This is a genomic window from Micromonospora sp. NPDC092111, assembly GCF_044755745.1.
GTDB lineage: Bacteria > Actinomycetota > Actinomycetes > Mycobacteriales > Micromonosporaceae > Micromonospora.
Genome location: NZ_JBIVRQ010000010.1, coordinates 171,302 through 228,323, shown reverse-complemented (window position 1 = coordinate 228,323; position 57,022 = coordinate 171,302). Strand labels below are relative to the sequence as shown.

The window sequence follows — 57,022 nt, the reverse complement described above, 5'->3', positions numbered from 1 at the left end:
CCACCAGGGCGTCCACGTCGAAGCCGGGGGCCGTGGTCCGGCCGGTGCCGGTCGCCAGCGTGGTGAACCCGTCCCCGCCGTTGGCGAGGAAGTCGTTCGTGGTGACCCGGTAGCTGGCCGCCGGGTCGACCGGGACGCCGTTCAGCGCCAGCGCGCTGACCCGGGAACCGGCCGGCGCGGTGCTGTCGTACGAGTAGGTCAGGCCGGCGGACGGCTGGAGGATCCGCTGGGTGGTCTGCCCGTTGAAGCCGACGAACTGCTGCTCCAGCACGTTCTTGAGCTGCGCACCGGTGAACGTCTGGGTGACCACCAGGTTGTTGAACGGCTGCACGGTGAACGCCTCGCCGTAGGTCACCTCGCCGGGTGCCTCACCGCCGGTCGACGCCCCGTACGACAGGGAGGCCCGGACACCGCCCGGGTTCATCAGCGCGAGCTGCGCCCCGTTGCCCTTCGTGTACGCGAGCTGCGCGTCGGCGATCACGTCGCCCATCGGGCTCTCCTGGTTGGGCCTGGGGTCCCGGACGATGTCCGCGCTGATCCTCCCGATCACCTTGTTGGCGATCGGGGCGACGGCGGCCCGGTACTTGTCGGCCAGCGCCTCGGCGCCCTTGTCGACCAGGGACCGGTTCTTGGCGAACACGCCGCCGGTCTGCTGCCAACTGCCGTCGGCGTTGCGCACGCCGTTCTCCACGATCACGTTCTTCGCGGTGATGGCGGTGAACCGGCCGGTACGGCGGTCCAGCGAGTAGTCGATGTCGGTGACCAACTGGCCGTTGCTGCCGGCGCTGGTGACCACGCTCGGCTTGCCCGAGGAGTTCGGCAGCGAGCAGGAGTAGAAGCGGTGGGTGTGCCCGGAGACCACCACGCCGAACTCCGGCCGCAGGCCCTTCACGATGTCCACGATCGGGCCGGAGAAGTTGGCGCAGTCGGAGACGCCCGGGGTGGTCGGCGGGGCCGACTGGGCACCGCCCTCGTGCACCAGCAGCACCATCGCCTTGACGCCGAAGAGCTTGAGCAGGCCGCCCCACTTGTTGGCGGTCTCCACCTCGTCCTTGAACTCGACCGAGCTGATGCCGGCCGGGTTGACGATGCCGGGGGTGCCCTCCAGGGTGACCCCGACGAAGCCGACCGGCACGCCACCGACGAACCGGACGTCGATCGGGGGCAGGATCGGCAGCTTGGTCTTCTTGTTGATGGTGTTGGCGGCGAGGTAGGTGAACTTCGCGCCCGCGAAGCCGTCGCCGTCCTGGCAGCCGTCCACCGGGTGGCAGCCGCCCCGGTTGATCCGGAGCAGCTCGTCGACGCCCTCGTCGAACTCGTGGTTGCCGACCGAGCTGATGTCCAGGCCGACCTGGTCCATCAGCTCGATGGTGGGCTCGTCGTGGAACGCGGCGCTGACCAGCGGGGTGGCTCCGATCAGGTCACCGGCGCCGACGGTGGTGGTGACCCGGCCTTCGGCCTTCGCCTCGGCGCGCAGCTTCTTCAGCCAGGTGGCGAGGTACTCCACGCCGCCGGCCGGGGTGCCGTTGACGGTGGCGCCGCTCCCGGCGGGCGGGTCGATCGCGCCGTGGAAGTCGTTGTAGCTGAGGAACTGGCCCTTGACCTCGCTGCCGGTCGCGCTGGCGTACGAGACGGCGACTGGGGCGAGGCCGGCCCCGGGGGTGGCGTCGGCCGGTTGCGCACCGGACCGGCCGGTGATGGGCAGGCTGGCCACGACGGCCAGCGCGAGGGCCGGTGCGGCGAGGTGACGCAGCACGGACCGACCGCGCGAGCGCGGTTGACTCATGGTTGTTCTCCCAAGTCGTGTACGGGGGAGTCGGGGGTTTCAGCGCCATCGTTCCGCCTCGGGCCCGAAGACGCCAGGGGCGGCACCGTGACAGCTTCGTCTCAGTCCTGAGCTGGTACGTGGCGTCCGCCGTCCCGGGTGCCCGGGTGCCCGGGTGCCCCGCTGGGCCGCCCACGGAATCGGGCCGGCCGGGGATTAGGGCCGGTGCCAGGGCCGGTGCCAGGGCCGGGGCCGGGCGGAGGTTGCGGGGTGCCGGCGCCGGGGCAAGGTGGCCGAGCGCGGGGGATGCGGGCGATGGCGGGCCAGGGGCTCCGCGGTGCGGGGGTGGTGGGCTCCGGCCCCTCCCGGGCGTGCGCGGGCGGGAAGTGTCCGGCCGGCGGCATAGACTCGCTCTGCGATGCATCCTCTCTTCGACATCCCCGCGTCCCCGCCCGCGCCCGAGCCCGCGTCGGTTCCGCCGCGCCGGCCCGGCCCCGCCGTCCGCCTCGACCCGCAGGCCCTGGTGGAGGGCCTGAACGGCCCCCAGCGGGACGCGGTGACCCACGCCGGCTCGCCGTTGTTGATCGTGGCCGGCGCGGGCTCCGGCAAGACCCGGGTGCTGACCCACCGGGTCGCCTACCTGCTCGCCGCGCGGGACGTCCACCCCGGCGAGATCATCGCGATCACCTTCACCAACAAGGCCGCCGGTGAGATGAAGGAGCGGGTGACCCAGCTCGTCGGCCCGCGCGCCCGGCTGATGTGGGTGTCGACGTTCCACTCGGCCTGCGTGCGCATCCTGCGGGCCGAGCACGAGCACGCCGGCCTCAAGTCGACCTTCTCCATCTACGACGCCGACGACTCGCGCCGGCTGATGCAGCTCGTCGCGCGGGAGCTGGATCTCGACCCGAAGCGCTACCCGGCGCGTGGCCTGGCCGCCCAGGTCTCCAACCTGAAGAACGAGCTGGTCGACCCGGAGGAGTTCGCCGGCCGGGCCAAGGGGCCCAACGAGCGGTCACTGGCGGAGGCGTACACGCTCTACCAGCGGCGGCTGCGCGAGGCGCACGCACTGGACTTCGACGACCTGATCATGACGACGGTGCACCTGCTCCAGTCGCACCCGCACGTGGCGGAGAGCTACCGCCGTCGGTTCCGGCACGTCCTGGTGGACGAGTACCAGGACACCAACCACGCCCAGTACACCCTGATCAAGGAGCTGGTCGCCGGCACCGAGGGGATCGCGCCGGCCGAGCTCTGCGTGGTCGGTGACGCCGACCAGTCGATCTACGCGTTCCGGGGCGCGACGATCCGCAACATCCTGGAGTTCGAGCGGGACTTCGTCGACGCCCGGACGATCCTGCTGGAGCAGAACTACCGCTCCACCCAGACCATCCTCAACGCGGCCAACGCCGTCATCGACCGGAACACCTCCCGTAAGCCCAAGCGGCTGTGGAGCGACGCCGGGGCCGGTGAGCAGATCGTCGGCTACGTCGCCGACACCGAGCACGCCGAGGCGGACTGGGTGGGCCGGGAGATTGACCGGTTGGTCGACGCGGGCGAGACCCGGCCGGGCGACGTGGCGGTCTTCTACCGCACCAACGCCCAGTCCCGGGTCTTCGAGGAGGTGTTCATCCGGGTCGGCCTGCCCTACAAGGTGGTCGGCGGGGTGCGCTTCTACGAGCGCAAGGAGGTCCGCGACGCGTTGGCCTACCTGCGCGCGGTGGTCAACGACGACGACACGGTCAGCCTCCGCCGGGTGCTCAACACCCCGCGCCGGGGCATCGGCGACCGGGCCGAGGCGTGCGTCGAGGCGCTCTCCAGCCGGGACCGGATCTCCTTCGGCGCGGCGTTGCGCCAGGCCAAGGACGCCCCGGGCATCTCCACCCGGGCCGCCAACGCCATCGGTGACTTCGTCGCGCTGCTCGACGACGCCCGCGAGCTGGCCGAGACCGGCACCCCGGAGGAGGTGCTGGAGGCGCTGCTCACCCGCTCGGGCTACCTCACCGAGCTGGAGGAGAGCCTGGACCCGCAGGACGCCGGCCGGGTCGACAACCTCCAGGAGCTGGTCAGCGTCGCCCGGGAGTACACCGAGCGGGTCGAGGCGCTGGGCGCCGACGGGGAACGGGCCACCCTGGCCGGCTTCCTGGAGCAGGTCGCCCTGGTCGCCGACGCCGACCAGATCCCCTCCGACGACCCGGACCATCAGGGTGTGGTCACCCTGATGACCCTGCACACCGCCAAGGGCCTGGAGTTCCCGGTGGTGTTCCTGACCGGCCTGGAGGACGGCGTCTTCCCGCACCTGCGCTCGCTGGGCGACACCCGGGAGTTGGAGGAGGAGCGCCGGCTGGCGTACGTGGGCATCACCCGCGCCCGGCAGCGGCTCTACCTGTCCCGGGCGGTCACCCGTTCGGCCTGGGGGCAGCCGGCCTACAACCCGCCGTCGCGGTTCCTGGAGGAGTTGCCGCCGGAACTGGTCCGCTGGGAGCGCACCGAGGGGTCGTACACCTCGTGGGCCGGCGGGGGCGGCGGCGTCGGCGGCCGCGCGGACCGGGTGGCCGGCGGGCGTGCAGGCTTCACCGGCGGTACGCCGAAGGCGACGCAGCTCGCGAAGCGGCTCGGGGTGGACGCCAGTCGGCTGGCCACCGCCAGTGAGCTGCCGCAGGGGCCGAAGGTGTCGGCCGGTGACCGGGTCAACCACCAGCGCTACGGGCTGGGTCGGGTGCTGGCGGTGGAGGGGCACGGCCCGGGTGCCCGGGCGCAGATCGACTTCGGCGACCAGACCATGTGGCTGGTGCTGCGACACGCCCCGATCGACCGGCTCTGAGCGACGACGCGGGGCCCGGCTCCGGCACGCCGCCGGGCCGGGCCCCTCCGTGTCGGCGGGGTCAGCAGGCCACGTCGATGCCCCGGGCGCGCAGGAACGGCGCCGGGTCGATCTGGTTCCACATCTGCCCCTGGTGCACCTCGAAGTGCAGGTGCGGGCCGGTGGAGTCGCCGGTGGAGCCCTCGTAGCCGATCACCTCGCCGGCCGTCACGTGGTCGCCGACGGTGACCTTGAGGCTGCTCTGGTGGGCGTAGTGGGTCAGGTAGCCGTTGCCGTGGTCGACGAAGACCGAGTTGCCGTAGCCGTCGCCGACGTCACCGGCCTTGACCACGGTGCCCGCGGCGGCGGCGTGGATCGGGGTGCCGGCCGGCATGGCGAAGTCGATGCCCGCGTGCAGGGTGCCCGACCGCTGCCCGTAGCAGGAGGTGATCTCGGCGCCGGCCATCGGCACCACCCAGGACGGCTTCGGCTTCGGCGTGACCGTCTTCTTCGGGGTGGGCTTCGCCGTCGGGGTGGCCCTTCGGGTCGGGGTGGCCGACGGGGTCGGGCTGGCCGTGGTGGGGCTGGCCGTGGTGGGGCTCGGCACGGCGGTGGGGCCGGCCGGGGTGGCCGACTCCCGGGTGGAGCGGTCGGCGCGGTCGGCGGCCTCGGCACGGGCCTGGGCGTCGAGCGCGACGGCGGTCGGCTCGGGGGTGTCGGCGCGGTCGAGGGTGATCGTGGCGACCCCGGCGAGGCCGAGGCCGACCAGCGCGACCGCGCCGACGACGAGGGCACGTGCGCCGCGTCGCCGCCGCATTCGGTGCCGGGCCGGGGCGGCCGGGATCTTCTCGTTCCGGGTGACGGTGTCGTCCCGGGTGGGGTTGTCTTCCAGCACGGCGGACCTTCACACACTCAGGGGGCTCGGACCCGGACCATCCTGGGCGTCGAAGTGACCCGGGGCGGGTACGGGTACCGACGGGTAGCGAGATCCGCCCCGGACGGCTGTCCGGCGGTGTCCCGGCGTAGTGGCGTCTGTCCTGATGTGCCCTCACGAAGCACCGTGTCCTCGGTCACATCACCGGGTGTGACCCAGTAGACTTGCCGCCACGAAAAACCGCCCGGATCGGCAGATCCGGGCGGTCAACAGGCGTTACGCAGCGTCAGGAAGCGGCTGCCTCGTTGTAATATGCCTCGACTTGCAGCTTGATGTCCACTCCGCGCTCCTGGAGCCACGGCACCGGGTCCAGCGGCTCGCCCTTGACATGGACCTCCAGGTGCAGGTGGGAGCCGTACGAGTGGCCGGTGTTGCCGACCAGCCCGAGCTGGTCGCCCGCCTTGACCTGCTGCCCCTCGTGGACGCTGACCGCCGAGGAGTGGCCGTAGATGGCCTCGCTGCCGTCCGCGTGCTGGACGATGACCGCGTAGCCGTAGCCGCCGAACCAGCCGGCCTTGGTGACCGTGCCCGAGTGGATGGCCACGTACGGGGTGCCCTCCGGCGCGACCAGGTCGATGCCGGTGTGCAGCTTGCCCCAGCGCATGCCGTAGGGGGAGTTGAAGTCGTAGCCCTGCAGCGGCAGCAGCCACGGGTCCTGCTCGGTGGCGGTGGCGCCGGCGTCCCGGGTGTTGTCACGGGACGCGCGGTCGGCGGCGTCGGCACGCGCGGCCGCGTCCTGGCTGGTGATCGAGGCTTGCTTGAGCTCGTCGAGGACCGACGGGCTGACGCTCTTGGCGTCCGGCATCGCGCCCGCGCCGAGCGCGACGATTCCGGCGCCCACGAAAGCGGTGGTGACGACCGCGGCGTAGCGGCTCCGCGGCGGGGTGGGTACGCGGCGGCGACCGCGATATCTATCGGGCTCAGACGACAGGCGCTGGCGCACGCACACCCTCCGTTGTCGGGGATCCGATGCGACTTCGGGCCGTTCGGTGATGCTCGTTCGAACGTCCGTTGGTCGCGTCGTCACCCGTCGGTGGACCTGATGACAACCGTGGACACGTTAGCCCTCCGCCGCGTCGGTCACAAGCGGAAGCGCCGAACCGGCGATTCCTTCTGTCCCTTTCCGTCCATCATTGTCATAGCTCCGAACGCCGGTCGGCCGTCCCCTGAACTGCCCGTTCGTCGCGTAGAGTGACCGTTCGGCGGAGGCGTCCGGCTTCCCGTCGGGCCGGCGGGACGGTAGGGGTCCGGCCCGGGTTCTCCGCACCTGGTCGGTCGGGTTACCGTTCGTTCAGCTAGTAGCCGCGGAGCCCGTGAAAGGTGTGCGCTGATGAGCTCTCGTATCCGGGTCGTCGTCGCGAAGCCGGGCCTGGACGGCCACGACCGGGGCGCCAAGGTGGTGGCGCGCGCCCTCCGCGACGCCGGTATGGAGGTCATCTACACCGGCCTGCACCAGACCCCCGAGCAGATCGTGGAGACCGCGATCCAGGAGGACGCCGACGCGGTCGGTCTCTCCGTGCTCTCCGGGGCGCACATGACGCTCTTCCGCCGGGTGCTGGAGCTGCTCGCCGAGCGGGAGGCCCGGGACATCGTCGTGTTCGGCGGCGGCATCATCCCGGACGCCGACCTCCCCGAGCTGGAGCAGCTCGGCGTCGCCAAGATCTTCACGCCGGGCGCGACCACCCAGTCGATCGTGGAGTGGGTCCGGGCCAACGTCGCCCAGCCGGTCGCCTGACCGCACCGTCCCGGTCCGTCCGGGGCATGATCCACCCCGTTGTACGGCAGTGGCGGTGTCCCGGGCCCGGGTCACCGCCATCTCGCGTAGCTCGGGGCCGGAGAGCAGGCAGGTCACCCGATCCTGGACAGGGGGGAAGGGCCGGACGCACCCCTCACACGCCCGGCCCCTCTATGCACGATGCCCCGCCGCCACCCCTCGACCGACAGGGCATCGGCCGCTCCCGTCATCGCGCTGACCAGCGCTCCGACATCAGACTCAACGATGCCCCAACGGTGGGGTTACGCACCTTCCGCGACAACCTGTGGGCCGCCCCGTGGCACCGGCGAGTCGTAGGCGGCGCGCTGTGCATTACCGCACACCGCGCACCCGCTCGGTTGCCGCCGGTGTCCACCTCGCTAGGCTGCGGCCAATGGCCTGTTTCAACTGATGACAGGCGTCAACGAAGTTTCCACAACGCTGGTGGCGGCGCGACGGCGCGCCGCGGAGACGGGACGGGACGCGCAATCGTGGACCTGTACGAGTACCAGGGGCGGGACCTGTTCGAGCGGCACGGCTTGCCCGTGCTCGCCGGCGGCGTCGCCACTACCCCGGAGGAGGCCCGCGCGATCGCCGAACGCCTCGGCGGTCGGGTGGTCGTCAAGGCGCAGGTGAAGGTCGGTGGCCGAGGCAAGGCCGGCGGCGTCAAGCTGGCCGAGGGCGCCGACGAGACGGTGGCCAGGGCCACCGACATCCTCGGCATGGACATCAAGGGTCACACCGTCCACAAGGTCATGATCACGGTGACCGCGGACGTGGCCGAGGAGTACTACTTCTCGTACCTGCTCGACCGGGCGAACCGCACCTTCCTCTGCATCGCCAGCGTCGCCGGCGGCATGGACATCGAGCAGGTCGCCGCCGAGACCCCCGAGAAGGTGGTCAAGGCCCCGATCGACGCGGTCAAGGGCGTGGACGAGGCGAAGGCCCGCGAGATCGTCGACGCGGCCGGCTTCCCGGCCGACGTCGCCGACCAGGTGGTCGACGTCGCGGTGGGGCTGTGGAAGGCATTCGTCGCCGAGGACGCCACGCTGGTCGAGGTGAACCCGCTGGCCAAGACGGGCGACGGCAAGCTGCTGCTGCTCGACGCCAAGATCACCCTGGACGAGAACGCCGGCTTCCGGCACCCGGACCACGAGGCCCTGGTCGACCAGGCCGCAGTGGACCCGCTGGAGCAGGCCGCCAAGGAGAAGGACCTCAACTACGTCAAGCTCGACGGTGAGGTCGGCATCATCGGCAACGGCGCGGGGCTGGTCATGTCCACCCTCGACGTGGTCGCCTACGCGGGGGAGCGGCACGGCAACGTCAAGCCGGCCAACTTCCTCGACATCGGTGGTGGCGCGAGCGCCGCGGTGATGGCCAACGGCCTGGAGATCGTGCTCTCCGACCCGTCGGTGCGCAGCGTCTTCGTCAACGTCTTCGGCGGCATCACCGCCTGCGACGAGGTCGCCAACGGCATCATCCAGGCGCTGGCCCTGTTGGAGCAGCGCGGCGAGAAGGTCACCAAGCCGCTCGTCGTCCGGCTCGACGGCAACAACGCGGAGGCCGGTCGGGCGATCCTCGACGGCGCCAACAACCCGCTCGTACAGCGGGTCGACACCATGGACGGCGCGGCCGAGCGGGCCGCCGAGCTGGCGGCTGCGGGGGTCTGACAATGGCTATCTGGCTGACCAAGGAGTCCAAGGTCATCGTCCAGGGGATGACCGGGTCCGAGGGTTCCAAGCACACCCGGCGGATGCTCGCCGCGGGCACCAACGTCGTCGGCGGCGTCAACCCGCGCAAGGCCGGCACCACCGTCGACTTCGACGGCACCGAGCTGCCGGTCTTCGCCTCCGTCGCGGACGCGATGAAGTCCACCGGGGCGGACGTCACGGTGATCTTCGTACCGCCGCAGTTCACCAAGGGCGCGGTGGTCGAGGCGATCGACGCCGAGATCCCGCTGGCCGTGGTGATCACGGAGGGCGTCCCGGTGCACGACACCGCCGCCTTCTGGGCGTACAACCTGTCGAAGGGCGAGCGGACCCGGATCATCGGCCCGAACTGCCCCGGCATCGCCTCGCCGGGCGCCTCCAACGCCGGCATCATCCCGGCCGACATCACCGGCACCGGCCGGATCGGCCTGGTCAGCAAGAGCGGCACGCTGACCTACCAGATGATGTACGAGCTGCGCGACATCGGCTTCTCGACCTGCGTCGGCATCGGCGGTGACCCGATCATCGGGACCACCCACATCGACGCCCTCGCCGCGTTCGAGGCCGACCCGGAGACCGACGCCATCGTGATGATCGGCGAGATCGGCGGCGACGCCGAGGAGCGGGCCGCCGACTTCATCAAGGCCAACGTCACCAAGCCGGTGGTCGGCTACATCGCCGGCTTCACCGCGCCCCCCGGCAAGACCATGGGGCACGCCGGCGCGATCATCTCCGGCTCGGCGGGCACCGCCGAGGCGAAGCAGAAGGCGCTGGAGGCGGTCGGCGTCAAGGTCGGCAAGACCCCGACCGAGACCGCCAAGCTGATGCGGGAGATCATGTCCGGCCGCTGAGCGGACGACGGATCCACCGAGGGGGTCGACCGGGGACGGTCGGCCCCCTCAGTTGTTGTTCCAGAACGGGTACCTGCCGCTCGCCCGCAGGATCGCGCTGCCGATGATGTTGATCACGCCGAAGGCGATGGCCAGGTAACCGAGGACGGGCGACTGGCCGTACCGCTTGGCGTCCCGGATCGACAGGTAGCCGAAGACGATGCCCAGGACGCCGCAGCAGATCAGACCGAGGACGATGCCGAGCACCCCCCAGAGCGTGGTGCGGTCCCGGCCGGCCGCGGGCGACGGCGGGGGCGGTGGGTACGGAGCGTTCACGGCTTCCTCCGGCGGTCGGTGCCGCGACTTCAGTCGCGTCCTGCGCCGAGGCTAATCCGGATCGGGGGCCGGAAACCGGTGGATCACGGAACTCGCCGGGGCCCGGCGGCCCCGGCGGGCAGCCGCCGCCCGCGCGGCGTGCCAGAGTAGACCCGATGTCCTCGATCACCCCTGATCAGCCCCGCCGTCCCGCCGGTGTCCGCGCCGACGCCCGGCCGTCCGGCCGTGCCGCCGGCGGTGCCCGGGTGCCGGCGCCCCGCCGGCCGGAGCGGTCCTCGCGCGGCCGGGCACCGCTCCCGGTCGCCGCTGCGGTCGCCGCCGGCGGGGCCGCCCTCACCTCCTGTCTGCCGGTGGCGCTGGTGCTGGGGATGGCCCAGCTCAGCGAGGACGCCGGCTCGCTGCCCGGCGCGCTGCGCGCCGGGCTGGCCGGTTGGCTGCTCGGCCACGGGGTGCCGTTGCAGACCACCGCCGGTCCGCTCGGCCTCGTCCCGCTGGCGCTCTCCGCGTTCGCGTTCTGGCGGCTGAGCCGGGCCGGCGTACACACCAGCCGGGCCATCGGCGCCCGCAGCGGCCGGTCACCCCGGCAGGCGCTCACCGCCTCGGTCGCCGTCGGCATCGGGTACGCCCTGCTCGGCGTCCTGGCCGCGGTGCTGGTCGGCAGCGCCGGGCTGCGGGTCTCCCCGGTCCGGGCCGGGGTGACCCTGCTGCTCTTCGGCACGGTGGCGGCCCTGGCCGGGGCGCTGCGTACCACCGGGGTGGCCGGCCTGCTCGCCGACCGGGCGGCGCCGGTGCTCCGGGACGGCGTACGCACCGGGCTGGTCGCCGGCCTGCTGCTGCTCGGGGCGGGGTCCGGGGCGGCCGGGCTGGCGGTGGCGACCGGCGGGGGAGACGCCGCCGACATGATCGGGGCGTACCGGACCGGGGTGGCCGGGCAGGCCGGCATCACCCTGGTCAGCCTGGCCTACGCACCGAACGCCACGGTCTGGTCCACCGCCTACCTGCTCGGGCCGGGGTTCGCGGTCGGCACCGGTACTGCGGTACGCACCAGCGAGGTCTCCGTCGGCTCGCTGCCGGCCGTACCGCTGGTCGCCGGCCTGCCCAGCGGCCCGGTCGACGGGCTCGGGGCCGCGCTGCTGGCGGTGCCGGTGCTGGCCGGGATGACCGCGGGCTGGCTGCTCGGCCGCCGGCTGCTCCGGGCGGACGCCGAGGACCGGGCGGGATCGGGCTGGCCGGCGCTGCTCGGGCCGGCGGCGCTCGCCGGCCCGGTGGTCGGTCTGGTCGTCGGGCTCGCCGCGGCGGCCTCCGGCGGCGCGCTCGGCGGTGGGCGGCTGGCCGAGATCGGTCCGGTGCCCTGGCAGGTGGCGGCGGTGGCGACCGCGGTGGTGACGGTCGGCGCGCTGCTCGGGGCCGCCGCCGCCAAGGTCCTCGACCGCCCCCGCCCGGCACGCGAGCGTCCGACCCGGCGCGCGCCCGCCCCCACCCGACGCCCGCCCGACCCGCCCGGTTCAGGAGCGACCCGCCCGGTTCAGGGCTGACCCCGCCCGGTTCAGGGCTGCCCGCCGGGTTCAGGGTCGATCCGCGAAGGTCAGGCCGATCCGCGCAGTCCATTCAGGGCCGACCCGGCCGGCTCGGAGCCGGCGAGGGGCGCCCCGGACGGTGCCGGGACGCCCCTCGTGCCGCCTCGCGTCAGGGCGACGTGCCGCCTCGCGTCAGGGCGACGTGGGCAGCGCGACGTTGGCGAAGATGCTGAGGATGAAGAGCAGAATGGCGAGCCCGATGGCGATCGCGCCGCAGATCAGGCCGGCCTTGGCCTGACCGTCGTTGCCGGCCAGCCCCTGGGCCGCCTTCTGCCGGCCCAGCCAACCGGTGACCACCGCGGCGATACCGAGCGGGACGCCCAGGTAGAAGCAGCAGAGCAACGGGATCGACGCGATGCCGAGGATCATCGACACCAGGCCGAGGGTGTTCTGCTGCCCCTGCGGCGCCGGGTAGCCGGCCCCCGGGTAGGAGGCCGCCGCGCCGTAGGGCTGCTGCTGCGCGTACGGGTCCTGGTAGGAGGGCTGCTGCCCGTACGGCTGGCCCGAGGTGGGCTGCTGGCCGTACGGGTCGTGCGGCTGCTGCCCGTACGGCGCTGCCGGCTGCTGCCCGTACGGCGCTGCCGGCTGCTGCCCGTACGGCGCCTGCGGCGCGGCGTACGGGTCCTGCGGCTGGCCCGACACGGGCTGCTGGCCGTACGGGTCGTGCGGCTGCTGGCCGTACGGATCCTGGCCGGGGTTTCCGGGCTGCATCTCGGGCACTCCTCAGGTCGGGTCGTCAGTAGCTGCTGGTGCTGCTGGTGCTGCCGCCGATCGCGCCCATCACGCCGCCGAAGATGCAGCAGAGCAGGACGATGACGAGCCAGACGGCGCCGATGATGAAGGCCAGCTTCGACCACTTCTTCGACTCGGCGGCGGCGGCCTGGGCGCCCGCGTAGTCGCCCTGCTGGAGCAGCGGGTTGACCTTCGAGGCGTTGATGATGGCGGGGATCGCGAGCGGCCAGAAGAAGAAGATGGCCACGATCGACGGGGTCATGTTGTTGTTGATCGGCTGCGGCTGCTGGGGGTTAGGGTAGCCGGGCTGCATCGGGGTGCTCCTCGTTGGCATCGGCACGGTGTCCGTACCTGATCAGTTTTGAAGGGTGCGGCGGCGGGCGTACGCCGGCCACCGAGCGACCGGCAGCGTATCGCGTTCGTGCGACACGCGTGATCACCCGAAACGTCGCTGCCCGGAGGATGGGCGGCCCGACCTGCCCGATAGGGTTGGCCGGTGACCGAGCCCGCGTCCGTCGCCCGCCTCGTCGTCCTCGTCTCCGGATCCGGCAGCAACCTCCAGGCCCTGCTGGACGCCGCCGCCGACCCCGGATACGGCGCCCGGGTGGTGGCCGTCGGCGCCGACCGGGACGGCATCGCCGGCCTGGACCGGGCCGCCGCCGCCGGGGTGCCGACCTTCGTCGACCGGGTGCAGGACCACCCGACCCGCGAGGACTGGGACAGGACGCTGACCGCGCACGTCGCGGAGCACCAGCCGGACCTGGTCATCTCCGCCGGGTTCCTCAAGCTGGTCGGGCCGCACTTCCTGGGTGCCTTCGGCGACCGCTACCTGAACACGCACAACACCCTGCTGCCGGCGTTCCCCGGCATCCACGGTCCCCGCGACGCGCTCGCCTACGGCGTGAAGGTCACCGGGGCCACCCTCTTCTTCGTCGACGCCGGAATGGACACCGGCCCGATCGTCGCGCAGGTCGCCGTGCCGGTCCTGGCCGGCGACGACGAGTCGACGCTCACCGAGCGCATCAAGGAGGCCGAGCGCCGCCAGCTCGTCGAGCAGGTCGGTCGCCTGGTCCGTGAAGGTTGGACGATCACCGGAAGGAAGGTCACGGTCCCGTGAGTTCCACTCAGGACGAGCGACGCCCGATCAGGCGGGCGCTGGTCAGCGTCTACGACAAGAGCGGCCTGGTCGAGCTGGCCCGGACGCTGCACGACGCCGGGGTGGAGATCGTCTCGACCGGTTCCACCGCGTCGACGATCTCCGACGCGGGCGTGCCGGTGACCCCGGTCGAGCAGGTGACCGGCTTCCCGGAGATCCTCGACGGCCGGGTGAAGACCCTGCACCCGAAGATCCACGGTGGGCTCCTCGCCGACCTGCGCAAGGACTCCCACGCCGCCCAGCTCGACGAGCACGGCATCGCCGGGATCGACCTGCTGGTCGCCAACCTCTACCCGTTCCAGGCCACGGTCGCCTCTGGCGCCAGCCAGGACGAGTGCGTCGAGCAGATCGACATCGGCGGGCCGGCGATGGTCCGGGCCGCCGCCAAGAACCACGCCTCGGTCGCCGTGGTGACCGACCCGGCCGGGTACCCGGCGCTGGTCGCCGCCCTCGGCGAGGGTGGCTTCACGCTCGCCCAGCGCCGGGTGCTGGCCGCCCGCGCGTTCGCCGACATCGCCGAGTACGACGTGGCCGTCGCCGAGTGGTTCGCCGCTTCCGTCGCGCCGGCCGCCGACGGCTGGCCGCAGTTCGCCGGGCTGGCCCTGCGCCGCCAGGCGGTGCTGCGCTACGGCGAGAACCCGCACCAGGACGCCGCCGTGTACGCCGACCCGAGCAGCCCGCCCGGGCTGGCCCAGGCCGAGCAGTTGCACGGCAAGGAGATGTCCTACAACAACTACGTCGACGCGGATGCCGCCTGGCGGGCCGCGAACGACTTCCCCGACCAGCCGGCCGTGGCGATCATCAAGCACGCCAACCCGTGCGGCATCGCGGTCGGCGCGGACGTGGCCGAGGCGCACCGCAGGGCGCACGCCTGTGACCCGGTCTCCGCCTTCGGCGGGGTCATCGCCGTCAACCGGGCGGTCTCCGTGGAGTTGGCCCGGCAGGTCGCCGAGATCTTCACCGAGGTGCTGGTGGCACCGGAGTTCGAGCCCGGGGCCGTCGAGGTCCTCCAGGGCCGGAAGAACATCCGGCTGCTGCGCGCCCCGGCCTTCCGGCCGCTGCCGGCGGAGTGGCGTCAGGTCACCGGCGGTGTCCTGGTGCAGCTCCGCGACCGGATCGACGCCGAGGGCGACGACCCGGCCAACTGGCGGCTCGCCACCGGCGAGGCGGCCGACGAGGCCACCCTGCGCGACCTCGTCCTCGCCTGGCGGGCGGTCCGGGCCGTGAAGAGCAACGCGATCCTGCTGGCCAAGGACGGCGCCTCCGTCGGCGTGGGCATGGGCCAGGTCAACCGGGTCGACTCCGCGCAGCTCGCGGTCAGCCGGGCCGGCGCCGAGCGGGCCCGTGGTGCGGTCGCCGCGTCGGACGCGTTCTTCCCGTTCGCCGACGGCCCGCAGATCCTCATCGCGGCCGGGGTGCGGGCGATCGTCCAGCCCGGCGGCTCCATCCGCGACGAGGAGACCATCGCGGCCTGCAAGGAATCCGGCGTGACGATGTACCTCACCGGCACCCGCCACTTCTTCCACTGACCCAACCCCCGGCCGGTCGACGAGCCGGGTGGGGTTCGCCATGTCGCTGATCCAGCGGTATCGCCAGCGGGCGGATACCGCTGGATCAGCGACATTGAGTCGATCATGGAGTCCGGAGCGCGGCGAAGTGGCAGGCGCAGGGGTGCGGGTCGGCGGCGCGCGGGACGGTGGGCGGGTCCTCGCGGGCGCAGACCTCCTGGGCCTTCCAGCAGCGGGTCCGGAAATGGCAGCCCGACGGCGGGTCGGCCGGACTCGGCACGTCGCCGGTGAGCCGGATGATGGTGCGGTCGTCGCGGGCGTCCGGGTCGGGCACCGGCACCGCGGAGAGCAGCGCCTGGGTGTACGGGTGGGTGGCCCGTTCGTAGATCTCGTCCTCGGTGCCGATCTCCACGATCCGGCCCAGGTACATCACCGCGACCCGGTCGGAGATGTGCCGGACCACCGACAGGTCGTGCGCGATGAAGATGTACGACAGCCCGAACTCGTCCTGGAGCTGTTCCAGCAGGTTGATCACCTGGGCCTGGATGGAGACGTCCAGCGCGGAGACCGGCTCGTCGCAGACGATGACCTCGGGACGCAGGGCGAGCGCCCGGGCGATGCCGATGCGCTGCCGCTGGCCGCCGGAGAACTGGTGCGGGTACCGGTTGACGTGCTCCGGGTTGAGGCCCACCACGTCCAGCAGCTCCTGCACCCGGCCGCGCTTGCTGCCCTTGGGCGCGGCGTCCGGGTGGATGTCGAACGGCTCGCCGATGATGTCGCCGACCGTCATCCGCGGGTTCAACGAGGTGTACGGGTCCTGCATGACCATCTGCATGTTGCGGCGCAGCCGGCGTAGCTCCGCACCGGAGGCGGAGAAGAGGTCCTTCCCCTCCAGGGTGGCCCGGCCGGAGGTGGGCTTCTCCAGCCGCATCAGCAGCCGGGCCAGCGTCGACTTGCCGCAGCCGGACTCACCGACGATGCCGAGCGTCTCGCCCCGGCGCAGCTCGAAGCTCACTCCGTCGACGGCCCGGACCGCGCCGGTCTGCCGCTGGAAGACCACGCCCTGGCTGATCGGAAAGTGCTTGACCAGGTTGTCGACGGCGAGGATCGTCTCGCCGCGCACCTTGGCCGGGCTAGCGGGCGCTGTCATCACGGACCTCCTGCGCGAAGTGGCACGCGCTGGTCCGGCCGTCGGCGAGGACCAGGTCGTGCGGCACCGCGTCCATGCACACCTGCTGCACGTACGGGCACCGGGGGTGGAATGGGCAGCCGGCGGGGATCCGCATCAGGTTCGGCGGCAGCCCCTTGATCGTCGACAGCTCCCGGCCCCGGACGTCCAGCCGCGGGATCGACTCCAGCAACCCCTTGGTGTACGGGTGGGCCGGTGCCCGGTACAGCGAGCGGACGTCGGCGTGCTCGACGATCCGGCCGGCGTACATGACCGCGATCCGGTCCGCGACGCCGGCCACCACGCCCAGGTCGTGGGTGATCAGGATCATCGCCATGTCGAGGTCCCGGCGCAGGTCGGCCAGCAGGTCCATGATCTGGGCCTGCACGGTGACGTCGAGCGCGGTGGTCGGCTCGTCGGCGATCAGCACCTTCGGGTTCAGGGCCAGCGCCATCGCGATCATCACGCGCTGCCGCATGCCGCCGGAGAACTGGTGCGGGTAGTCACCGAGCCGGTTCGCCGCGCCGGGGATCCTCACCAGGTCCATCAGCTCGACGGTCCGCCGGCGGGCGTCGGCGCGGGACATCCGTTCCCGCTGGCGCAGCGTCTCGCCGATCTGCCAGCCGACCGGGAAGACCGGGTTCAACGCCGACAGCGCGTCCTGGAAGATCATCGCGATCTCCTTGCCGCGTACCTGACGACGCTGCTCCTCGGGCAGCCTCAGCAGGTCCCGGCCCTGGTAGCGGATCTGACCGGAACGGATCACCGCCGGGGGAGTGTCCAGGATCCCCATGATCGCCTGGGCGGTGACCGACTTGCCGGAACCGGACTCGCCGAGCACGGCCAGGGTCTCGCCCGGATCCAGGTGGTACGAGACCCCGTTGATCACCTTGGCGACGCCCTCGCCGGTGCGGAACTCGACGTGCAGGTCCCGTACCTCCAGCAGGTGACCGCCGGGCGGGGTCGGGGAGGCCGGCGTGGGCCGGACGGCGGACTCGGTCACCGGATCTGCCTTTCGGTAGCGTCTGCGGGGCTCGCTGCGCTCACTCCTCGCGCTCGCGGTGCCGGCTTTTCGCTCGCGACTGCGGGGCTCGCTGCGCTCACTCCTCGCGCTCGCGGTGCTGGCTTTTCGCTCGCGACTGCGGGGCTCGCTGCGCTCACTCCTCGCGCTCGCACGGGGAACCTCACCGCAGCTTCGGGTCGAAGGCGTCGCGGATCGCGTCGCCCAGCATGATGAAGGCGAGCACGGTCAGCGCGAGGAAGGCCGACGGGACCACCAGCGGGGTCGCCGACTCACGCATGTGCACCCGCCCGGCGTCGATGTCGATGCCCCAGGAGATGGTCGGGGCCTTGAGGCCGATGCCGAGGAAGCTCAGCGTCGCCTCGGCCGCGATGAACGAGCCGAGCGCGATGGTCAGCACCACGATCGCCGGGGCGAGCGCGTTCGGCAGGATGTGCCGCCACATGATCCGGCCGTTGCCGGCGCCGAGCATCCGGGCCGCGGCCACGTAGTCCTGTTCCTTGGCGGTGATCACCGAGGAGCGGACCACCCGGGCGGCCGTGGTCCACCCGAGCACCGCCAGCACGAAGATCACCGCGAACAGCCGGACGTTGTCGCTGCTGGTGCCCACCCGCTTGAGCAGCACGATCGCGGCGAGCAGCAGCGGGATGCCGAGCACGATGTCGATCACCCGGGAGAGCACCGCGTCGACCCAGCGGCCGAAGTAGCCGGCGACCATCCCGACGACCAGCGCGATGACGCCGGTGAACAGCGCGGAGAGCGCGCCGACCAGCAGCGAGGCGCGTGCCCCGTAGACCGCCCGGGCGTAGGTGTCGCAGCCCTGGAAGTCGTACCCGAAGATGGCCCCGCCGGACGCCCCGGCGTGCTGCCGGGAGAGCACGCAGGCGCGCGGGTCGTTGGCGGTGAACAGGGACGGGACGGCGGCCATCGCGGCGACCAGCACGACCAGGATCAGGCTGACCCAGAACACCGGGTTGCGGCGCAGGTCGCGCCAGGCGTCACCGGCCAGGCTGCGCGGCTTCTGCGGTACGCCGACCTGGTTGGGTGCCCCGGGCTCGCCGGAGACGCCCCGCCGCGCGGCCTGGTTCTCGGTGGCCGCGACCGTCTCGAAGTCACTCATGCCCGCACCTCGCTGCGCTCACTCATAGCGGATCCTCGGATCGAGTACGGCGTACAGGACGTCCACCACCAGGTTGGAGATGAGGTAGACCACGACGAGCACGCTGACGATGCCCACCACCAGCGGGCCGTCCTCGGTGCGGATGCCGCGGAACAGGTTGAAGCCCACCCCAGGGATGTTGAACACGCCCTCGGTGATGATCGCGCCGCTCATCAGGTTGCCCAGCTCGACGCCGAGGAAGGTGATCACCGGGATGAGCGAGTTGCGCAGCACGTGCACGCTGACGATCCGCCGCCGGACCAGGCCCTTCGAGCGGGCGGTCCGGACGTAGTCGGCGCGCAGGTTCTCCGCCACCGAGGTGCGGGTCAGCCGCAGCGCGGTGGCCAGCGAGAGCGAGCCGAGGACGATGCCGGGCAGCAGCAGGGCGTACAGGTCGGGGGCGGCGCCGGCGGTGGGCGGGAAGAGCGGCCACCTGACGCCGAGGAAGTACTGGGCGAGCGGGGCCAGCACGATGGTGGGGATGCCCAGCACCAGCAGGGTCAGCACCAGGGTCGAGTTGTCGAAGATGCTGGCCCGGCGGATGCCGGCGAGCACCCCGGCGGTGACCCCGAACAGGATCGTCACGGCCATCGCGATCAGCGCGAGCTTCACGGTGACCGGCCAGGCGGCGGCGAGGATGTCCCCGATCGACCGGCCGGTCAGCGACTGGCCGAGGTCGCCCCGGAGCAGGTTCTTCAGGTAGTCGAAGTAGCGGTAGAAGAAGCCGCCCACCCCGGTCTGGTCGAGGTGGAACTTCTCGGTCAGGTATGCCCGCTGGGCCGGGGTCACCGGACGTTCTCCGGCGAGCGCCTGGATCGGGTCACCCTGACCGGCGAACATCAGGGCGTAGACGATCAGCGTGGTCCCGAAGAAGGCGAGGACCATCTGGAGCAGACGCCGCAGAATGAAGCGGAACATACTGTGCAGTCTCTCTGAAAAGGGGCGAAGGGGGAGGCGGGTCGGGCCACCGTCCACCGATGACCCGACCCGTCGTGCCGGGTGTTACCTGACCGCCTCGATCTTCAGCAGGTCGATCCGGTCGAAGAGATCCATCGCCACGTTCTTGACCTTGGTCGAGTGCCCGAAGTTGTTCTGACCGAAGCGGAGCGGGATCACCGGCATGTCCTCGGCCAGGAGGTCCTCCGCCGCCTGGTACTTCTTGACCGCCGCTTCCTCGTTCGGCGCCTTGGCGCCCTCGGCCAGCAGCTTGTCGAACTCGGGGTTGCTGTAGCCGTAGTAGTTCGAGGAACCGTTCGTGCTGTACAGCGGGCCCAGGTAGTTCTCCATGGACGGGTAGTCCATGACCCAGCCCATCCGGAACAGGCCCACCGGCTGCTTCGCCTTGACCTTGGTCAGCAGGTCCGCGAACTTGGGCTCGGCGGTGCCGACGCACTCCACGCCCAGGTTGGCCTTGAGCTGGTTGCAGGTCGCGTCGACCCAGTCCTTGTGGCCGCCGTCGCCGTTGTACGACAGCTCGATCTTCTTCGGGCCGCCCCCGGCCTGGTACAGCACCTTGGCCTTGGTCGGGTCGAACTCACCGGCGGAGCCGATGGTGTTCTCCCGGTAGCCCGCGACCACCGGCGAGACGAACGAGCGGGCCGGCTGCTGCGAGTCCTTGAAGATCGACTTGGTGATCTCGTCGCGGTCGATCGCCATCGAGATGGCCTTGCGGACCTCGGGGTTGCTGAACTCCTTCTGGAAGGTCGGGAAGGCCAGCACCTGGAGCGACGACGCGGGGCTCTGCTGGAACCGGTCACCGAGGTCGGTGCCGGCGGTCGACAGGTTCTCGGTCGGGATCGTCTTGATCACGTCGAGGTTGTCCGACAGCACGTCCGCGTAGGCGGCGGTGAGCTGCTGGTAGATCCGGAACTCGACGCCGGCCACCTTCGGCTGCTGGCCGGGGAAGGCGTCGTACTTCTCCACCTCGACCTTGGCGTCGTGCTGCCAGGAGCCCTTCATCTTGAACGGGCCCTGACCGATCGGCGCCTGCTCGTAGCCCTCGGCGAGCACGCCCGGGGCGGAGAAGGCGGCCTTCGGCAGCGGGTAGAAGGCGGTGTAGCCGAGCATCGACTTGAACTCGCTGTACGGCTCGGTCAGGGTGACCGTGAAGGTCAGGTCGTCGACCTTCTTCAGCCCGGAGAGCGTCTTCGCGGCCGGCTGCTCACCCTGGAGGGCGTCGTAGCCGGCGATCTTCTCGAAGAAGTAGCTGGAGTTCTGCCCGTTGGGGGCGTACGCGCCGTAGTTCCAGGCGTCGAGGTAGCTGTCGGCGGTGACCTTCTCGCCGTTGTGGAAGGTGTAACCGTCCTTGAGCTTGATCGTCCAGACCTTGTTGTCCGACGACGTGACGGACTCGGCCGCCACCTCGTACGGCTTGTTGGCCTCGTCGTAGTCGACCAGCGGGCTGAACAGGGCGGCGAGCACCTGCGAGCCGCTCGTCTCGTTGGTGTTGGTCGGCACCAGGTGCTGCGGCTCGGCGATCTCGATCCGCACGGCCGCGTTGGGGTCGGACTGACCGGATCCGCCGTCGCCGCCCGAGCCGCAGGCCACCAGGCCCAGGGTCACCGCGAGCGGGAGAGCGGTCCAGGCAGCGAGCCTGCGAACACGCATGGGGGTCTCCTCATCTCCTCACGCAGCGCAGTCAGGCCCGGCGTTGGGTAACACTGCGCAACGATCGGCAACGGTAGGTCGTGAGCCGCCGTTCGGCAACGACGGGGTTGCGAACGGGTAACGGATGACCCGCCCCGGCCTTGTCGGCGGCGGGCGCGTGTGCTATCAGGGCTGAGGCGGATTGCCTGGTCAGAGCCGTACTTCCGGGCCTGTTGCCGGGTCTGCCGCCGGCTGCGGCGGGGCCTGGGTGGTCGACTGTCCGTTGTCCGGTCTGTCGCGCTTCATGATCGACTGTCCGTCCCAGCATGTGGCGCGATCCACAATCAGTGACTCTGGGTGACTAACCACACGTTACTTATCGTCACGACTGCCCGTCCTCGGCCCAGCGGTCGTCCGACGTGAGACGATCTGGGCGTGACGGCGACCATCCTGGACGGCAAGGCGACCGCGGCCGAGATCAAGGACGAGCTGCGGGTGCGGGTCAAGGCCCTGGCCGAGCGGGGCGTCACCCCCGGGCTGGGCACCGTCCTGGTCGGCGCGGACCCCGGCTCCCAGGCGTACGTCAACGGCAAGCACCGCGACTGCGCCGAGGTGGGTGTCGCCTCGATCCGTCGGGAGCTGCCCGCCGACGCCACCCAGCAGCAGCTCGACGACGTGCTCGCCGAGCTGAACGCCGACCCGGCCTGCCACGGCTACATCGTCCAGCTACCGCTCCCGGCACACCTGGACACCCAGCGGGCGCTGGAGCTGATCGACCCCGACAAGGACGCCGACGGGCTGCACCCGGTCAACCTCGGCCGGCTCGTGCTCGGCTACGACGGCCCGCTGCCGTGCACCCCGCGCGGCATCGTCGAGCTGCTCCGCCGGTACGACGTGCCGCTGCGCGGCGCCAACGTCGCCCTCGTCGGCCGGGGAAACACCGTCGGGCGTCCGCTCGGGCTGCTGCTCACCCGGCGCAGCGAGAACGCCACCGTCACCCTCTGCCACACCGGCACCCTCGACCTAGCCGCGCACACCCGCGCCGCCGACGTCGTGATCGTCGCCGCCGGGGTGCCCGGCCTGCTCACCGCCGACATGGTCACCCCGGGCGCGACCGTGGTGGACGTCGGCATCACCCGGGTGATCGGGACCGACGGCAAGGGGCGCTACACCGGTGACGTCGACCCGGAGGTGGCGGAGGTCGCCGGCCGGTTGGTGCCGATGCCGGGCGGCGTCGGGCCGATGACCCGGGCGATGCTGCTGACCAACGTCGTCGAGCGCGCCGAGCGGGCCTGAACCCGGCGGCGATCCGGGCGGCGGTGACGTTCGCCCCATCCCGGCGATGGCCGCCGCCCCTGGCCCGATCAGTGCCAGGATGACTGATACGGTCCGGAAAACCGACTGGTATCAGGGAGTGGGACGACCATGGGTAAGAAGGTCACTGTCGTCGGGGCCGGCTTCTACGGCTCCACCACCGCACAGCGCCTGGCCGAGTACGACGTCTTCGACACCGTCGTGATCACCGACATCGTGGAGGGCAAGCCGGCGGGGCTCGCGCTGGACCTCAACCAGTCGCGCGCGGTCGAGGGCTTCGAGACCAAGGTCGTCGGCGCCACCACCGGCCCCAACGGCGAGGGCTACGAGGCCATCGAGGGCTCGGACGTCGTGGTGATCACCGCCGGGCTGCCCCGCAAGCCGGGCATGAGCCGGATGGACCTGCTGGAGACCAACGCCAAGATCGTTCGGCAGGTCTCCGAGAACGTCGCCAAGTACGCCCCGAACGCCGTCGTCATCGTGGTGTCGAACCCGCTCGACGAGATGACCGCGCTGGCCCAGCTCGCCACCCAGTTCCCCAAGAACCGGGTGCTCGGCCAGGCCGGCATGCTGGACACCGCCCGGTTCACCAACTTCGTCGCCGAAGCCCTTGAGGTACCGGTGAAGTCGGTGAAGACGCTGACCCTCGGCTCGCACGGCGACACGATGGTCCCGGTGCCGTCCAAGAGCACCGTCAACGGCAAGCCGCTGCGTGAGGCGATGCCGGCCGAGCAGATCGAGGAGCTGGTCGTCAAGACCCGCAACGGTGGCGCCGAGGTCGTCGCGCTGCTCAAGACCGGCTCGGCGTACTACGCCCCGTCGGCCGCCGCCGCCCGGATGGCGAAGGCCGTCGCGGAGGACTCCGGCGACGTCATGCCGGTCTGCGCCTGGGTCGACGGCGAGTACGGCATCTCCGGCGTCTACCTGGGCGTCGAGGCCGAGATCGGCGCCGAGGGCATCAGGCGGGTCGTCGAGACCGACCTGGACGCCGACGAGCTGGCCAGCCTCAAGGCGGCTGCCGAGGCCGTCCGCGCCAAGCAGGCCGACGTCGCCAACATGTGACCTGATCCGGCCCACCAAGGGGCACGCCGGCACCCGCCGCCGTGCCCCTTCGCCGTCCCTCCACCCACCCGCCCTCGGCCCACCGCCCTCGGCCCACCGCCCTCGGCCCACCGCCCTCGGCCCACCGCCCTCGGCCCACCGCCCTCGGCCCACCGCCCTCGGCCCACCCCTCCTCTCCCTCCGCCCTGTTGATCAAGAGGTTTACGTCACCGTCGGCGCGGATTCCTGACGCAAACCTCTTGATCACCCCGGGGATCACCGGCTGGAGCGTCGGGGGCCCGGGGTGCCCGGGTTGCCCGGGTTGCCGGGGTGCCGGGGGTGCCGGGGCGCTGGGGGTGTCGGGGTGCCGGGGTGTTGGAGCGCCGGGGTGCCTGAAGGGGGTAGGTGGGGTGGGGTGAATGGGGGCTTGGCGGCGGTGGGGGTGGTGGCGTGGTAGACCCGTGGGTGTGGGCTCACTGGTGTCGGCTCGGTGCCTGATGATCTCCCGGCTCTGCCGCCCTGCCGAGACCGCCTACCGAGACCGCCTACCGAGGCCGCCCTGCCGAGACCGCCCTGCCGAGACCGCCCGTCGAGGCCGGCTGTCGAGGCCGGCTGGGGGGTGTCGGGCCGTTTCCAGTACGCTCGTACTGCTTGAGCACGTGTCCCCCGAGAGGAGCGCCGGCCGATGGCGAAGATCAAGGTAAACAACCCGGTCGTGGAGCTCGACGGCGACGAGATGACCCGGATCATCTGGAAGCAGATCCGGGAGCAGTTGATCCTGCCCTATCTCGACGTCGACCTGCACTACTACGACCTGTCGATCCAGCACCGCGACGAGACCGACGACCAGGTGACCATCGATGCCGCCAACGCCATCAAGGAGCACGGCGTCGGCGTCAAGTGCGCCACCATCACCCCGGACGAGGCCCGGGTCGAGGAGTTCGGCCTGAAGAAGATGTGGCGGTCGCCGAACGGCACCATCCGCAACATCCTCGGCGGTGTCGTCTTCCGCGAGCCGATCATCATGTCCAACGTGCCGCGGCTGGTCCCCGGCTGGACCAAGCCGATCATCATCGGCCGGCACGCCCACGGTGACCAGTACAAGGCCACCGACTTCGTGGTCCCCGGTCCGGGCACGGTGACCATCACCTACACCCCGACCGACGGCGGCGCCCCGGTGGAGATGGAGGTCGCCAACTTCCCCGGCGGCGGCATCGCCATGGGCATGTACAACTTCGACGAGTCGATCCGGGACTTCGCCCGGGCCTCGTTCCGGTACGGGCTGGACCGCAACTACCCGGTCTACCTGTCCACCAAGAACACCATCCTGAAGGCGTACGACGGTCGGTTCAAGGACATCTTCGCCGAGGTGTTCGAGAACGAGTTCAAGTCCGAGTTCGCCGCCGCCGGCATCACCTACGAGCACCGGCTGATCGACGACATGGTCGCCGCCGCGCTCAAGTGGGAGGGCGGCTACGTCTGGGCCTGCAAGAACTACGACGGTGACGTGCAGTCCGACACCGTCGCGCAGGGCTTCGGCTCGCTCGGCCTGATGACCTCGGTCCTGCTCTCCCCGGACGGCCGTACCGTCGAGGCGGAGGCCGCGCACGGCACCGTCACCCGGCACTACCGGCAGTACCAGAAGGGCGAGAAGACCTCGACCAACCCGATCGCCTCGATCTACGCCTGGACCCGGGGCCTGGCCCACCGGGGCAAGCTGGACGGCACCCCGGCGGTCACCGAGTTCGCCAACACCCTGGAGCAGGTCATCGTCGACACCGTCGAGGGTGGCCAGATGACCAAGGACCTCGCGCTGCTCATCTCGCGGGACGCCCCGTGGCTGACCACCGACGAGTTCATGAACGCGCTCGACGAGAACCTGGCGCGCAAGCTCGCCGCCTGATCCTCGCCCGCACCGACGACGGAGCCCGCCGGCGACTTCCGGCGGGCTCCGTCGTACCCGGCGGACCGGATGGGGTGTGCCCCGTCCGGGTGACGGCGGCGTCACCGGTCGGGAAACAGGTCGTTGAGCTGGGTGGACGTGGTGCCAGTAGCGTCCAGGAAGGTTGACTTCGGTCGCCTCGCGGCACCAGTGCCGAGCAGCCAGCCTTCCCGGCTGTCGAGCACAGCCAGCCGTCCCTTCCCTGCGGGGGGCCCTGTCCCGGGCCCCCCGCGCCCTGTTCTGCGCGCGGTGCCGGGTCGGCGTTCGCCCGCGTGGTGCCGGTCGGCGTTGGCCCGCGCGGTGCCGGTCAGGCGGCGCGGAGGAGTTCGGCGGCGCGTTCGGGGGCGATGTCGTTGATGAACACGCCCATCCCCGACTCGGACCCGGCCAGGTACTTCAGCTTGTCGGTCGCCCGCCGGACGCTGAACACCTGCAGGTGCAGGTGGCCCAGCTCCCGGTCGGTCCGCACCGGCGCCTGGTGCCAGGCCGAGATGTACGGCATGGGCAGGTCGAACAGCCCGTCGAGCCGGCGCAGCACGTCCAGGTAGAGCGGGCCGAACGCGGCCCGCTCGGCGTCACCGAGCGCCGGGATGTCCGGCACCGGCCGGTGCGGCGCGAGGTGCACCTCGAACGGCCAGCGGGCCGCCGCCGGGACGTACGCGGTCCAGTGCTCGTTGGCGGCGACCACCCGGTCACCGGTGGCCCGCTCGGCGGCGAGCACGTCGGCGTAGAGGTTCCGGCCCCCGGTGCGCTCCGCGTGCCGGCGGGCGGCGGCCAGCAGCGACCGGGTGCGCGGCGTCACGAACGGGTACCCGTAGACCTGCCCGTGCGGGTGGTGCAGGGTGACCCCGATTTCCACGCCCCGGTTCTCGAAGCAGAACACCTGCTCCACGCCGGGCAGCGCGCCCATCGCCGTGGTCCGGTCGGCGAGCACGTCCAGCACCAGCCGGACCCGGCGGGGGGACAGGCCGGCGAAGGAGGCGTGGTGGTCGTCGGTGAAGCAGACCACCTCGCAGCGGCCCTGGCCGGGCCGGACCGGGGTGAACGGGGTGATCTCGGCGGGCTCGTCGACGATCCGCTGGCTCAGCGAGGGGAACCGGTTCTCGAAGACGGCCACGTCGTAGCCGGGGGCGGGGATCTCGCTGTGCCGGTCCCCCCGGGACGGGCACAGCGGGCACTGGTCGGCCGGCGGGAGGAAGGTCCGGGTCTGCCGGTGCACGGCCACCGTCACCCACTCGTCGGTGAGCGGGTCGTACCGGAGTTGGGAGGCGGGCGGCGGCGGTGGCAGCTCCCGGCGGTCCGGCTGGTCCCGGACGGCGTCGTCCCGCTCGTCGAAGTAGATCAGCTCGCGGCCGTCGGCCAGTTCGATCGCCGTACGCTTCACCGCGCCGCCTCCCGCGCCGTCGCCCGGCCCGGGCCCGTCACGATCACCAGCTCGCCCACCTTCTCGTCGAGTACCCGGCGCGCCTCGGGGGTCAACCGGTCGTCGCTGACCAGCACGTCGGCCGCGCCCAGGCCGACGATCGAGGAGATGCCGACGGTGCCCCACTTGGTGTGGTCGGCGAGGACGACCAGCCGGTCGGCGGCGGCCACCAGGGCCCGGTCGGTCTCCGCCTCCATCAGGTTCGGGGTGGTGAAGCCGGCCCGCTCGGTGATCCCGTGCACGCCGAGGAAGAGCAGGTCCAGGTGCAGCGAGCGGACGGCGTCCACGGCCAGCGGCCCGACCAGCGCGTCGGACGGGGTGCGGACCCCGCCGGTCAGCACCACGGTCTGGTCGGTCCGGCCGCCGGTGTGCAGGATCTCGGCCACCCGCAGCGAGTTGGTCACCACGGTCAGCCCGGGCACGTCGACCAGCCGTCGGGCCAACTCGGCGGTGGTGGTGCCGGCGGAGAGGGCGATCGCGGCGCCCGGTCGGACCAGTTCGGCGGCCCGGGCGGCGATGGCGGTCTTCTCGGCGGACTGCCGGACCGACTTGGCGTGGAAGCCCGGCTCGTCGGTCGAGCCGGCGGTGGTGGCCCCGCCGTGCACCTTGGCCAGCAGGCCCTGGTCGTGCAGCGTGTCCAGGTCCCGCCGGATGGTCATGTCGGAGACGCCGAACTCGGCGGCCAGCTCGGTGACCCGGACGCCGCCGGCGGCCCGGACCCGGTCGAGGATGGCCGCCTGCCGCTGCCGCGCCAGCATCCGCCGCACCTCCCGGCCCTCCGCGCTCTCACGCGGTCGAACGTGTTCCAACAGGAACGAACACTAGCGCGCAGGCGGCAGCGACGAAAGTGGAACCCCGACGATCAGGTGGAGGGCAGTCGGGTCTCCACCCAACCGGTCTCGGTCAGGTGGCTCAGCACCGCCTGGACCGCCTCCTCGACGCTCTGGTCGGTGGTGTCGACCACCAGATCGGCGTCGGTCGGCGCCTCGTACGGGTCGTCGATCCCGGTCATCCCGGTGAGCAGGCCGGCCCGGGCGCGGGCGTACAGGCCCTTGCGGTCACGCTGCTCGCAGACCTCCAGCGGGGTCGCCACGTGCACCAGCAGGAAGCCCGCGCCGGCGACCCGGGCCATCTCCCGGACGGCGGCCCGGGCCTGCGCGTACGGGGCGATCGGGCAGCAGATGCCCACCCCCCGGTGCCGGGCGATCTCGGCGGCCACCCAGCCGATCCGGCGCACGTTGGCGTCCCGGTCGGCCTTGCTGAAGCTCAGCCCGGCGGAGAGTTCCCGGCGCACCACGTCGCCGTCCAGCAGGGTCACCGTGCGCTCGCCCTGCTCGCGGAGCAGGTCGGCCAGGCCCCGGGCGATGGTCGACTTGCCGGAACCGGAGAGCCCGGTCAGGAAGACCACCAGCCCCCGGTGCCGGCGCGGCGGGCGGGCCCGGCTCAGCTCCTTGGCCACCGCCGGCGGGGTGTGCCACTCGGGCAGCGGAAAGCCCCGGTCCAGCAGGTCGTCGATCTCCGCCTCGCTCAGCGCCAGCCGCCGGTTGCGTGGTGGGATGTCCTCCCGCCAGCGCCACTGCCCGTCCCGGTTGTCGTAGGCCAGCTCGCGGGGGACCAGCACCCGCAGCCCGGCGCCGGAGAGCATGTCGCCGGTGGTGAGCAGGTGGGTCACCCCGTAGGCGGCGGAGATCCGGGCCCGCAGCAGGGCGTCGCTGATCTCGTCCCGGCGGCGGGGCAGCGGCACCGCGACCAGGGTCGCCGGGGGCATCCGGTCCCGGGCGGCGAAGACGCTGCGGACCAGGGCCTCCGCGGGCAGCCCGCCCGGCCCGTCCTCACTGACCGGGATCATCACCAGCAGGTGGGCGCCGAGGGTCCGGGCGGCGTGCGCGATCTGCGCGAGCTGCGGCCGGTGCAGCGGCCGGTCGGCGATCACCCCGAGCACCCGGCCCGGGGGCAGCAACGGACGCACCTCGTCCGGGCCACGGCGTAGCCGCTGGAACGGGCCGTGCCCGCCGTCGCCGAGCCGGCGGACCGGACCGCCCACCCCGGCCACGCCCTCCCGGGCCGGCCAGACGTCGGTGACCTCCAGCGCGGCCACCGGCGCGCCCTCGCCGTCGGTGAGCACCAGGGTCCGGCGCGCCGGGTCGGTCGGGTCGAGCCCGTCGGCGAGCGGCGCCGGGACCTGGAGGGTCACCGGGACCGGCCACGAGGTGCCGTCGTCCAGCCGGCCACGACGCTGCAACGAGGTCAGGTCGGCGCGGGTCATGAAGCCGGCCAACGGGGCGTACGCCCCGGTCAGCAACAACTCCAGATCGGCCAGCTCGCCCGGGCGCGGGGTGTACGCCGGAGCGTCCCGCAGCACCTCGTCGGGCAGCACCCACCCGTTGCTCATCCGTACCCCTCACTCGCTGGCCGGTCCACAGTTTCTCAGCCGGCAGGCGATCGGTCGAGAGCGCCACTCCACTACCGGTCCGGAAGTGGATCATCGTCGGGGCGGACGGACCGACCGGCGGGTGACGATCGGCCGGGCGGGGCCGGTGGCGCGACGCCGCCCGGGACGGCGACGCGGTCCACCCGGTCCCGCCGCCCGGGGCGGAGATCAGGGGCACCCCCGGGCGATTCCGGATACCCGCCAGGGTGGCGGCTGCCTACGCTGTCGGTCGTGACACTGATCGCGACCGAGTCGCTGACGAAGACGTACGGAGGCCGGGTAACCGCCCTGGCCGACCTGACCGTCGCGGTCGAGCCGGGGATCATCGGCCTGGTCGGCGCCAACGGCGCCGGCAAGTCCACGCTGATCAAGATCCTGCTGGGCCTGCTTCCGCCGACCAGCGGGCGGGTCTCCGTGCTCGGCCTCGACCCGACCACCGACCCGGCGGCGGTGCGTGCCCGGGTCGGCTACATGCCGGAGCACGACGCGCTCCCGCCCGACCTGTCCGCCGCCGAACTGGTCACCCACCTGGGCCGGATCAGCGGCCTGCCCCGGACGGTGGCCCGCGAGCGCGCCTCCGAGACGCTGCGCCACGTCGGCCTCTACGAGGAGCGCTACCGCCCGGTCGGCGGCTACTCCACCGGCATGAAGCAGCGGGTCAAGCTCGCCCAGGCCCTGGTCCACGACCCGGACCTGCTGCTGCTCGACGAGCCCACCAACGGCCTCGACCCGGCCGGCCGGGACGCCATGCTCGCCCTGGTCCACCGGATCGGCACCGAGTTCGGCATCTCCGTACTGGTCTGCTCGCACCTGCTCGGCGAGGTGGAGCGGATCTGCGACACGCTGGTCGCCATCGACGGCGGCCGGCTGCTGCGCGCCGACCGGATCGACGCGATGACCTCCGCCACCGACGTGCTCGCCGTCGAGGTCAGCGAGGGCACCGACGAACTGGCCGGCCGGCTCGCCGCGCTCGACCTGCCGGTGACCCGGGACGGCCGGATGCTGCTCGTTCCGCTCGCCGACGAACGCACCTACGACCTGATCCTCGGCGCGGTCGCCGAGCTGGACCTGCCGCTGCACCGGCTGGACCAGCGCCGCCACCGGGTGGCCGAACTCTTCGCCCCGAGGGAGCCCAGCCATGCCTGAGCCGACCGGCGTCATCCACGACATCGGCTACCAGCGGTACACCGGCCCCCGGCTGGGCCGCCGGCACGTCTTCGGCGCGCTCTACCTGCACGGCCTGCGGACGGTCTTCGGGCTGGGGCGCAGCGCCAAGGCGAAGATCTTCCCCTGGCTGGTGGTCGGCATCGTGACCGTGGTGGCCGCCGGCCTCACCGCGGTACGCAGCCAGATCGGCGAGGTGGTGATGACGTACGCCCAGTTCGCCGACGCGATGAGCTGGCTGGTCATCTTCTTCGTCGCGGTGGCCGCCCCCGAGCTGGTCTCCCGGGACCTGCGCAGTGGCGTGCTCCCGCTGTACTTCTCCCGGCCGCTGCCGCGCGACGACTACGCGCTGGCCAAGCTGCTGTCCCTGGTGAGCGCGCTCTGGCTGTTGCTCGGCGGGCCGCAGCTGGTGATGTTCCTGGGCGCGGCGTTCACCACCTCCGACGGCCTGCGCGGGGCCTGGAACGAGCTGCTGGACCTGCTGCCCGGGCTGCTCTACGCCGGGCTGTGGGCGGTGGTCTTCGCCGCGATCGGGCTGCTGGTCGCCTCGCTCACCGGCAAGCGCGCCTTCGCCGCCGGCGGGATCGTGGCGGTCTTCCTGATGACCACCCCGATCGTCGGCGTCCTGTCGATCCTGCCGTCCCGGGCGGTCAACGAACTGGCGCTGCTCGCCTCGCCCTCCACCCTGGTCGGTGGGGTCGGCACCTGGGCGCTGCGGGACTGGCTGCACCCGAAGGGGCAGGGCGTTCCCCAGATCGGCGACTTCGGCCCGGTCTACGCGATCGCCGCCGTGCTGCTGGTCACCGCCTGCACCGCCCTGCTGCTGCTGCGATACCGGAAGGTGGCCGCCCGATGACCACACTCGACACCGGCGCCCCGCCGGCCGTCACCACCAGCACCCTGGACCTCGCCGGGGTCTCCCGCTGGTACGGCAACGTGGTGGCGGTCAACGACGTCACCATGCGGCTCGGCCCCGGGGTGACCGGCCTGCTCGGCCCGAACGGCGCCGGCAAGACCACCCTGCTGCACATGATGGCCGGTTTCCTCGCCCCGTCCCGGGGCACGCTGACCCTGGACGGCGCATCGACCTGGCGCAACCCGGACGTCTACCGCCGGCTCGGGCTGGTCAGCGAGCGGGAGGCGGTGCACTCCTTCCTCACCGCCCGCGAGTTCGTGCTGGCCAGCGCGAAGCTGCACCGGCTGCCCGACCCCGAGGCCGCGGCCCGCCGGGCGATCGAGCTGGTCGAGATGACCGACGCGCAGGACCGCCGGATCGGGACGTACTCCAAGGGCATGCGGCAACGCACCCGGGTCGCCGCCGCGCTGGTGCACGACCCGCAGGTGCTGCTGCTCGACGAACCGTTCAACGGGATGGACCCGCGCCAGCGGCTGCACATGATGGGGCTGCTGCACTCCCTCGGCGACGCCGGGCGGACCATCCTGTTCAGCTCGCACATCCTGGAGGAGGTCGAGCAGGTCTCCGGGACGGTGCAGGTGATGGTGGCCGGTCGACTGGCCGCCTCCGGCGACTTCCGGACCATCCGCCGGCTGATGACCAACCGGCCGCACGTCTTCGCGGTCCGCTCCACCGACGACCGGGCGCTGGCGGTGGCGCTGATGGCCGACCCGTCGGTCACCGGCGTCGAGCTGGACAAGGCCGGCCTGACCGTGCGGGCCGGCGACTACGGCGCCTTCACCCGGGCGCTACCGAAGATCGCGCTCGCCCACCGCATCCGGGTCCGGCAGTTGACCCCCGAGGACGAGTCCCTGGAGAGCGTCTTCTCCTACCTGGTGGAGGCCTGATGTCGACCGTTTCCTGGATCACCGCGCGCGGGCTCTTCGGCCGCCGCCGGTTCCTCATGCTGCTGCCGTTGCCGGCGGTGCTGGTGCTGCTCGCCGTACTCTGCCGGTCGCTTGGGGTGGACCCGGGCCAGTGGGCGCCGCCGGTGCTGGTCGCCCTCGGCCTGGCCGTGGTGCTGCCGGTGGTGGCGCTCATCGTCGGCACCGGCGTGCTGGGGGCGGAGATCGACGACGGCACGGTGGTGCACATCCTGACCAAGCCGCTGCCGCGCTGGCAGATCGTGCTGCCGAAGCTCGGGGTGGCCGCCGGGGTCAGCGCGGCCACCGTCGCGGTGCCGCTCTACGTCGCGGGCGTGCTCGCCGACTCGGTACGCCTCGGCCTGGCGCTGGCCGCCGCCTCGGCGATCGGCGCGCTGGCCTACTCGGCGCTGTTCCTGGCGCTCAGCCTGGTCACCCGGCGGCCGGTGCTGCTCGGCCTGGTGTACGTGCTGATCTGGGAGGGGCTGCTGGGCAACTTCGTCAGCGGCACCAAGGTGCTGTCGATCCAGCAGTGGGTGATCGCCCTGGCCGACCGGATGGCCCCGACCGAGCTGCTGTCGACCACCGTCTCGGTGCCCGTCGCGGTGGTGCTGACGATCCTGGTCAGCGTCGGTTTCACCGGGTTGGCGATCGACCGCCTCCGCTCGTTCAGCATGGCCGGCGAGACGAGCTGACGCCCGCGCGTTCCGCCGCGCCCCTGCCGCACCGTGATCGACTCAGGATCGCCGAGACAGCGGTGTCCACCCGTTGCGACACCGCTGTCTCGGCGACCCGGCGAACCCGTTGGGGGAGTGGCGACGGTCAGAAGGCGCAGGCGATCACCAGCTCGGGGGTACGGTCCGGCAGCAGGTCGAGCTTGCCGACCCGGCCCGCCGCGCGGACGTCGTCCGCGACGAGGGTGAGCTGGTCCAGCAGGGCGGCCGGGCCGAGCGCCTCGGCCAGCGGCACCTCCGCCCGCATCGACAGCTTCCGCTCCGACTTGGCCCGCCGCACCTGGCCCAACGCGTCGGCGGCCAGCCGCAGCAGCGCCGGGTCACCGGTGCCGGTGATCGCCCGGTCCACCTCGTAGGTGGTGGGCCAGGTGGCGCGGTGCACCGAGCCGTACCGCCACCACGACCAGACCTCCTCGGTGACGTACGGCAGCACCGGGGCGAAGAGCCGCAACTGCACCGACAGCGCGGTGGCGAGCGCCGCCCGGGCCGAGTCGGCACCCGGACCGGAGCCGTAGGCGCGCTCCTTCACCAGTTCGATGTAGTCGTCGCAGAACCGCCAGAAGAACGCCTCGGTGGCCTGCAACGCCGCCGTGTGGTCGTACCCGTCGAAGGCGGCGGTCGCGGTGCCGACGACGCCGGAGAGTTCGGCGAGCAGGGCGGTGTCCAGCGGCGCGGTCGCCGGGGCGCGCAGCGCGTCGGCGGCGCCCAGCCCGAGGGCGAACTTCGAGGCGTTGAGCAGCTTGGTGGCGAGCCGCCGGCCCACCTTGATCTGCGCCGGGTCGAAGGCGAGGTCCATCCCGGGCCGGCCGTTGGCCGCCCAGTAGCGGACCGCGTCCGAGCCGTGCTGCTCCAGCAGGCCCATCGGGGTGACCACGTTCCCCCTGGACTTGGACATCTTCTTCCGGTCCGGGTCGAGGATCCAGCCGGAGAGCACCGTGTCCCGCCAGGGCAGCACCCCGTGCTCCAGGTGGGCGCGGACCACGGTGGCGAAGAGCCAGGTGCGGATGATCTCCTGCCCCTGCGGGCGCAGGTCCATCGGGAAGACCCGGCGGAACAACTCCGGGTCGGTCTCCCAGCCGCCGACGATCTGCGGGGTCAGCGACGAGGTGGCCCAGGTGTCCAGCACGTCCGGGTCGCCGACGAAACCGCCGGGCACGCCGCGCTGCGACTCGTCGAACCCGGGCGGCGGTTCACTCGACGGATCGATCGGCAGCAACGCCTCGTCCGGTGTGAGAGGGTGGGTGTGGTCCGGCTCGCCAACGGCGTCGAGCCGGTACCACACCGGCACCGGCACCCCGAAGAAGCGCTGTCGACTGACCAGCCAGTCACCGGTCAGCCCACCCACCCAGTGGTCGTAGCGGTGCCTCATGTGCTCCGGCACCCAGCGCAGCTCGCCGCCCCGGGCCAGCAGCGCCGCCCGCAGGTCGGCGTCCCGGCCGCCGTTGCGCAGGTACCACTGCCGGGTCGAGACGATCTCCAGTGGCCGGTCGCCGCGCTCGTAGAACTTCACCGGATGGGTGATCTCGCGCGGCTCGCCGACCAGGTCACCGGCGGCGTGCAGCAGCTCCACCAGGGTCCGTCGGGCGGCGTTGACGGGCTGCCCGGCCAGCGCCGCGTAGGCCGTCGCCGGCACGCCGGGCGGCGGCTCGGGCAGCAGCCGCCCGTCCCGGCCGACCACCACCCGGGTCTCCAGGGCCAGGTCCCGCCACCAGGTCACGTCGGTCAGGTCACCGAAGGTGCAGACCATCGCGATGCCGGTGCCCTTGGCCGGGTCCGCCAGCGGGTGCGCGCGCACCGGCACCTCGACCCCGAAGACGGGGGTACGCACCGAAGCGCCCACCAGGTCGGCGTACCGCTCGTCGTCGGGGTGGCAGACCAGCGCCACGCAGGCCGGCAGCAGCTCCGGCCGGGTGGTGTCGATCAGCACCTCGCGCCCGTCCGGCCCGGTGAACCGCAGCCGGTGGTACGCCCCCGGGCGCTCGCGGTCCTCCAGCTCGGCCTGGGCCACGGCGGTGGCGAAGCCGACGTCCCAGAGCGTGGGCGCCTCCGCCTGGTACGCCTCGCCCCGGGCCAGGTTGCGCAGGAACGCCCGCTGGCTGGTCGCCCGGGCCGCCCGCCCGATCGTGGTGTACGTCAGCGACCAGTCCACCGACAGCCCGAGCCGCCGCCACAGCGTCTCGAAGACCCGCTCGTCGTCGGCGGTGAGCCGTTCGCACAGCTCGACGAAGGTGCGCCGGGAGACCGGCGTCGGGTCCCTGCGCCGGGCCTCGGTGACCGGGGTGTCGGGCGGCTGCCAGGCCGGGTCGTACGGCAGGGCCGGGTCGCAGCGCACCCCGTAGACGTTCTGCACCCGGCGTTCGGTGGGCAGGCCGTTGTCGTCCCAGCCCATCGGGTAGAAAACGTTCCGGCCGCGCATCCGCTGGAAGCGGGCCACCGTGTCGGTGTGGGTGTACGAGAAGACGTGCCCCATGTGCAGCTCGCCGGATACGGTCGGCGGCGGGGTGTCGATGGAGTACACGTCGTCGCCGCGACCGTGCCGGTGCGGCGCGTCCGCCGCCCCGCCGCGACCCGCTCCGGTCGCCTTCGCCCGGTCGAACGCGTACGTGCCCTCCTCCTGCCAGCGGTGCGCCCAGCGTTCCTCGATACCGTCCAGGGTGGGACGCTCGGGAACGTCGGCGCGGGCCGTCCTCGCCGTATCAGTCATCCGTCGATGGTAGGCAGCCGGCGAGGCCGCGCCCACCGGCTTTGCCCGGGTGCGGTGGAGGCGTGTGGTGGGGGTGGGTGGTGGGGGTGGGTGTCGGTGTGGGTCACCGCCCTAGCGGGTCGAGGACCCGACCGGGGCGGGGAGCAACGGGCCCCGGGTGGCGAGCTGGAAGCCGAGGCCGGTGCGGGAGTTCACCCGGTCCAGGATGGTGGAGACCGGCGAGTAGCTGTTCACCTCGTCCGGGTTGGTGCACGGACCCCGGCCGTAGGTGCCGAAGCTGAGCACGCCGAGCGCCCGGCCGTCGGACTCGGTGAACAGGGGCCCGCCGCTGTCGCCCGGCCGGGCGCAGACCCGTACGTCGATGCCGCCGCTGGCCTTGCCGGTGACCTCGCCGCAGCGGGTGCCCGGCAGGTAGCCGGCCCCCGCGCCCGAGTCGACGTACTGCTCGCCGGCCGTCGGCGTGTACGCCGAGCCGGTGGCGCAGACCACCCAGCCGGCCTGCACCGCGCCGTACGGCGTGAGGCCGGTGACCCGGACGTCGTGACTGCCCTTCGTGGCGCACGCCGGATTGTCCGCCACGCACCAGTAGTTGACCAGGCTGGGCAGGTCGCCGGCGGTCCGCCGCGGGTACGCCCACCGGGTCGACGCGCCGTCGGCGTACGGCAGCACCGCGTAGTCGTACGGGAAGTTGTTCTCGGCCAGCACCGGGTTGGTCGACTCGACGCCCACCGGCACCTTCGGTCCCAGGAACTGGTGCCAGGCCCGGTCCACCTGCTGGTGTCTGCCGCCGACCACGCAGTGCCCGGCGGTCAGCACGTAGTAACGCCCGGACGCCGCCCGCAGGTTGAAGCCGGAGGTGCAGCCGCCGACGGTGCCGTCGTCGCGGGGCACGTCCAGCCGGATGCCGCCGCGCATCGGCGCGGTCGTGCAGTAGCGCGGGTCGCACGCCTTCGCGATGGCGGACGCGCCCCGCCGGGTCTGCGTCCGGACCGGCACCCCGGCGTCGTCCCGCGCCCCGGCCAGCCGGGCGTCGTCCGCCGCCACCGTGTCGCCGGTGAGCACCACCAGCTCGTTGGCCCGCTCGTCGACGAGCACGTCGCTGCCGGCGGTGACGCCCAGCGCGCCGGCCAGCCGGGCCGCCGCCGCGTCGAGGGCACGCCGGGAGTGGCGGACCGGGACGACCGTGACGTGCGCGGCGTCCGGCATGCCGGCGACCGCCCTCGCCACCGGGGCCGGGTCGGTCGCCGCGATGGTGAGCACGCCGCCGCCGGCCTGGTCCAGCCACATGCCGGCGTACTCGGCGGGGAACCGGGCGGCCAGCGTGGCGGCCAGCGGCGCGGACAGGTCCTGGAGGGCGAGCCGGCGGGCGGCCTCGTCGCGCGGCACCCGGTAGCGGTCGCTCAGGTAGCCCACCGAGGCGGGCGCGGCCTGCGCCAACTCGGTGGCCGGGCGACCGGCCGGTGTCACCGTCACCGGTGCCCCGGTGGACGGGAGTGAACCCCGGCCACCGACGCCGCTGCGCGTCGCCGACCGGACGTCGGCGGTGACCGGGCCCGCGCCGGCCGACCACGCGCCGGCCGCCGGGGTCGCCGGGACCGGATCGGCGGCCCGCTCCCGGGCCAGCGCGACCCCGGTCGCGCCGACCGTGCCGACCACCAACGCCGCCGCGACCACCATTCGCCCACGGATCCGCACGCCGCAACCTCCCCGTTTGCCCGGCGACGCCCGACCGGCCTGCCGCGGCCGGTCGGGACCGGCGGCGGGGCGAGGCCCATCGGCGAACGGTGAGTCTATCCGTCGCGGGGCTCACCGGATGCCCCTCGCCCGCCCGCCGGCTGGTGTCCGGCCACCCCGGACGGCGGGTCCGCCACCCGACCGGACCGCCACCACCATGGCCGGTCAGACCAGCGAGTCCCGCCACTGCCGGTGCAGTGCGGCGTACCGGCCGCCGGTGCTGGCGAGCCGGGCCGGGGCCCCGTCCTCGACGATCCGTCCGGCGTCGACGACCAGCACCCGGTCGGCGGTCTCCACGGTGGAGAGCCGGTGGGCGATCACCAGCGCGGTGCGGTCCCGCAGCACGGTGGCGAGGGCCCGCTGCACCAGCCGCTCGGTCGGTACGTCCAGCGACGACGTCGCCTCGTCCAGGATCAGCACCCGGGGGTCGGCCAGGAACGCCCGGGCGAACGCGACGAGCTGCCGCTGGCCGGCGGAGAGCCGGCCACCACGGCGGTGCACCTCGGTGCCGTACCCGTCGGGCAGGGCGGCGATGAAGTCGTGCGCGCCGATCGCCCGCGCCGCCGCCTCCACCGCGGCGTCCGGGGCGGTCGGCCGGCCGAACCGGACGTTCTCCGCCACCGTGCCGCTGAACAGGTGGTTCTCCTGGGTCACCAGCACCACCGCCCGGCGCAGTTCGGGGTCCGACAGGTCCCGCAGGTCGACTCCGTCCAGCTCCACCGTGCCGTCGTCCGGGTCGTGGAAGCGGGCCAGCAGCTTCGCCACGGTCGACTTGCCGGCACCGGTCGGCCCGATCAACGCGACCGTCTGGCCGGCCGGCACGACCAGGTCCAACCCGGTCAGCACCGGCGTCCCGGGCCGGTAGCCGAAGGTCACCGACCGGAACGTCACCGCCCCCCGGCCGGGCCCGGCCGGCAGCGGCACCGGACGCGCCGGCTCGGGCACCCCGGGCCGCTCGTCCAGCACCCCGGCGAGCTTCTCCAGCGCGGCCGTCGCGGACTGGAGGGAGTTGTAGAACTGACTCAGCTCCTGCATCGGTTCGAAGAACCGGCGCAGGTAGAGCAGGAACGCGGCGAGCACGCCCAGCTCGGTACGGCCGCCCAGCACCCGCCACCCGCCGTAGGCCAGCACCACCGCCACCGTGACGTTGCCGATCACCTTGATCCCCGGCGAGTAGGTGGCGATCAACCGGAATCCGCGCAGGCTGGCCCGCCGGTACTCGTCGTTCACCGTCACGAAGATCTGCTGGTTGCGCGGCTCGCGCCGGAACGCCTGCACCGCCCGGATGCCGCGCAGCGACTCGACGAAGTGGACGATGACCAGCGCCACCGCCTCCCGGCTGCGCCGGTAGGCGTCCGCCGAGGCCCGGGCGAACCAGCGGGAGAGCTGGAACAGGAAGGGGAACGCGAGCAGGGTCACCGCCGCCAGCGGCAGGTCCAGCCAGAGCAGGATCGCGGCGACCGACAGCACCGACAGCGCGGCGGCCACCAGGCTGTCGATCCCGCCGTCGACCAGTTCGGCGATGGAGTCCACGTCGCTGGTGAGCCGGGACACCACCCGCCCCGAGGTGTAGCGCTCGTGGAAGCTGACGGAGAGGGTCAGCAGGTGGCCGTAGACCCGCTGGCGTAGCTGGAGCAGGACGGCCTGGCCGATCCGGGCGGAACGGGTGAGGTAGCCGCGCCGGGTGACGTACTCGGTGACCGCCGCGCCGGCGAAGGCGCCGGCGACGGCGGCCAGCGGCCCCGGGTCGCCGGCCCGCAGCGGCGGCACGGCCCGGTCGATGCCGAGCATCACCAGGTACGGCCCGGCCATCGCGGCGGTGTTCTGGGCGAGCAGCAGGGCCACCGCCAGCCCGAGCTGCCGCCGGTGCGGGCGGAGCAGGTCCCGCAGCAGTATCCGGCTCCGGCCGCGCAGCCGGGCCACCGCCTCCGGCGAGTCCTGCTCGGCGTGGCTGCGGTCGGCGTCCGGGTCGGTGGCCAGCCCGCGCCAGCGGGACAGCTCGGGTGGGGGCTGCCCGTCCCCGCCGTCGTCCCGGCTGCCCGAGGCGCGCTGCCGGGGCGGCCGGCGTGTCACGAGCGCACCAGACCGGGCACGGCGGCGGGTTCGGCGGAGAGCACCGCCCGGTACGCCGGCACGGTGGCCAGCAGTTCGGAGTGGCGGCCGACGGCGGTGATCCGCCCCCCGTCGAGCAGCGCCACCCGGTCGGCCAGCGCGACGGTCGACGGCCGGTGCACCACCAGCAGCGCGGTGGTCTGCCGCAGCACCCTCTTTAACGCCGCCTCGACCCGGGTTTCGGTCTGCACGTCCAGCGCGGAGAGCGGGTCGTCCAGGACCAGCAGCGCGGGTCGGCCGAGCACCGCCCGGGCCAGCGCCAACCGCTGCCGCTGCCCGCCGGAGAGCGACAGGCCCTGCTCACCCACTCGGGTGGCCAACCCCCACGGCAGCTCGTACGCGAAGTCGGCCTGGGCCAGCGTCAACGCGGCCCGGACCTCGTCGGCGTCGGCGTCCGGCCGGCCCAGGGTGAGGTTCTCCCACACCGACATGGAGAACAGGGCCGGCTCCTCGAAGGCCACCCCGACCAGCCGCCGCAGCGAGGCCAGCCGCAGCGCGCGCAGGTCGTGCCCGTCCAGGGTGATCCGGCCGCCGGTGACGTCGTGCAGCCGGGGGACCAGCGAGAGCAGGGTGCTCTTGCCGGAGCCGGTCGCCCCGACCAGGGCCAGTGTCTCGCCCGGCTCGACGGTCAGCTCGATCTCCCGCAGCACCGGCTCGGGGGAGCCGGGGTAGCCGAACGAGACGCCCTCGAAGCGGAGCCGGCCGTGGACGGCGTCGCGGGCCAGCGGCACGGCCTCCGGGGCGTCCACGATCGACGGCGGGGTGTCCAGCACCTCCTGGATCCGGTCCGCCGCCGTGGCCGCCTCCTGCCCGTTGGCGATGATCCAGCCGAGCGACTGCACCGGCCAGATCAGCATGAGCTGGAGGCTGACGAAGGCGACCAGTTCGCCGACGGTGAGCGCGCCCCGGGCGACCAGCGTCGCGCCGCCGACCAGCACCGCGCCCAGGGTCAGGTTGGGCACCAGGTCGAACAGGGCCGAGGTGCGGGCCAACAGCGCGCCCTTGGCGACCCCGGTGTCGTGCAGCGTCCGGGCCCGCCCGGCGAACCGGTCGGCCAGCTCCGGCCCCCGCCCGTACGCCCGCATGGTGCGCAGCCCCTGCGCGGTCTCCTCGACCAGGGTGGCGACGTCGCCCTGCTGGTCCTGCATCCGGCGGGACGCCGCGTGGTAGCTACGGGCGAACCGGCGGCTGATCAGGAACAGCGGTGCCGCGCTGGCCGCCACCAGCAGGCCCAGCGGCCCGTGCAGCCGGACCAGGAGCACCACCACGGCGAAGTAGGTGACCAGGTTGAGCACCAGGAAGAGCAGCCCGAAGGAGAGGAACCGGCGCAGCACCGACAGGTCGCTGGTGGCCCGGGAGAGCAACTGCCCGGACTGCCAGTGGTCGTGGAAGCCGGGCGACAGGCGTTGCAGGTGGGCGTAGAGGTCGGCGCGGATGGCCGCCTCCATGCCGACCGAGGAGGACGACTGGGTCCACCGCCGGATGAAGATCAGCACCGCCTCGACGAGCCCGAGCAGCAGGGCCAGCCCGCCGAGCCGGAGCAGGCCGGCCGGGTCCTGCCGGGCGATCGGCCCGTCGACCACCCGCTGCACCACCAGCGGCACGGCGAGACCGGCGGCGGTGGCCGCCAGCGCGGCGAGCAGCAGCCAACCGAACTCGACGGCGTGCGGGCGCAGGTAGCGGCGCAGCCGCCAGAGGTTGAGCAGCGGGCGCGCCGGGCCGCCCGCCCCCGGGGGCGGGTCGCCGTCGCACTGCGCGGGCACTACCCGAAGGTAGCGTCGAACGGTGCCGGGGCCGCTGTCAGCTTGCGGTCAACCTGCGCTCATGACCGAGAAGCCACTTCTTCACGTCCAGCCCGTACCGGTAGCCGCCGAGGCTGCCGTCGGTGCGCAGCACCCGGTGACAGGGGACGAAGAGGGCGGCGGCGTTGCGGGCGCAGGCGCCGGCGGCGGCCCGGACCGCGGCGGGCCGCCCGGCCAGCGCGGCGAACCCGGTGTACGTCACCGGCTCGCCCGGCCGCACGTCGCGCAGCACGGTCCAGGCGTGGCTGAGGAACGCCCCGCCGCTGTGCTGCTCGACCGGCACCGCGTCGATCGCGGTCAGGTCACCGTCCAGGTAGTCGCGGACGGCGGTGGTCACCGGGCCGAGGTCGGCGTGCTGCCGCAGCGGGCTGCGCAGGCTCGGGTGCACCAGCGGCAGCAGGCTCGCCGGCGTGTCGGTGAAGCCGGCGGCGCGGACCGCGCCGTCCGGGCCGGCCAGCACGCTCAGCGGTCCGGCCGGGGTGTCGACGGTGGTGGTGTCGATGGTCATGCGGCTCTCCAGAGTCTGATCACGGCGTACGACCGCCAGGGGCGCCAGCGGTCGGCGTACGCGTCGAGGGTCTTGGGGTCGTCGGGCAGGCCGAGGGCGGTGGCGCCCCGACGTACCGCGAGGTCGGTGGGGAGCAGGACGTCCGGGTCGCCGAGCGCGCGCATGGCCAGGTAGCCGGCTGTCCAGGGCCCGATCCCGGGCAGCGCCGTCAACCGTCGTACGGTCTCCACCCGGTCCCCGCCCGGCGCCAGGTCGACCTCCCCGGCGGCGACCGCCCGCGCCAGCCCCCGGATCGTCTCCCGCCGCCCCGCCGGCATCCCGAACGCCGAGTCCGGCAACCCCAGAACCTCCTCCGCCGTAAAAAACCCCCCCACCCCACCCCCACCCCCACCCTCCCCACCCCCCTGATCGGGTTCGCCCCGGTGATCAAGAGGTTTGCGTCGTCCGGATGCGTGCTCGGCGACCGAAACCTCTTGATCACCGCCGCCGGTAGGGGAGGCGGACCGGAGCAGGCGGGTGAGGGTGGTGGTGGCGGAGCGGACGGAGACCTGTTGGCCGATGATGGCGCGGAGGGCGGTCTCGAAGCCGTCCACGGTGCGGGGCAGGCGGACGCCCGGTTCGGTGGCGACCAGCCCGGCGAGGGCCGGGTCGGCGGCCAGCGTCTGGTCGACCGCCTCCGGGTCGGCGTCCAGGTCGAACAGCCGGCGGCAGCGGGCCACCGCCGGGGCCAGGTCGCGCATGTCGGCCAGCCGCAGCGTCGCCGCGACGTGCCCGTCCACCGGCGTCAACGCGACCTCCGCCGGACCGTGCGGCAGCCGCAACCCCCGGCGGTACGTCCCGTCGCGTACCTGCTCCACCCCGGGCAGCGCCCGGACGGCCAGGAACTCCAGCAGCGCGGCGGCGTGCAGCGGCGGCCGGTACGCCAGCCGGAGCGTGATCGTGCCCGCCCCGCCGGCCACCTGCCGGCCCGCGCGCGCGGTACGCAGCTCCGACGGGGTCGCGCCGTAGACCTCGCGGACCGTGTCGTTGAACTGCCGGACGCTGCCGAAGCCGGCCGCGAACGCCACCTCCGCCAGGCCCAGCCCGGTGGTCTCGATCAGCGTCCGGGCGGTCTGCGCGCGCTGCGCCCGGGCCAGCGCCAACGGGCCGGCGCCCAGCTCCGCCCGGAGCATCCGGTGCAGGTGCCGCTCGGTGTAGCCGAGCCGGCCGGCCAGCCCGGGCACGCCGTCCCGGTCCACCACCCCGTCGGCGATCAGCCGCATGGCCCGACCGACCACGTCGGCCCGGACGTCCCACTGCGGTGAGCCGGGCGCGGCGTCCGGGCGGCACCGCCGGCAGGCCCGCAGCCCGGCGCCCTGCGCGGCGGCTGCCGACGGGAAGAACCGGACGTTCTGCCGCTTCGGCGTCACCGCCGGACAGGACGGCCGGCAGTAGATCCCGGTCGACGTGACGCCGGTGTAGAACCAGCCGTCGAACCGCTGGTCACGGCTGTCCACGGCCCGGTAGCACCGTTCGAAGTCCAACTCCACGACACCGATGATGCCCGCAGCTCAGGGCCGGTGGCTCGCGGGAATCGGACCTGAGTGTGCGCGGGCCCGACAGCCCCGGGAGCGGGGTGCCGGGCCCGCGCCGGTCAGCGCGGGGACGGGCTGGGGCGGGGGGTGGCCGGCTGCGGACGCCCCAGCTCATCGCGGCTATCCCCGGCTCGGGAAGAGATCGCCGGCCGGCAAAGTGTCGGTAGTGGTCGATAGCGTCCCGCCACCAACTCCAGAAGGGTGCGGCGATGGCGAGCGTGGCCGGGCGGGGAGCCCCTCGGTCGGGGCGGGCGCGGCTGGACGAGGCCGTGGCGCAGGGTCTCTACGACCGGATGCGGGTGGTCGCGCCGGCCGCCTTCGGCGCGATCGAGCGGGACCGGGCCGACGACCCGGCGCGGCCGTTCGCCGACACTGCCTGCGGCCGGTTGGTGGCGTCCCTCGACGCGGCCGGTCTCCGGGCACTGGGCATGTGGGCGCACCACTGGTGCATGCGCTTCTACGACGACGACACCCGGGTCGGCCTCCGGCTGGTACGGGAGGTCGCCGGCCGTCCCGGGCTGGGCTGGACGGCCGACGAGGTGTGCTGGATGCTCGGCGAGTCCGAGCGGGCCGGCTCGGCGGCGGCGCACCGGTTCACCCTGCCGCTCGCGGCGGCCGGCGAACTGCCCGCCGACACCCTGCCCGACGCCGACGCCGACGCCGAGCCCGACGCCGAGCCCGACCTCGCCGATGCCGACGCCGACCGCCGGGGCCCGTGCGTCCGGCGGCATGACGCAGGATGGGGTGCCACCCGCCCGACGGAAGGACCGACGTGCCCGCCAGCGAACCCACCATCGTCGCCACCAGCATGGGCTTCACCAGCCGCCACCGCGGCCCGTGGGACGCCGACCCCGGCCCGGTCTTCGACCTGATGGCCGAGCTGGCGCAGGCCGACGAGCCGAGGATCTGCTACCTCAACCAGGCCGTCGGCGACCAGCCCACCGCGTACACCGTCTTCTACGGCGCGTTCGCCGGCACCCGGTACCGCCCGTCGCACCTGGCGCTGTTCCCGCTGCCCAACGTCGAGGACATCCGTGCCCACCTGCTCGCCCAGGACATCATCTGGGTCGGTGGGGGCAGCGTGGCCAACCTCTGCGCGGTCTGGCGGACGCACAATCTGCCGGAGATCCTCCGCGAGTGCTGGGAGGCCGGCGTGGTGCTCGGCGGGGTCTCCGCCGGCTCGATCTGCTGGCACGTCGGCGGCACCACCGACAGCTTCGGCCGCAAGCTGCGCGCCTTCACCGACGGTCTGGGCTGGCTGCCCTACGGCAACGGGGTGCACTACGACAGCGAGGCGGAGCGCCGCCCGCTGCTGCACCGGCTGGTCGGCGACGGCACCCTGCCGGCCAGCCACTGCACCGACGACGGGGTCGGGCTCGTCTACCGGGGCACCCGACTGGCCGAGGCCGTCGCGGACCAGGAGGGCGTGGCCGCGTACGAGGTCGTCCCGGACGGTGCCGGCGGCGTCCGGGAGACCCGGATCGAGCCCCGCCTGATCACCAACTGACGTCCCTTTCCGGGCCGGGCCGGGGCTGCCTGCCCGGCCCGGGGCCCGGACGGCGTAAGCTGGCCCGTCGTGAGTCTCACCATCGGCATCGTCGGCCTGCCCAACGTCGGCAAGAGCACCCTGTTCAACGCGCTGACCAAGAACGACGTGCTCGCGGCGAACTACCCGTTCGCCACCATCGAGCCCAACGTCGGTGTCGTGGGGCTGCCGGACGAGCGGCTGGGCAAGCTGGCCGAGATCTTCTCCTCGCAGAAGGTGCTGCCCGCGCCGGTGTCGTTCGTTGACATCGCCGGCCTGGTCCGGGGCGCTTCCAAGGGGCAGGGCCGGGGCAACGCGTTCCTGGCGAACATCCGCGACGCCTCGGCGATCTGCCAGGTGGTACGGGCCTTCTCCGACCCGAACGTGGTCCATGTCGACGGCAAGGTCTCCCCGGCCGACGACATCGAGACGATCAACACCGAGTTGATCCTGGCCGACCTCCAGACCCTGGAGAAGGCGCTGCCCCGGCTGGAGAAGGAGGCCAAGCTCCGCAAGGACCGGGCCGCCGCCGTCGCCGCCGCGAAGCTGGCCGTCGAGGTGCTCGACGGCGGCACCACCCTGTACGCCGGGGCCGCCGCCGCGAAGATCGAGCTGGAGCACCTGCGCGAGCTGCACCTGCTCACCACCAAGCCGTTCCTCTACGTCTTCAACGTCGACGAGGCCGAGTTGGCCAACGCCGGCTTCCTCGACGAGCTGCGCGCGTTGGTCGCCCCCGCCGAGGCCGTCTTCATGGACGCCAAGATCGAGTCTGAGCTGGTGGACCTGCCCGAGGAGGAGGCCCGCGAGCTGCTGGAGTCCATCGGGCAGCACGAGCCGGGCCTGGACCAGCTCGTCCGGGTCGGCTTCCGTACGCTCGGGCTCCAGACGTACCTGACGGCGGGGCCGAAGGAGGCGCGGGCCTGGACCGTGCCGGTGGGCGCGACCGCGCCGGAGGCCGCGGGCGTCATCCACAGCGACTTCCAGCGCGGTTTCATCAAGGCCGAGGTGGTTTCCTACGCCGACCTGGTCGAGGCCGGATCGATGGCGGCGGCGAAGGCGGCCGGCAAGGTCCGGATCGAGGGCAAGGAGTACGTCATGCAGGACGGCGACGTGGTGGAGTTCCGCTTCAACGTCTGACCCTCGTGCTGGGTGACCGACTGGGTGACGACGGGCGCGGGCAGCAACGAAGTGGTGCTTCGATATGCGGGTGGTTCGCGCAGGTTTGGTCCGGCGGGTGACTCCAGGCGGGGCAGAGTGGTTCCTGCTGCTGGTCGCCCTGCTCATCGGTGGGCTTGCCTGGAAGGCGGGTGCGCCCAAGTGGGCGGGCCTGATCTTGTCGCTCGTTATCGCCTTGGCGATCCGCTGGATGCGGCGGCAAGGTCGTATCGAACGCGTTCTCAGCGCTGTGACGAACCACCTGTCCGGGGCGCACGCGGGCACAAGGCAGCGTGAAACGTCGGCAGGAAGCGGCGAGCAATGTGAGTCGAGGTGAGGCGTCACCTGCGCGCCGGCCATGCTGCCGCAGGTGACGCAACCGCCCGTCTAGGTTCCGCTTAAACGTCGGACCGCTGTTGCCGGGCCGCCGACCCAAACTCGGCCCGGCCCGGCCCGGCCCGGCCCGGCCCGGCCCAGCCCAGCCCGCCCGCTGGATCGGCCCGCCCCGTGGAAGGCGATGGTTTCCGGAGACGCTTGTTTCGACATTCCTCTACCTTGACAGACCTCGAAACAGGATGCGACGGTGGGGCTGCTTCGAAAAGTGTCTAGGCAAGGGTGCGTCCCGCACCAGATCCACCTACCTGCCCGGAGGAGAACCATGCCCCGCGTCCAGCTCGCCCTGCGCGTGTCCGACCTCGAAGGCTCCGTCGCCTTCTACGCCAAGCTGTTCGACACCGAGCCGGCCAAGCGCCGCCCCGGCTACGCCAACTTCGCGATCGAGAACCCGCCCCTGAAGCTCGTCCTGCTCGAAGGCGAGCCCGGCCAGCCCACCGTCCTGGACCACCTGGGCGTCGAGGTGTCCGGCACCGACGAGGTCGACGCCGCCACCAGGCGGCTCACCGACGCCGGCCTGGTCACCCTGGCGGAGAACAGCACCGAGTGCTGCTACGCCCTCCAGGACAAGGTCTGGGTACGCGGCCCCGGCGACGAGCCGTGGGAGGTCTACACCGTCAAGGCCGACTCTCCCCGGCTGGCGAAGGCCACCGACGGTCGCCGTGCCCCGGCCGTCGAGCGGGAACCCGCCCCGGGCGTCGAGCGGGCACCCGCCCCGGGCGGTGCCCCGACGAACTGCTGCTGACGGCCGGTGGGCCCGCCCGTCCTCGACCCCTGGGCGGGCGCGCGCCCGCCCCGGACCTGGTGTCCACCGCAGACGGGGCTGCGGGCCGGGGCCGGGGTGCCATACCGTACGGGCGTGGTCGCGCTGAGGCTGGAACCGATGACCGACGAGCAGTATCTCCGGTACCGGGAGCGAGCGGAGACGAGGTACGCGGAGAACATCGCCGCCTCCGGGGCGATGCCGCCGCCGGAGGCGCAGGAGAAGGCCCGCCGGGACTACCAGGGGCTGCTGCCCGACGGACTGGACACCGAGGGCCACCGGCTGTGGACGGCCTACGACGGTGCCGACGAGGTGGGGATGCTCTGGCTCCACCTGGAACAGAAGTCGGACGGCCCGCACGCCTTCGGCTACGACTTCGAGGTACGCGAGGAGCTGCGCCGCCGGGGCCACGGCCGGGCGATCATCCAGGCCGCCGAGCAGATGTGTCGGGAGTGGGGCGTGGTCTCCATCGGGCTGAGCGTCTTCGGGTTCAACCTCGGTGCCCGAGCGCTCTACGAGCAGATGGGGTTCGAGGTGACCACCCTGCGGATGGCCAAGCGCCTGTAGTCCGGGGCGGGTGTCCGCCGGTGGGCGGTCTTCCGCGACGACCGGTCGGGTCGGGCGTCCAGTGGTGGGTCCGGAGGAGACGGTAGCGGCCCGCCGAGCTCGGCCATCATCACCGGGTCGCAGCGCATCCGGAGGTACGCGTCGACGTCGGACGCCACCACGTCACGCAGGAACGGGCCGCCGGGGCGCGTGGACGCCCCGGTCACCGGTCAGCCGGGTCGTCGGCGGGCCGGATCGCCGCGTTGCCGGCCACCGTCGGGTGGCCCGCGAGGGCCGACGCCGCGCTTCGCATGTCGGGCAGCCTAACGAAGCCACCGCCGCTCGTGTGGGCGGTCGGCGACCTGGCCGACCCGCCCTCCACCAGCGGGCTGCGCACCTGCTCCACGTGCGGGCCGGGGCAGGGCCCATCGCCACCGGCGGGCCGGGCGGTCGTCAGGAGATGTAGTGCAGGATGACGTTGTGCACGTGGTGGCTCTTCTGCGCGCCCCGGAACTCCACCTCGTAGGTCTGCGTCCCGACGTGGACGGCGATCGAGCCGGTGGAGAAGAACGAACCGCCCCACGACTTGTTGCTGACCACGCTCACGCTGGTGATCTTCGCGTACGGGATGCTCGTGATGGCGTAGCGCTTACCGATGAACGAACGGTCCTGGATGATCACCCGACGGTCGGTCAGGCCGATGAAGCCGGTGCCGGTGCCGACGGCGTCGTAGACGGCGATGATCCGTTCCCCGTCGAGCAGTCCACTCTGGATCTGCTGGAACTGCTCCTTGCGGTCGTACGTCGCATCTGCCATGCGTTCCACCGTAGGAAGGGTGCGCCAGCGTCGGTAGGTGCCGGCCAGGTCGACTAGTCTCGCCATGCCACCGGGAGACGGGCAACGGGGGAGGAAAACGGCATGAGGACGGACCGGCCCGAACCACGGCCCAGCGAAGCGGCCGGACGGGAGCAGCCGCCGGCACCACCCGGCCAAACGACACCGGACCAGCCGGACCAGCCGACGCCGCGCCAGCCCGCGTCGGGTCCGTCCGCGTCGGGTCCGTCCGCGTCGGGTCCGTCCGCGTCGGGTCGGCCGCCTGTGTCGGGTCCGGCCACGGACGGCGGTGAGTGGGAGCCCTGGGCCGACCGGTCGGCCGGCGCGGGCCGGACGAACCGGCTGGCCGTCGTGGCGTTCGTGCTCGGCCTGCTCGGCGGGGTTCTCGCCCCGGTGGCCGGGTTGTTCGCGCTCCGGCAGCTCCGCCGCGACGGGGGTCGGGGGCGGGGCCTGGTGGCGGCCGGTCTGGTCTGCTTCGGCGCCTGGGTGCTGGCCGGGGCGGTGTTCCTCGGGGTCGCCCTGGTCGGCCCCGACCGCGATCCCGGGCTCCGGGGCCTGCGGGTGGGCGACTGCTTCCGGGTCCCCGACGGTGCCACCGCCATCCGGACCGCACCCACCCGGGTCACCCGGGTGCCCTGCGCCGAGCCGCACGACGCGGAGTACGTCGACGACTTCCCGGCGTACGAGCGGTCCGCCGACGAGCGCTACCCGGGTGCGGCGGTGCTCTCCCAGCGGGCGGAGACGCTCTGCCGGCAGCGGCAGCGCAGCTACGTCGTCGACCCGCTCGGGCTTCCCGCGCAGGTGCGGCTGAGCTGGTACCTGCCGACCCGGGTGGACTGGTCCACCGACCCGACGATCACCTGCTACCTGACCGCTCCGGACCGGCTGAACCGGCCGCTGCGGATGGACAGCGCGGTCCTCGACCCCGGGCAGCTCGCCTACCTGCTGGCCAGCCGGGACTGGGCGGAGGTGCGGGCCGCGCTGGTCGCGACCGCCCCGACCGCCACTCCCGAGGCCCTGCGCGACGCGGTGCGGCGGGCCGAGAGCACGCACACCGACATGTGGTTCCGGCTGCGCCGGGAGAACTGGCCGGCACCGGTCCGGCCGGCCATCGAGCGACTGCTCACCGAGATGGAACAGGCCGAGCCGTCCTGGCGGGACGCGGACGGCGCGGCCGACCGGACGAAGCTGCTCCAGGTCGTCGCGCAGGCCGGGCGGCATCCGGATCCGGCCACCGAGCTGGCCGTACGCCAGGCCCTGGGTCTGCCCACCGCGCAGGGCGAACCTCGGCGCTGAGCCGGCGGGGTGGATCACCCACGGTCACGTTATGGCCACTTGGCGGGTCGGGGGCGGACGTTCCGGCGACCGCGTGGGGGGCCGTCCGGTCCTAGGCTGAGGTCGACGACGGCGTGGTGCCGGCGGGGGACGGGGGCCGACGATGGCGGGGCCGGCTGTGCGGGCTCAGTGCTCCGTCACGGCGCGGTACGCGTCCTCGATGCGGGCGGCGAGCAGCACCTCACCCTCGGTGAGTGGCTCGTCGTCACCGTGCCCGACCCGGATCTGGGTCTCGGACTCCCGCCGGCTGATCTCCGGACGCAGCCGCAGCGCGTCCGCGACGACCTTGACCCGCTCGGTCAACGCCGCGTGCTGCGTGTCGTCCATGACCAGCGTGCGACGGATCTGCTCACCCTCCCGCGTCCACCCGCGCAGGAGCGTGAGGGCGTCGCTGAGGTAGTCGTGCTTGGTTCGGCTGGTGAACAGCGCGCGCATCACCGCACCTCCCAGGCGCCGTTGCCGGCTTGTGGCCAAATCGTCGCCGTCCCGTGTCCTCGTGGTGCTATCCAGTCTGTCGACCCGATGGCGGTGTGTCCACGCCCACACTTCCGTCTCTTACTGACCTACCGGCCGGCCACGGTACCCAAACCGACGATTGATCTGGCACGCTGGACGCCCGTGCGGACCGAACGGGTTAGCGGGAACGGACAGGCCGAGCGGCGCGAGCCGAAGGTCGTCGTGGGCGCGGCGATAATCTCCGGCGGGCGGGTGCTCGCCTGCGCGCGTACCGCGCCCCCCGAGGTCGCCGGGATGTTCGAGTTCCCCGGCGGCAAGGTGGAGCCGGGGGAGAGCGAGACGGCCGCGCTGGTCCGCGAGTGCGCCGAGGAGTTGGCCGTACGCGTGGAGATCGGCGACCGGATCGGCCGGGACGTCCGGATGGCCCACGGCCGTTCGGTGCTCAAGGTGTACGCGGCCCGCCTGCTGCACGGCGACCAGCCCCGCGCGCTGGAGCACTCCGCGATGCGCTGGCTCGCCGCCACCGAGTTGGACACCGTCACCTGGCTGCCCGCCGACGCCCCCATCGTCGCCGCCCTCCGTCCCCTGCTGCGCCCCGCCACCGACTGACCACCCATGCCCGCTGTCCCGCCCCGAGCGGCCCACCGGGCACCCTGGACGCCGATGGTGAAGCTGTCGTCACGACAGACCGACGGCGGTGGAAACAGCGTCGGTGCCGGACGCGGCCGGCGGGAGGCGGACACGGGGGCGGAAACGGGACGGGGGCCGGCGGCTTTCGCCGCGGCCCCCGTCAACGTCGTCGTGCTGCTCAGTGCTTCTCGTCCTGCGACGGGTGGGCGAAGTTGAGGTGCTCCGGCGGCAGCGGGAAGGTGACGTCGTCACCGAACGGCGACGGGGCCGCCGCCCGGTCGAAGGTCAGCTCCGTCAGCGGCAGCCGGCCGCGGTCGTCGACCGCCGGGGCGGTCGGGTGCGGGACCTCGCGGTGCCAGTTCACGCCCTTCTGCGCCTGGGCCTCGGCAGCGGGGTCGTGCGACCCGCCCGCGTGTGAGTGGAACCCAGCCTGACGAGCGCCGCTGTGCACCACGGACTCCTTCCCCGCGCTGCTCGCGGTGCTCTGGGGCGTGTCACCCCGACGGAAGATCTTGCTACCAAGCCACACCAGGGGATCGTACCTGCGGTCGACGACCCGCTCCTTCATGGGGATGATCCCGTTGTCAGTGATCTTGATGTGCTCGGGGCAGACCTCCGTGCAGCACTTGGTGATGTTGCAGAAGCCGAGCCCCTGCTCCGCGTGCGCGTACTCCTTGCGGTCGGTCTTCGCGTCCAGCGGGTGCATGTCCAGCTCGGCGGCCCGGATGAAGAACCGGGGGCCGGAGAAGGCCGGCTTGTTCTCCTCGTGGTCCCGGATCACGTGGCAGACGTTCTGGCACAGGAAGCACTCGATGCACTTGCGGAACTCCTGCGAGCGCTCCACGTCGACCTGCTGCATCCGGTACTCGCCCGGGGCCACGCCCTCCGGTGGGGCGAAGGCCGGGGTCTCCCGGGCCTTCTCGTAGTTGAACGAGACGTCGGTGACCAGGTCCCGGATGACCGGGAAGGTGCGCAGCGGGGTGACCGTGACCGTCTCGGCCTCCTCGAAGGTCGACATCCGGGTCATGCAGCTCAGCCGCGGCTTGCCGTTGATCTCCATCGAGCAGGAGCCGCACTTGCCGGCCTTGCAGTTCCACCGGCAGGCCAGGTCCGGCGCGTCGGTGGCCTGGAGCCGGTGGATGACGTCGAGGACGACCTCGCCCTCGTTCACCTCCACCGTGTAGTCCTGGAGGTCACCGCCGGTGTCGTCGCCCCGCCAGATGCGGAACTGTCGCTTGGTCCCCATCAGTTGCTCGCCTCCTCGGTGAGGGCGTCGAAGTCGGCCAACTCCTCGTCGGTCAGGTACTTGGCCAGCTCGGTGCGGTCGAAGAGGCCGATCAGCTCGGCCCGCATCTTCGGCAGCGGCTTGTGCTCCAGGCGTACGGTGTCGCCGTCCAGCGAGCAGACCAGGTTGACCCGGCGCCACGTCGGGTCCATCGCCGGGAAGTCCTCCCGGGTGTGCCCGCCGCGCGACTCCTGCCGTTCCAGGGCGGCCTTCGCGGTGCACTCCGAGACCACCAGCATGTTGCGCAGGTCCAGCGCCAGGTGCCAGCCCGGGTTGTAGCGCCGGCCGCCGGCCGCGCTGACCTTGGCCACCCGCTCGCGCAGCTCCGCCAGCCTGCTGAGCGCGTCCTCAAGCTCGCCGTGACGGCGGATGATTCCTACTAAATCTCCCATCACCACCTGGAGGTCCTGCTGGAGGGTGTACGGGTTCTCCCCGGTGTCCCGCTGCAACGGCGCCAGCGCCGCCTCCACCGCGGTCTCCACCGCGCCGACCGGCACCTTCGGGCGCGAGGTCAACTGATCGGTGTACGACGCCGCGTGCCCGCCGGCCCGCTTGCCGAAGACCAGCAGGTCGGACAGGGAGTTGCCGCCGAGCCGGTTGGAGCCGTGCATACCGCCGGAGACCTCACCGGCGGCGAAGAGCCCGCGCACGGTGCCGTGGGCCGCCCCGGAGTCCGGGTCCACCTCGACGCCACCCATCACGTAGTGGCAGGTCGGGCCGACCTCCATTGGCTCGGCCGTGATGTCGACGTCGGCCAGCTCCTTGAACTGGTGGTACATCGACGGCAGTCGGCGACGGATCTCCTCCGCCGAGCGCCGGGAGGCGATGTCCAGGAAGACGCCGCCGGCCGGCGTACCCCGACCGGCCTTGACCTCGCTGTTGATCGCGCGGGCGACCTCGTCGCGGGGCAGCAGCTCCGGCGGACGCCGGTTGTTGTCCGGGTCGGTGTACCAGCGGTCCGCCTCCTCCTCGGTCTCCGCGTACTGCTTACGGAAGACGTCGGGGACGTAGTCGAACATGAACCGCTTGCCGTCGGAGTTTTTCAGCACGCCGCCGTCGCCGCGCACCGACTCGGTGACCAGGATGCCCTTCACCGAGGGCGGCCAGACCATGCCGGTCGGGTGGAACTGGAGGAACTCCATGTTGATCAGGGTGGCCCCGGCGCGCAGCGCCAGCGCGTGGCCGTCCCCGGTGTACTCCCAGGAGTTCGAGGTCACCTTGTACGACCGGCCGACCCCGCCGGTGGCGAGGACGACCGCCGGGGCCTCGAAGAGGATGAACTCCCCGGACTCCCGGTAGTAGCCGAACGCGCCGGCCACCCGGTCGCCGTCGAGCAGCAGCTCGGTGACGGTGGTCTCGGCGAAGACCTTGATCCGGGCCTCGTAGTCGCCCAGGTCGCGCTTGTCCTCCTGCTGGAGGGAGACGATCTTCTGCTGGAGGGTGCGGATCAGTTCCAGGCCGGTCCGGTCGCCGACGTGCGCCAGGCGCGGGTACTCGTGGCCGCCGAAGTTGCGCTGGGAGATCTTCCCGTCCTTCGTACGGTCGAAGAGCGCCCCGTACGTCTCCAGCTCCCAGATCCGCTGCGGCGACTCCTTCGCGTGCAGCTCGGCCATCCGGAAGTTGTTGAGGAACTTGCCGCCGCGCATGGTGTCGCGGAAGTGCACCTGCCAGTTGTCCCGGCTGTTCACGTTCCCCATCGCGGCGGCGGCGCCGCCCTCGGCCATCACGGTGTGCGCCTTGCCGAAGAGCGACTTGGAGATGATCGCGGTCTTCTTGCCGGCCAGCCGGGCCTCGATCGCCGCGCGCAGGCCGGCGCCGCCGGCCCCGATCACGACGACGTCGTAGTGGTGTCGTTCGATGCGAGTGGTAGTGGTCATGTCGGCGCGCCCTCTAGTTGATGAACCGCAGGTCGGGGATCCACTCGGCCGCGACCGCCATCACGTAGAAGTCGGTCAGCGCCAGGGTGCCGAGGGTGATCCAGGCGAGCTGCATGTGCCGGGTGTTCAGCTTGGACACGAACGTCCACGCCTGGTACCGCACCGGGTGCGCGGAGAAGTGCTTCAGCCGGCCGCCGATGATGTGCCGGCAGGAGTGGCAGGAGATCGTGTACGCCCACAGCATCACCACGTTGCCGAGCAGGATGAGATTGCCCAGCCCGAAGCCGAAGCCCTTGGGCGAGTGGAAGGCCAGGATCGCGTCGTACGTGTTGACCAGCGAGATCAGCGCGGCGGCGTAGAAGAAGTAGCGGTGCAGGTTCTGCCCGAGCAGCGGGAACCGGGTCTCCCCCGAGTAGGACTTGTGCCCGTCCGGCACCGCGCAGGCCGGCGGCGACAGCCAGAACGACCGGTAGTACGCCTTGCGGTAGTAGTAGCAGGTCAACCGGAACAGCAGCAGGAACGGCAGGGTCAGCGCGGCGTCCGGAATGATCCACCAGCCGGGCAGGAAGCTGCCGAAGTGCGAGGAACCCTCGACACACCGGTCGGTCACGCAGGGGGAGTAGAACGGCGTCAGGTAGTGGTACGCGTCCACCCAGTACCACTTGTGCATGAAGACCCGGACCGTCGCGTACGCCACCCAGGCGGTGAGCCCGACGAAGGTGACCAGTGGGGCGAGCCACCAACGGTCGGTGCGCAACGTCTTCGCCGCGATGGCGGCGCGCGCCCGCGCTCCCCGCGGCCTGAGGGTCGGCGTCGTAGCCGACTGTGCTGTCATTCGAGTCGTCTCCCTGACGGGGCCCTCACGGGCGGCGGATCACATTCCGTACCGGTCAGCGGACCGGCCAGACCGCGTCCACTGCCACGTCTTTGCGCACACCAACGACCGCGCCCGTTGGTCGGCGCAGCTAGGTGACACACGTTACGCCGATCTTCACGGCCCGGCCGCGCAACGCAGTGTCCCGTGTGTCCCGCACGTTGGAAAGACCCGAAGCATGATCAATATCCGGTCGGTGGTGCCGAATCGTCCGCCAGGGAGGGCATCCGTCCGCCGGGTGCCGTCCGCCGGGTCCGTTGGCGGGGTGCCGTTGGCGGGCGGGTGCCGCTCGCTGGGCGAGGCCCTTCGTCGGGAGCGGGCGGCGGTGACCCTGCGGACCGTGCGGTCGCGGTCAGCCCGACGCGCCGCCGGTGAAGTGCCACGACGCCAGCCGCAGTGGCGGCGCCTCCCACCAGGTCCCGTCGACCCGGTCCGGCTGGCGGACCGGGTACCGGCCGAGGCCCAGTACCGCGCCCGGCCCCAGGGCCCGGGGATACGCCTCGGTGAAGCGGAAGTCGCGGACCGCCCGGGTCGGCACGCCGTCCTCGATGAGCCACACCCCATTGCGGGTCAATCCGGTGATCACCAGGCTCTTCGGGTCGAGCACCCGGGTGTACCAGAAGTCGCTGACCAGCAGGCCCCGGGCCATCGGGGCGACCAGGGCGGCGGTGTCCGCGTCGGCCACCGCCCCCGCCACGCCGCCCCCCGTCGTCGCGCCACCGCTCCCACCCGGGCCGCCGTTCCCACCCGCCGGGACACCGCTGCCACCCGGGCCACCGGCAGCCACGTCACGGGTCTCACCCGGGCCGCCGGCAGCGGTGTCGTCGGCCGCGCCGAGCAGGCGTACGTGGTGCGGGATCGGGCCGAAGGTGGACCCGCCGGCCGCGCCGTGGCCGGTCGACCCGACGCCCGCCCCGGCACCACTGCGCCGGTCGTGCGCCACCGCGCGGGTCGTGCCCGCCTCGACCAGGGTGAGCGCCCGACGTGGACTGCCCTCCAGATCGAACGGCAGGGCGGAGCCGTGCATCGGGTCGTCGATCAGGGTCACCGCCGGGTCGAACTGGGCGGTGCCCGACTCGGCGAAGGACTGCCGCTCGGCGTGCCGCTTGCCGTTGAAGCCGTACCAGGCGAGGTTCTGTAGCAGGTCGGCCACGGCGGCCGGTTCGAGGACCACCTCGTACCGGCCCGGGGGCAGTTCGACCGGGTCGGCGGCGGCCCGTGCCTTCGCCGCGGCCCGCGCGCCCAGCGCCGCGCCGTCGACGTCGGCGAGGCGGTCGGCGCAGAGCCGGGCCACCCCGTCCGACCCGCCGGTGCGCGCGATGCCGTCCATCGCCGCCTCGGTGGTGCGTCCCTGGGCGGAGTGGCCGGCCGAGTTGGCGAACGCCGCCGACCGGTACGAGGTGCGGCAGTAGCCGGCCGCCTCCAGGCCGCCCACCGCGTCCACGAAGGCGCGTACCCGGTCGGCCCGGGCGGCCGGCTCGGCGGAGGCGGTGGCCTCGTCGAGCAGGCCGCTGGACCGGACCGAGGAGGGTGGGGTCAGCCCCGGCCAGGCCGGGTCGGGTGGGCAGAGCCGGGCCGCGGTGAGGGTCCGCTCGACCAGGGCGCGCAGCCCCGCCGGGTCGACCAGGCTGCCGCCCCCGGCGGCGGTCCGCCCGTCGACGTGCACCCGCAGCCGGACGGTGACGCCCGACTCGGCGACGTTCTGGTGGATGAAGGAGTTGGCGAACCGGGTCAGCGCCAGGTCGTGCCGGGTCACCATCACCTCGGCCTCGGCGGTCGGGCCGGCGAACCGCCGGACCAGGTCCACCACCCGGGCGGCGACGTCCAACTCGGTCGTCCCGGCTCCGCGTAGGTCGGTCATGCCCGTACCCCCACCCGGACGCCCCGGAACCGGGCCGGCGCGGCCGGATGGCCGGTGTGGCCGACCTGGCCGGGCTGGCCCTTGCCGCAGTTCGGCGTCCCCCAGGAGACGATCTCCGAGGAGAGCATGTCCATCGACCGCCAGAAGAGCGGG

At 72.7% G+C, this 57,022-nt stretch carries 46 protein-coding genes and 3 pseudogenes (2 of these 49 cut by a window edge); 21 read left to right on the top strand and 28 right to left on the bottom strand.

From position 1 onward, the window contains the following. Positions 1 to 1,786 carry the 5' portion of a bifunctional metallophosphatase/5'-nucleotidase gene (locus tag ACIQG9_RS20545; protein ID WP_400404592.1) on the bottom strand. Its footprint begins 65 nt before the window's first position, so only the first 1,786 of its 1,851 coding nucleotides appear in the window; it begins with the start codon at positions 1,784 to 1,786; the stop codon falls past the left edge of the window. 397 nt (positions 1,787 to 2,183) lie between these two features. Here ACIQG9_RS20545 and pcrA point away from each other — a divergent pair, with 397 nt between their 5' ends. Continuing rightward, entirely contained in the window at positions 2,184 to 4,586 is a 2,403-nt protein-coding gene (pcrA, locus tag ACIQG9_RS20540; protein WP_400404590.1) for a DNA helicase PcrA, read from the top strand. A gap of 61 nt (positions 4,587 to 4,647) precedes the next feature. Here the strand turns inward: pcrA and ACIQG9_RS20535 are convergent, their stop codons facing one another. After that, positions 4,648 to 5,382, bottom strand: coding sequence for a peptidoglycan DD-metalloendopeptidase family protein (locus tag ACIQG9_RS20535; protein WP_400404654.1), 735 nt, complete (start codon positions 5,380 to 5,382; stop codon positions 4,648 to 4,650). A 343-nt stretch (positions 5,383 to 5,725) separates the two neighbouring features. Then, positions 5,726 to 6,442: a M23 family metallopeptidase gene (locus tag ACIQG9_RS20530; protein WP_400404588.1), complete on the bottom strand. Its 717-nt coding sequence runs from the start codon at positions 6,440 to 6,442 to the stop codon at positions 5,726 to 5,728. 387 nt (positions 6,443 to 6,829) lie between these two features. Between ACIQG9_RS20530 and ACIQG9_RS20525 the strand changes: the two genes are divergently transcribed. From ACIQG9_RS20525 to sucD, 3 genes are all read left to right on the top strand, one after another. Beyond that, on the top strand, positions 6,830 to 7,234 hold the full coding sequence (locus ACIQG9_RS20525; RefSeq protein WP_400404586.1) for a cobalamin B12-binding domain-containing protein: 405 nt from the start codon (positions 6,830 to 6,832) through the stop codon (positions 7,232 to 7,234). Positions 7,235 to 7,743: 509 nt separating this feature from the next. Continuing rightward, positions 7,744 to 8,922 (top strand): ADP-forming succinate--CoA ligase subunit beta, encoded by a 1,179-nt coding sequence (gene sucC / locus ACIQG9_RS20520; protein ID WP_400404584.1) that lies wholly within the window; start codon positions 7,744 to 7,746, stop codon positions 8,920 to 8,922. 2 nt (positions 8,923 to 8,924) lie between these two features. Then, the gene (sucD, locus tag ACIQG9_RS20515) at positions 8,925 to 9,812 is read left to right on the top strand and encodes a succinate--CoA ligase subunit alpha (protein WP_400404582.1); all 888 of its coding nucleotides are present in this window, start codon (positions 8,925 to 8,927) and stop codon (positions 9,810 to 9,812) included. A gap of 48 nt (positions 9,813 to 9,860) precedes the next feature. Here sucD and ACIQG9_RS20510 read toward each other — a convergent pair whose 3' ends face one another. Next, entirely contained in the window at positions 9,861 to 10,127 is a 267-nt protein-coding gene (locus ACIQG9_RS20510) for a DUF4190 domain-containing protein (RefSeq protein ID WP_400404580.1), read from the bottom strand. A 155-nt stretch (positions 10,128 to 10,282) separates the two neighbouring features. Here ACIQG9_RS20510 and ACIQG9_RS20505 point away from each other — a divergent pair, with 155 nt between their 5' ends. After that, on the top strand, positions 10,283 to 11,662 hold the full coding sequence (locus ACIQG9_RS20505; RefSeq protein WP_400404578.1) for a DUF6350 family protein: 1,380 nt from the start codon (positions 10,283 to 10,285) through the stop codon (positions 11,660 to 11,662). A gap of 174 nt (positions 11,663 to 11,836) precedes the next feature. On the opposite strand, the gene ACIQG9_RS20500 is transcribed toward ACIQG9_RS20505, so the two are convergent. Beyond that, on the bottom strand, positions 11,837 to 12,415 hold the full coding sequence (locus tag ACIQG9_RS20500) for a DUF4190 domain-containing protein (protein ID WP_400404576.1): 579 nt from the start codon (positions 12,413 to 12,415) through the stop codon (positions 11,837 to 11,839). A gap of 25 nt (positions 12,416 to 12,440) precedes the next feature. Continuing rightward, complete coding sequence (locus tag ACIQG9_RS20495; RefSeq protein WP_400404574.1) at positions 12,441 to 12,749, bottom strand: CD225/dispanin family protein; 309 nt, start codon at positions 12,747 to 12,749, stop codon at positions 12,441 to 12,443. Positions 12,750 to 12,932: 183 nt separating this feature from the next. Here ACIQG9_RS20495 and purN point away from each other — a divergent pair, with 183 nt between their 5' ends. Together purN and purH are read left to right on the top strand one after the other, a co-directional pair. Then, a complete protein-coding gene (purN, locus tag ACIQG9_RS20490; protein WP_400404572.1) occupies positions 12,933 to 13,553 on the top strand; it encodes a phosphoribosylglycinamide formyltransferase in 621 nt (206 codons plus the stop codon). Further along, positions 13,550 to 15,121, top strand: coding sequence for a bifunctional phosphoribosylaminoimidazolecarboxamide formyltransferase/IMP cyclohydrolase (gene purH, locus ACIQG9_RS20485; RefSeq protein WP_400404570.1), 1,572 nt, complete (start codon positions 13,550 to 13,552; stop codon positions 15,119 to 15,121). The genes purN and purH overlap by 4 nt, the downstream gene beginning before the upstream one ends. 103 nt (positions 15,122 to 15,224) lie before the next feature. Here purH and ACIQG9_RS20480 read toward each other — a convergent pair whose 3' ends face one another. The 5 genes from ACIQG9_RS20480 to ACIQG9_RS20460 all read right to left on the bottom strand — a co-directional run bounded on the left by ACIQG9_RS20480 (position 15,225) and on the right by ACIQG9_RS20460 (position 21,055). After that, positions 15,225 to 16,250 (bottom strand): ABC transporter ATP-binding protein, encoded by a 1,026-nt coding sequence (locus ACIQG9_RS20480; protein WP_400404568.1) that lies wholly within the window; start codon positions 16,248 to 16,250, stop codon positions 15,225 to 15,227. After that, positions 16,234 to 17,271: an ABC transporter ATP-binding protein gene (locus ACIQG9_RS20475; protein WP_400404566.1), complete on the bottom strand. Its 1,038-nt coding sequence runs from the start codon at positions 17,269 to 17,271 to the stop codon at positions 16,234 to 16,236. Before ACIQG9_RS20475 ends, ACIQG9_RS20480 begins: the two co-directional genes overlap by 17 nt. A gap of 181 nt (positions 17,272 to 17,452) precedes the next feature. After that, the gene (locus tag ACIQG9_RS20470) at positions 17,453 to 18,409 is read right to left on the bottom strand and encodes an ABC transporter permease (protein ID WP_400404564.1); all 957 of its coding nucleotides are present in this window, start codon (positions 18,407 to 18,409) and stop codon (positions 17,453 to 17,455) included. A gap of 18 nt (positions 18,410 to 18,427) precedes the next feature. Beyond that, positions 18,428 to 19,366 (bottom strand): ABC transporter permease, encoded by a 939-nt coding sequence (locus tag ACIQG9_RS20465; RefSeq protein WP_400404562.1) that lies wholly within the window; start codon positions 19,364 to 19,366, stop codon positions 18,428 to 18,430. Between the two features lie 84 nt (positions 19,367 to 19,450). After that, the gene (locus ACIQG9_RS20460) at positions 19,451 to 21,055 is read right to left on the bottom strand and encodes an ABC transporter substrate-binding protein (RefSeq protein WP_400404560.1); all 1,605 of its coding nucleotides are present in this window, start codon (positions 21,053 to 21,055) and stop codon (positions 19,451 to 19,453) included. Positions 21,056 to 21,469: 414 nt separating this feature from the next. On the opposite strand from ACIQG9_RS20460, the gene ACIQG9_RS20455 reads away from it, so the two are divergent. From ACIQG9_RS20455 to ACIQG9_RS20445, 3 genes are all read left to right on the top strand, one after another. Continuing rightward, positions 21,470 to 22,330: a bifunctional methylenetetrahydrofolate dehydrogenase/methenyltetrahydrofolate cyclohydrolase gene (locus ACIQG9_RS20455; protein WP_400404558.1), complete on the top strand. Its 861-nt coding sequence runs from the start codon at positions 21,470 to 21,472 to the stop codon at positions 22,328 to 22,330. Between the two features lie 129 nt (positions 22,331 to 22,459). Further along, positions 22,460 to 23,410: a malate dehydrogenase gene (locus tag ACIQG9_RS20450; RefSeq protein ID WP_400404556.1), complete on the top strand. Its 951-nt coding sequence runs from the start codon at positions 22,460 to 22,462 to the stop codon at positions 23,408 to 23,410. Positions 23,411 to 24,074: 664 nt separating this feature from the next. Beyond that, complete coding sequence (locus ACIQG9_RS20445; protein WP_400404554.1) at positions 24,075 to 25,292, top strand: NADP-dependent isocitrate dehydrogenase; 1,218 nt, start codon at positions 24,075 to 24,077, stop codon at positions 25,290 to 25,292. Positions 25,293 to 25,638: 346 nt separating this feature from the next. Here the strand turns inward: ACIQG9_RS20445 and galT are convergent, their stop codons facing one another. From galT to cysC, 3 genes are all read right to left on the bottom strand, one after another. Continuing rightward, on the bottom strand, positions 25,639 to 26,715 hold the full coding sequence (gene galT, locus ACIQG9_RS20440; RefSeq protein WP_400404552.1) for a galactose-1-phosphate uridylyltransferase: 1,077 nt from the start codon (positions 26,713 to 26,715) through the stop codon (positions 25,639 to 25,641). After that, the gene (locus ACIQG9_RS20435) at positions 26,712 to 27,512 is read right to left on the bottom strand and encodes a DeoR/GlpR family DNA-binding transcription regulator (RefSeq protein ID WP_400404550.1); all 801 of its coding nucleotides are present in this window, start codon (positions 27,510 to 27,512) and stop codon (positions 26,712 to 26,714) included. The genes galT and ACIQG9_RS20435 overlap by 4 nt, the downstream gene beginning before the upstream one ends. Before the next feature lie 104 nt (positions 27,513 to 27,616). Then, positions 27,617 to 29,146: an adenylyl-sulfate kinase gene (gene cysC / locus ACIQG9_RS20430; protein ID WP_400404548.1), complete on the bottom strand. Its 1,530-nt coding sequence runs from the start codon at positions 29,144 to 29,146 to the stop codon at positions 27,617 to 27,619. A 270-nt stretch (positions 29,147 to 29,416) separates the two neighbouring features. Between cysC and ACIQG9_RS20425 the strand changes: the two genes are divergently transcribed. The 4 genes from ACIQG9_RS20425 to ACIQG9_RS20410 are packed head-to-tail and all read left to right on the top strand — an operon-like array spanning position 29,417 to position 32,862. Next, on the top strand, positions 29,417 to 30,331 hold the full coding sequence (locus ACIQG9_RS20425) for an ABC transporter ATP-binding protein (RefSeq protein ID WP_400404546.1): 915 nt from the start codon (positions 29,417 to 29,419) through the stop codon (positions 30,329 to 30,331). Then, positions 30,324 to 31,205, top strand: a complete 882-nt coding sequence (locus tag ACIQG9_RS20420) for an ABC transporter permease (protein ID WP_400404544.1) — start codon at positions 30,324 to 30,326, stop codon at positions 31,203 to 31,205. The genes ACIQG9_RS20425 and ACIQG9_RS20420 overlap by 8 nt, the downstream gene beginning before the upstream one ends. Beyond that, positions 31,202 to 32,152, top strand: coding sequence for an ABC transporter ATP-binding protein (locus tag ACIQG9_RS20415; protein ID WP_400404542.1), 951 nt, complete (start codon positions 31,202 to 31,204; stop codon positions 32,150 to 32,152). Before ACIQG9_RS20420 ends, ACIQG9_RS20415 begins: the two co-directional genes overlap by 4 nt. Beyond that, positions 32,152 to 32,862, top strand: a complete 711-nt coding sequence (locus ACIQG9_RS20410; protein ID WP_400404540.1) for an ABC transporter permease — start codon at positions 32,152 to 32,154, stop codon at positions 32,860 to 32,862. Before ACIQG9_RS20415 ends, ACIQG9_RS20410 begins: the two co-directional genes overlap by 1 nt. Before the next feature lie 127 nt (positions 32,863 to 32,989). Here ACIQG9_RS20410 and valS read toward each other — a convergent pair whose 3' ends face one another. The 7 genes and pseudogenes from valS to ACIQG9_RS20375 all read right to left on the bottom strand — a co-directional run. Beyond that, positions 32,990 to 35,605: a valine--tRNA ligase gene (gene valS / locus ACIQG9_RS20405; protein ID WP_400404538.1), complete on the bottom strand. Its 2,616-nt coding sequence runs from the start codon at positions 35,603 to 35,605 to the stop codon at positions 32,990 to 32,992. Positions 35,606 to 35,716: 111 nt separating this feature from the next. Next, positions 35,717 to 37,300, bottom strand: coding sequence for a trypsin-like serine protease (locus ACIQG9_RS20400; protein ID WP_400404536.1), 1,584 nt, complete (start codon positions 37,298 to 37,300; stop codon positions 35,717 to 35,719). 204 nt (positions 37,301 to 37,504) lie between these two features. Next, on the bottom strand, positions 37,505 to 39,337 hold the full coding sequence (locus tag ACIQG9_RS20395; protein WP_400404651.1) for an ABC transporter ATP-binding protein: 1,833 nt from the start codon (positions 39,335 to 39,337) through the stop codon (positions 37,505 to 37,507). Positions 39,338 to 39,408: 71 nt separating this feature from the next. Then, the gene (locus ACIQG9_RS20390; RefSeq protein WP_400404534.1) at positions 39,409 to 41,214 is read right to left on the bottom strand and encodes an ABC transporter ATP-binding protein; all 1,806 of its coding nucleotides are present in this window, start codon (positions 41,212 to 41,214) and stop codon (positions 39,409 to 39,411) included. A gap of 37 nt (positions 41,215 to 41,251) precedes the next feature. Further along, on the bottom strand, positions 41,252 to 41,761 hold the full coding sequence (locus ACIQG9_RS20385) for a methylated-DNA--[protein]-cysteine S-methyltransferase (RefSeq protein WP_400404532.1): 510 nt from the start codon (positions 41,759 to 41,761) through the stop codon (positions 41,252 to 41,254). Then, positions 41,758 to 42,126: pseudogene (locus ACIQG9_RS20380) on the bottom strand (DNA-3-methyladenine glycosylase family protein); the annotation flags it as partial. The gene ACIQG9_RS20385 and the pseudogene ACIQG9_RS20380, both read right to left, overlap by 4 nt. A 140-nt stretch (positions 42,127 to 42,266) precedes the next feature. After that, positions 42,267 to 43,290, bottom strand: a pseudogene (locus ACIQG9_RS20375) (bifunctional transcriptional activator/DNA repair enzyme AdaA); the annotation flags it as partial. Positions 43,291 to 43,544: 254 nt separating this feature from the next. On the opposite strand from ACIQG9_RS20375, the pseudogene ACIQG9_RS20370 reads away from it, so the two are divergent. The 5 genes and pseudogenes from ACIQG9_RS20370 to ACIQG9_RS20350 all read left to right on the top strand — a co-directional run. Further along, positions 43,545 to 43,973 (top strand): annotated as a pseudogene (locus ACIQG9_RS20370) (hypothetical protein); the annotation flags it as partial. Between the two features lie 134 nt (positions 43,974 to 44,107). Next, the gene (locus ACIQG9_RS20365) at positions 44,108 to 44,842 is read left to right on the top strand and encodes a Type 1 glutamine amidotransferase-like domain-containing protein (RefSeq protein WP_400404530.1); all 735 of its coding nucleotides are present in this window, start codon (positions 44,108 to 44,110) and stop codon (positions 44,840 to 44,842) included. A gap of 69 nt (positions 44,843 to 44,911) precedes the next feature. Next, on the top strand, positions 44,912 to 45,997 hold the full coding sequence (gene ychF / locus ACIQG9_RS20360) for a redox-regulated ATPase YchF (protein WP_400404528.1): 1,086 nt from the start codon (positions 44,912 to 44,914) through the stop codon (positions 45,995 to 45,997). Between the two features lie 676 nt (positions 45,998 to 46,673). Continuing rightward, positions 46,674 to 47,153, top strand: coding sequence for an ArsI/CadI family heavy metal resistance metalloenzyme (locus tag ACIQG9_RS20355; RefSeq protein ID WP_400404526.1), 480 nt, complete (start codon positions 46,674 to 46,676; stop codon positions 47,151 to 47,153). Between the two features lie 114 nt (positions 47,154 to 47,267). Then, positions 47,268 to 47,738: a GNAT family N-acetyltransferase gene (locus ACIQG9_RS20350; RefSeq protein ID WP_400404524.1), complete on the top strand. Its 471-nt coding sequence runs from the start codon at positions 47,268 to 47,270 to the stop codon at positions 47,736 to 47,738. Between the two features lie 432 nt (positions 47,739 to 48,170). Here the strand turns inward: ACIQG9_RS20350 and ACIQG9_RS20345 are convergent, their stop codons facing one another. Then, positions 48,171 to 48,533 (bottom strand): PH domain-containing protein, encoded by a 363-nt coding sequence (locus ACIQG9_RS20345; RefSeq protein ID WP_400404522.1) that lies wholly within the window; start codon positions 48,531 to 48,533, stop codon positions 48,171 to 48,173. A 282-nt stretch (positions 48,534 to 48,815) separates the two neighbouring features. On the opposite strand from ACIQG9_RS20345, the gene ACIQG9_RS20340 reads away from it, so the two are divergent. Beyond that, a complete protein-coding gene (locus tag ACIQG9_RS20340) occupies positions 48,816 to 49,847 on the top strand; it encodes a septum formation family protein (protein ID WP_400404520.1) in 1,032 nt (343 codons plus the stop codon). 165 nt (positions 49,848 to 50,012) lie between these two features. Here the strand turns inward: ACIQG9_RS20340 and ACIQG9_RS20335 are convergent, their stop codons facing one another. Beyond that, entirely contained in the window at positions 50,013 to 50,321 is a 309-nt protein-coding gene (locus ACIQG9_RS20335) for a 4a-hydroxytetrahydrobiopterin dehydratase (protein ID WP_400404518.1), read from the bottom strand. A 183-nt stretch (positions 50,322 to 50,504) separates the two neighbouring features. Here ACIQG9_RS20335 and ACIQG9_RS20330 point away from each other — a divergent pair, with 183 nt between their 5' ends. Further along, a complete protein-coding gene (locus ACIQG9_RS20330) occupies positions 50,505 to 50,951 on the top strand; it encodes a (deoxy)nucleoside triphosphate pyrophosphohydrolase (protein ID WP_400404516.1) in 447 nt (148 codons plus the stop codon). Between the two features lie 199 nt (positions 50,952 to 51,150). On the opposite strand, the gene ACIQG9_RS20325 is transcribed toward ACIQG9_RS20330, so the two are convergent. The 5 genes from ACIQG9_RS20325 to ACIQG9_RS20305 all read right to left on the bottom strand — a co-directional run. Beyond that, positions 51,151 to 52,218 carry a succinate dehydrogenase/fumarate reductase iron-sulfur subunit gene (locus ACIQG9_RS20325; protein WP_400404514.1) on the bottom strand — a complete coding sequence of 356 codons (1,068 nt, stop codon included), beginning with the start codon at positions 52,216 to 52,218 and terminating at the stop codon, positions 51,151 to 51,153. Next, the gene (locus tag ACIQG9_RS20320) at positions 52,218 to 54,134 is read right to left on the bottom strand and encodes a fumarate reductase/succinate dehydrogenase flavoprotein subunit (protein WP_400404512.1); all 1,917 of its coding nucleotides are present in this window, start codon (positions 54,132 to 54,134) and stop codon (positions 52,218 to 52,220) included. Before ACIQG9_RS20320 ends, ACIQG9_RS20325 begins: the two co-directional genes overlap by 1 nt. A gap of 13 nt (positions 54,135 to 54,147) precedes the next feature. After that, positions 54,148 to 54,969, bottom strand: a complete 822-nt coding sequence (locus ACIQG9_RS20315) for a hypothetical protein (RefSeq protein ID WP_400404511.1) — start codon at positions 54,967 to 54,969, stop codon at positions 54,148 to 54,150. 391 nt (positions 54,970 to 55,360) lie between these two features. Beyond that, entirely contained in the window at positions 55,361 to 56,869 is a 1,509-nt protein-coding gene (locus ACIQG9_RS20310; protein WP_400404509.1) for a metallopeptidase TldD-related protein, read from the bottom strand. After that, positions 56,866 to 57,022, bottom strand: partial view of a TldD/PmbA family protein gene (locus ACIQG9_RS20305; protein WP_400404507.1) — the 3' end only. It continues 1,280 nt past the right edge of the window; the window shows 157 of its 1,437 coding nt (coding positions 1,281–1,437); the start codon falls outside the window, past its right edge; it ends in the stop codon at positions 56,866 to 56,868. Before ACIQG9_RS20305 ends, ACIQG9_RS20310 begins: the two co-directional genes overlap by 4 nt.

Excerpts from the sequence above, each read along its gene's own strand:
- pcrA (WP_400404590.1), top strand. The coding sequence starts at position 2,184 with ATGCATCCTCTCTTCGACATCCCCGCGTCCCCGCCCGCGCCCGAGCCC.
- ACIQG9_RS20535 (WP_400404654.1), bottom strand. The coding sequence starts at position 5,382 with ATGCGGCGGCGACGCGGCGCACGTGCCCTCGTCGTCGGCGCGGTCGCG.
- ACIQG9_RS20525 (WP_400404586.1), top strand. The coding sequence starts at position 6,830 with ATGAGCTCTCGTATCCGGGTCGTCGTCGCGAAGCCGGGCCTGGACGGC.
- sucD (WP_400404582.1), top strand. The coding sequence starts at position 8,925 with ATGGCTATCTGGCTGACCAAGGAGTCCAAGGTCATCGTCCAGGGGATG.
- ACIQG9_RS20505 (WP_400404578.1), top strand. The coding sequence starts at position 10,283 with ATGTCCTCGATCACCCCTGATCAGCCCCGCCGTCCCGCCGGTGTCCGC.
- ACIQG9_RS20500 (WP_400404576.1), bottom strand. The coding sequence starts at position 12,415 with ATGCAGCCCGGAAACCCCGGCCAGGATCCGTACGGCCAGCAGCCGCAC.
- ACIQG9_RS20495 (WP_400404574.1), bottom strand. The coding sequence starts at position 12,749 with ATGCAGCCCGGCTACCCTAACCCCCAGCAGCCGCAGCCGATCAACAAC.
- ACIQG9_RS20480 (WP_400404568.1), bottom strand. The coding sequence starts at position 16,250 with ATGACAGCGCCCGCTAGCCCGGCCAAGGTGCGCGGCGAGACGATCCTC.
- ACIQG9_RS20470 (WP_400404564.1), bottom strand. The coding sequence starts at position 18,409 with ATGAGTGACTTCGAGACGGTCGCGGCCACCGAGAACCAGGCCGCGCGG.
- ACIQG9_RS20465 (WP_400404562.1), bottom strand. The coding sequence starts at position 19,366 with ATGTTCCGCTTCATTCTGCGGCGTCTGCTCCAGATGGTCCTCGCCTTC.
- ACIQG9_RS20460 (WP_400404560.1), bottom strand. The coding sequence starts at position 21,055 with ATGCGTGTTCGCAGGCTCGCTGCCTGGACCGCTCTCCCGCTCGCGGTG.
- ACIQG9_RS20450 (WP_400404556.1), top strand. The coding sequence starts at position 22,460 with ATGGGTAAGAAGGTCACTGTCGTCGGGGCCGGCTTCTACGGCTCCACC.
- ACIQG9_RS20445 (WP_400404554.1), top strand. The coding sequence starts at position 24,075 with ATGGCGAAGATCAAGGTAAACAACCCGGTCGTGGAGCTCGACGGCGAC.
- ACIQG9_RS20435 (WP_400404550.1), bottom strand. The coding sequence starts at position 27,512 with ATGCTGGCGCGGCAGCGGCAGGCGGCCATCCTCGACCGGGTCCGGGCC.
- cysC (WP_400404548.1), bottom strand. The coding sequence starts at position 29,146 with ATGAGCAACGGGTGGGTGCTGCCCGACGAGGTGCTGCGGGACGCTCCG.
- ACIQG9_RS20420 (WP_400404544.1), top strand. The coding sequence starts at position 30,324 with ATGCCTGAGCCGACCGGCGTCATCCACGACATCGGCTACCAGCGGTAC.
- ACIQG9_RS20415 (WP_400404542.1), top strand. The coding sequence starts at position 31,202 with ATGACCACACTCGACACCGGCGCCCCGCCGGCCGTCACCACCAGCACC.
- ACIQG9_RS20410 (WP_400404540.1), top strand. The coding sequence starts at position 32,152 with ATGTCGACCGTTTCCTGGATCACCGCGCGCGGGCTCTTCGGCCGCCGC.
- valS (WP_400404538.1), bottom strand. The coding sequence starts at position 35,605 with ATGACTGATACGGCGAGGACGGCCCGCGCCGACGTTCCCGAGCGTCCC.
- ACIQG9_RS20385 (WP_400404532.1), bottom strand. The coding sequence starts at position 41,761 with ATGACCATCGACACCACCACCGTCGACACCCCGGCCGGACCGCTGAGC.
- ACIQG9_RS20355 (WP_400404526.1), top strand. The coding sequence starts at position 46,674 with ATGCCCCGCGTCCAGCTCGCCCTGCGCGTGTCCGACCTCGAAGGCTCC.
- ACIQG9_RS20345 (WP_400404522.1), bottom strand. The coding sequence starts at position 48,533 with ATGGCAGATGCGACGTACGACCGCAAGGAGCAGTTCCAGCAGATCCAG.
- ACIQG9_RS20335 (WP_400404518.1), bottom strand. The coding sequence starts at position 50,321 with ATGCGCGCGCTGTTCACCAGCCGAACCAAGCACGACTACCTCAGCGAC.
- ACIQG9_RS20325 (WP_400404514.1), bottom strand. The coding sequence starts at position 52,218 with ATGGGGACCAAGCGACAGTTCCGCATCTGGCGGGGCGACGACACCGGC.
- ACIQG9_RS20320 (WP_400404512.1), bottom strand. The coding sequence starts at position 54,134 with ATGACCACTACCACTCGCATCGAACGACACCACTACGACGTCGTCGTG.
- ACIQG9_RS20315 (WP_400404511.1), bottom strand. The coding sequence starts at position 54,969 with ATGACAGCACAGTCGGCTACGACGCCGACCCTCAGGCCGCGGGGAGCG.
- ACIQG9_RS20310 (WP_400404509.1), bottom strand. The coding sequence starts at position 56,869 with ATGACCGACCTACGCGGAGCCGGGACGACCGAGTTGGACGTCGCCGCC.